This window comes from Streptomyces sp. NPDC001816, from assembly GCF_042892235.1.
Taxonomy (GTDB): domain Bacteria; phylum Actinomycetota; class Actinomycetes; order Streptomycetales; family Streptomycetaceae; genus Streptomyces.
Map to the genome: position 1 here is coordinate 113,575 of NZ_JBIATY010000018.1, position 43,695 is coordinate 157,269.

Sequence of the window (43,695 nt, forward strand, 5' to 3'; positions counted from 1 at the left end):
CAGGGCTCCGGCCGCCGCGGTCCAGCCGGACGGGGTGGCGTTGTCGGTGGGGTCCTGGGGCCGGCGGATGAGCTGCTCGGCGTCGGAGGCGGTGTCGTAGAGGGCGCCGCTGTCGGGGTCGGTGAAGCGGGCCAGCACATGGTCGAGGAGCAGCCCGGCGAAGTCCAGCCAGACCCCCTCGCCGGTCACGGACGCGAGCGCGAGGAAGCCTTCGGCCACGTCGGCGTAGTCCTCCAGCACGCCCGTGTTCGGGCCCACCCGTCCGTCCTTGCTGGTCCGGGCGAGCCGGGCGTGGTCGTCGAGATGCACGCGTACGAGGAGGTCGGCGGCGAAGACGGCTGCCTCGACGAGGTCGGGCCGTCCGAAGTAGGCGCCGGTCTCGGCGAGCGCGGCGATCGCCAGCCCGTTCCAGGCGGCGACGACCTTGTCGTCGCGTCCCGGGGCGGGCCGCTGCGCGCGCCTGTCCAGGAGGCGCTCCTTGATGGACGCGATCTTCCCGGCCTCGAAGACACCCTCGGTCTGCGGGAGTTGGAGGACCGACTGCCCGTGCTCGAAGGTGCCCTCCTCGGTCACCCCGAAGTACTGCGCGGCCGACTCGGCGTCCTCGTCCCCGAGGGCGTCCCGCAGCTGCTCGGGGGTCCACACGTAGTACGCGCCCTCGACGTGCCGCCCGCTCCCGTCGTCGCTGTCGGCGTCCAGTGCCGAGGCGAACCCGCCCTCGCCGGTGCGCAGTTCACGCACCATGAAGTCGGCGGTCTCCAGCGCGACACGGCGCGCCAGGTCGGATCCTGTGGCCCGCCACAGATGCGCGTACACGCGGCACAGCAGGGCGTTGTCGTACAGCATCTTCTCGAAGTGCGGCACGATCCAGTCGCGGTCGACGGAGTAGCGGGCGAAGCCGCCGCCGAGCTGGTCGTAGATCCCGCCCCGGGCCATCCGCTCGCAGGTGTCCTGGGCCATCTGCAGGGCGCCCTCGGCGCCGGTGCGGGCGTGGTGGCGCAGCAGGAACTCCAGGACCATGGACGGCGGGAACTTCGGCGCACCGCCGAATCCGCCACGCTGCGGGTCGTACTCGCGGGTGAGCCCGAGGAGGGCCTGGGCGAGGTCCGGCTCGCCGGGAACCCGGTCGGTCTGATAGTTGATCTCCCGCTGGGCGAGATCGCGCACGATCTTCCCGGCGACCTCGCCGACCTCGTCGCGCCGGTCGTCCCAGGCCTGCCGGACACCCTCCAGCACCTGCCGGAAGGAGGGCATACCGTGCCGGGGCGCGGGCGGGAAGTAGGTGCCGAAGTAGAAGGGCTCGGCGTCCGGGGTGAGGAACACCGTCATGGGCCAGCCGCCCTGGCCGGTGGCCGCCTGGACGGCCTCCATGTAGACCGCGTCGACGTCCGGGCGCTCCTCGCGGTCGACCTTGACGCTGACGAAGTGCTCGTTGAGGTAGTCGGCCGTGGCCTGGTCCTCGAAGGACTCGTGGGCCATGACATGGCACCAGTGGCAGCTGCTGTAGCCGACGCTCAGGAGGACGGGTCTGTTCGTCTTGCGGGCGGCTTCGAAGGCCTCGGCCGACCAGGGCCACCAGTCCACCGGGTTGTCAGCGTGCTGGAGGAGATAGGGGGACGTCTCATGAGCCAGTCGGTTCGGCATGAGGTCCATCCTGCCGCAGGACCCCGAACATCACGCGGCAGGCGTGTTCCACACCGTGATGTTGAGCTTTCCGGTGCCCGTGCTCGGTGCGAGGACGACGCGGAGGTAGGCGACCCGGCCCTCGCCGGTGAGCAGGCAGAAACGGTCGCCCCGCTTCACGTTCGCCGTGTAGGTGCCGTTGCGGTCCACGCTGTCGGCGCACTCCGCGGCCGTCGGGGCGGGGCCGGAGCGGGGCAGCGGAGCCAGGTTGGAAGCGGATTCCGGCACGAACAGGTTCGGTTCGACCGACGCCGAGAAAATGATGTCCCCGCCATTGATCTTGGTCGGCGACACGACCGGCTGGGGCGTGTCCAGGTCGATGTACGACCCGGCGTTGCTCGTGTCGGCATCCACGTCCTTCGGCCCGAACACCGCGCGCGCCCCTTCGGCGCTCTTGGTGGTCGACGGCTGCGCCTGGCCGGACTGGTCCTTATCGGTGGAACCCGCTGGGGCGGACGACTGCGGCGGCGCCGACTGCGCACTGTTGTCGTCCGACGAACCCGGTCGGCTCGCCATGACCGTGACGATGATTCCCACCAGAGGGATGACGATCCCGACGACCCACCAGGCCCAGCGAGGCTGGTGCGACTGCTGTGGTCCCGGCGGCGGACCCGTGAACGAGCCGTTGTCCACAGACATGTGCTTCCCCGTCCAACCCTTCGATGGCTGCGATCACCATAGCCACACCCGTGGACGAGCGCATCACCCGTCCGCGGGCCCGGCGTTACGGGCTTCGACGGCGCCCGAAGCGGCATCCGGGAGGGCGTCGGTGACAGCCTCCGGGAGGGCTTCCGAGACGGCCTTGGGGAGGGCTTCCGAGACGGCCTTGTGGAGGTCTTCCGGGTCGGCTTCCGGGACGGCGTAGAACCGCATACTGACCGGGCGCGCCCCCTCGGGGGCGGTCTCGCGGGAGTGGCTGTGGCGGTCGAGCAGGGCGTGGTACTCCCGCATGAAGGCGAGGAGTTCGTCCCTGGTCATCCAGGCGCCGTGCCGCTGCACCTGCGCCCATCCCTCCGGCCCCCGGTACTCCTGGTGGGCGCGGCGGAAGAGGGCGGTGTCGACCTCGATCTTGAGGTGGGCGAGCTGTTCCGCGGCCGCGTACTCCTCCGGGGACATCGTGGCCGGGTCGGGTGTGGTGTGTCTGAAGGGCAGCGCCCGCCACCAGCGCTCGCGCCCGCCGGACTTCTCCGGGATCTCCTCGATGAGCCGCTGCTCGGCGAGTTTGCGCAGGTGGTAGCTGGTGGTGCCGGAACTCTCGCCGAGTTCGCGGGCCAGGACGGTGGAGTTCGCCTCGCCGTGCCGGCCGAGGTAGTCGAGGATCCGGCGGCGCAGGGGGTTGCCGAGGGACTTGTAGAGAGCGGTGCGCTCAAGGCTGGTCATCTCGGGCATGCCGTCGGTCATGCGGCCACGGTAACCCTGAGAACCCTGAGCCATCCCTGATGTCTGCCGAATTTTCTTTGCAGAGATTTCTCTGCGGTCTACTGTTGGAGGCAGGAGACGTCGAAACGGGGGTCGCGATGAAGACGATGAAGGCGCCGCTCAAGAGGTGGACGCTGATGCTGCTCGGGACAGGGGCCGTGCTGCTCGTGCCGTGGATGGTGGTGCTCGCCCTGACCCTGCCGCGCAGCACGGAGGTTCGGCACTGGTCCGTGGCCTGGATAGGCCTCGACGTCCTCATGGCGACGGGCTGCGCCGCAACGGCCTTACTCGGCCTGCGCGCCGACCCCCGGGCCCGCCTCACCGCCGCGGCGACGGCGGCGACGGCGGTGCTGGACGCGTGGTTCGACGTGACGACGTCCCCATCGGGCGGCGACCTGGTGATGGCTCTCGGGTGCGCGGTGGTGGAGACGGCGCTGGCAGGGGCGTGCGTGGCCATGGCGCTGGCGGAGCCGCAGAAGTCGGCCGCGCAGCAGAAATCCGCCGCGCAGCAGAAATCGATCGCTCAAAAGGGAGTTGACCCCACGAAACCCTCACCGGCCCCTTGATCTCCACCCCTCGCGTTCCCGCCGTCCCCGAAGGACACTCGTAGGCAAAGGAGTTGCCACCGGAGGGGGACGGGACATGCGGGACAGCCACCGGGTGGATGCCGAGCGGCTGCTGGGGCGGGCCGTCGAGGAGGAGGTACGTCGCTCGGGCGGACGGACCGACGCGCAGCTGCTCCTGTCACGGGGACGCGGTGCGCTGGACACCATGGCACAGACCGCCGCCGAGGAGTACGAGGCCTACACCCGCGCGCTCGACGAGGCCGACGCCGGCCGCCTCACCTTCGGCCAGCGCTACGCACGCGAGGGCGCCGGAACTGCCTTACTGGTGGCGGGCGTTGCCGCAGTGGCCGCCACCGTCGCCGACCTGTCCCTCGGCACCGGCACGGGTACGGCCGTCGGCGCGGGCGTCGCCGTGGGTGTGGCGGGAGCCGCCGCCACCGTGCTGAAGGTGGCCGGTTCCCACCTGCCCGCCGCCCACCATCGCGCGGGCGCGGCCGGCCAGCCCGGCGGCCCGGAGCAGCTGCGGCTGCAGTGGCTGACCGCGTTGGAGGTGCGCGGCATCCGCCCGTTCCTCGACCAGCAGCGGGTGCTCAGCGCCTCCACGGGTCCGAAGAAGTCGAGCGGCCCGGCGCTGCGCGGTACGGACAAGAGCGCGGCGGCCCGCAGGCGTACGGTGCTGGAGCAGTCGTTCGGTCAACTGCCGGAGCCGGAGGGCTCGTTCGCGGGGCGGCGCCAGGAGCTGGCGCGGATCAGGCAGTGGGCGCAGTCGGCCCGGGCGGCCACCGAGACCCGGCCGACGGTGGTCGTGCTGCACGGAGAGCCGGGCTCGGGCCGTACGACACTCGCGGTCCGCGCGGCGCACGACCTCAGGGACCACTTCCGTGGCGCGGTCGTCGTGGACCTGCGCGGCGGCAGCCGGGAGGAGCCGCCGCTGCCCACCCGCGACGCCCTGCTGCACCTGCTCAACCGGCTCGGCGCGCCCCGCGAGCAGCTGCTGTTCCGCGAGCGCTCCTCCCCCGACCAGCAGGTCAAGCGGCTCGGCGAGCTGTACCACCGGCATCTGACCGGCCTGCCGGTGACGATCGTGCTGGACGACGCCTCGGACCCGGAGCAGGTGCGCGCGCTGGTGCCGGAGCACTCCGACAGCCTGGTCCTGGTCACCGCCCGCACCGCGCTGGAGCTGCCCGCGGACCTGGTGGCCTGGGTGCACCATCTGCCGGTGGAGGCGCTGGACGCGGCGGGCGCCGAGGAGCTGCTGGGTGCGGCCGCGCAGGACGCGTCGGGGCCGTACGACGCCGAATCCACCGACCGGATCCGGCAGTTGTGCGGGGGCCTGCCGCTGGCGCTGCGTGTCGCGGGCTCGTCGCTGGGCCCGCGCTCGCCGCGGCAGCTGGCCACGGATCTCGGTGCATACGGACCGGTGGAGCCGGTGGAGCGGGTGCTGTGGCTGCGCTACACCGACCAGACGGAGACGGCGCGCCGGCTGCTGCGGAGGCTGGCGCTGGCCGGCCGGGCCTCGCTGGGCGCGGCGGCGGCCGCCGCCCTGCTGGCCACCGACGAGCCGGAGGCGACCCGGCATCTGTCCGCGCTCGCCCGGGCCGGTCTGATCGACCATGTGCGCGGCAGCCGCTACCGGCTGCACGACCTGGTGCGTGCCTTCGCGCAGGCCCGGCTGCTGGACGAGGAGGACCCGGCCGAGCGGACGGCCGCGCAGGAGCGGCTGATCGTGAACTACGCGGAGCTGGCCGACTCGGTGCTGCGGCTGGTCGACGGCAACATGTCGACGCGCTCGGACCGGTTCGGCCCGCACGGCTTCACCTCGCTGGACGAGGCGCTGCGCTGGCTGGACGACGAGTCCAGCTTCATCACGGCGGCCCTGCGGCATGCGGAGGGCGTGAACCAGGCGGCCGTGCTGAACCTGCTCGGCGCCCTGTGCGACTACTGCCTGCTGCGCGGGGACCTGTACCGGCTGGGCGAGATCAGCGAGCTGGCCCAGGCCGTCGACGAGGGGCTGCTGGTGCGTTCCGTGCAGTGGCGCACGGGTATCGCGGCCCGCCAGCTGGGCGAGCTGGACAAGGCGCGCACCACGCTCGCCTCGGTCGTGGACCTCTACCGGGAGGCGCACCACGACGCGGGAGCCGCCCGCGCCCTGTGCTCCCTCGGGATCACCCTGCACCACCAGGGCAACCTCACGGAGGCGGCCGCCAAGCTCCAGGAGGCGCTGGAGCTGCAGGCGGCCGAGGAGCTGGCGACGGACCGGGCCTGGACGATGCACGCGCTGGCGGCGGTCCAGCGCGACCGCGCCCGGCTGTCGGAGGCCCTGGACCTGCTCACCCGCTCCCTGGTCCTGCACCGCGAGGGCGGCTCCCTGCACGGCGAGGCCTGGGCCCACTTCCAGCTCGGCCAGCTGGCCCTGCGGATGGGTGAGGTGCCGCGCGCGGAGACGGAGCTGCGGGCCGCCCTGGAGCGGTACGGCCGTACGCACGACGCGCGCGGGGAGGCCTGGGCGCTGACCCAGCTGGCCCGGGCGCGGCTGGTCGACGGCGACGCGTCCCCCGCGGTGGAGGGCCTGCGCCAGGCGGCGGCCAGGCACCGGGACAACGAGGACGCGCGCGGCGAGGCCTGGACGCTGTACTACCTCGGCCAGGCCCTGGAGGAGACGGGCGAGCTGGACCAGGCGGTCCGCGAACTCGAACGCTCCCGGCAGATGTTCTCCCGGATGCGCGACGTCTACGGCCTGGCCTGCGCCCGGCACCACTCGGCCCGGGCCACCCGGGACCAGCGGGCCGCGCAGACCGGCTCGCTGCGCAACTCGGGCTTCGCCCGTCAGCTGCTCGTGGACGCCCGCGCCGACTTCCAGCGCATCGGCGTCGCCCACGGCGAGGCGTGGACCGGCCTGGAGCTGGCGGTGGTGGACGCGGGCAACGCCCGGATCCCGCAGGCGCTGGCCCTGTGCGACGAGGCGCTGACCCTGTTCACGTCCTACGGCGACCGGCGCGGCGAGGACTGGGCCCGCTTCCTGCGCTGCACCCTGCTGCCGTACGCGGCGCCGGGCGGGGTGGACGTGGGTACGGCCGTCGCCCAGGAGGAGCTGGCCGAGCTGGCCCGCGCCACGCATCCGCTGCGGGACGAGAAGCTGGCCGAGTGGGTGCCGGCCTACGCCCTGCTGCTGGAGCGGGGCGTGAGCCTGGAGGCGGGCTGGCAGGCCTGGCGGCTGCGCATGACGCCGGACCGCCACGCCCGGGAGGTGATGGGAGTGGCGGTTCCGGCCGGGCGCTGAGTGGTCAGCCCCGCTGCTGCGTGGAGTCGGCCGTCTTCTCGGCCCCGGCGTCCGGGGACTCCGGGAAGGCGACCTTCTGCATGTGCTTGTTCATCGACTTCATCAGACCCCACACGGCCAGGGCCATCACCGCGAAGACGATGAAGCCGAGGACGCCGGGGGTGACCTTGTTCTCGTCGACCTCCTTGGCGAGGGGGACGAGATGCGTCAGTGCCAGGCTTGCGCTCATGTCAGGCATTGTCGCGGATGCCCGCGAAGAGGTCGTCCTCGGGGAGGGAGGTGTCGACGAGCGACTTCGACAGCTCGTACTCCTCCGTCGGCCAGACCTCCTTCTGCAGCTCCATCGGGACCTTGAACCAGCCGCCGTCGGGGTCGATCTGCGTGGCGTGGGCGATCAGCGCCTTGTCGCGGATCTCGAAGAAGTCCGCGCACGGGATGTGCGTGGTCAGCGTGCGCTCGGTGCGCTCGAACTCCTTCCAGCGCTTGAGCCACTCCCCGTAGGGCGAGTCCAGGCCGCGGTCGAGCATCGCCTGGTGCAGGGCCTCGGTGCGGGGGCGGTTGAAGCCCTGGTTGTAGTAGAGCTTGAGCGGCTGGTAGGCCAGGCCGTACTCGCTCTCGGGGTACTTCTCGGTGTCCGCCGCGCCCTCGAACGCCACCATCGAGATCTTGTGGGTCATGATGTGGTCGGGGTGCGGGTAGCCGCCGTTCTCGTCGTAGGTGGTGATCACCTGCGGGCGGAACGAGCGGATCTTCCGGACGAGCTCGCCGGCCGCCTTGTCGATGTCCTCAAGGGCGAAGCAGCCCTCGGGCAGCGGGGGCAGCGGGTCGCCCTCGGGCAGGCCGGAGTCGACGAAGCCGAGCCACTCCTGCTTGATCCCGAGGATCTCGCGGGCCTCGTCCATCTCCTTCTTGCGTACCTCGTGGATGTGCTCCTCGATGTACTTGTCGCCCTGCAGCTTGGGGTTGAGGATGGACCCACGCTCTCCGCCGGTGCAGGTCACCACCAGCACGTCCACCCCCTCGGACACGTACTTCGCCATGGTCGCCGCGCCCTTGCTCGACTCGTCGTCGGGGTGCGCGTGCACGGCCATCAGTCGCAGCTGGTCAGTCAAGACTCGATCCTCGTATGTCGGCGCCCCCGCGTCTTGGGGTGCGTTCGGCGGCTTCTATAGTGACCGAATCGGGGGGCGAATAATTCCGCGGAGAGGACGATCATGAGCACGGCGAGCGCGCGGCTGCCCGAGGGCCGCTACGGCCGTTCCTCGGACGAGCGTGCCGACCACAAGCTCAAGATCGCCGGTTCGGTGCTGGGCGCGGCCCTGCTCGCACTGGTCGGGTACTTCGCCTACCACTACGTCGCGCAGAACGAGATCAGCGCCCAGGTGATCACCTTCCAGGCCTCGGACGACGCGGTCAAGGTGCATCTGGAGGTCCACAAGGACTCCGGTGTCGGCGGCTACTGCACCCTGCGCTCCCAGTCGGCGGACGGTGCCGAGGTGGGCCGGGCGGACTTCCGCTTCACGGGTTCGGCCACCCGCATCGACAAGGTCGTCACGCTCCGCACGACGGCCAAGGGGACGACGGCCGAGCTGCTCGGCTGCCACGCCGGTTGATCCTTCACTCGCAATGCATACGCCCTGAGCTGCATTGATGAGATTCTGATGGCTTATGTCCTCCCCCTTGAGCCATTGAATTGTTAGGCTCGTGGTTTCGCCCATCCAAGAAGGAACATTCTTCTGGGTAGGGCGATGCTTTGTATTCCCAGTACCGACGAGGAGCACCCTGTGACCCAGACCAGCGAGAACGTCACCTGGCTGACCCAGGAGGCGTACAACAAGCTCAAGGACGAGCTTGAGTACCTTACTGGTCCTGCGCGCACGGAGATCGCCGCCAAGATCGCGGCCGCGCGCGAGGAGGGCGACCTGCGCGAGAACGGCGGGTACCACGCTGCCAAGGAGGAGCAGGGCAAGCAGGAGCTTCGCGTGCGCCAGCTGACCCAGCTTCTGGAGAACGCCCAGGTGGGCGAGGCTCCGGCCTCCGCGGACGGTGCCGTCGCGCCCGGCATGGTCGTCACGATCGCCTTCGACGGTGACGAGGACGACACGATGACGTTCCTGCTCGCCTCCCGCGAGTACGCGAGCGCCGACATCGAGACGTACTCGCCGCAGTCCCCGCTGGGTGCCGGCGTGATCGGCCACAAGGTCGGCGAGGACGCGGAGTACGAGCTGCCGAACGGCAAGAAGGCCTCGGTGCGGATCCTGAAGGCCGACCCGTACTCGGGCTGATCCCACCCACTGCTTCGCCTCGCGCCCCCGGCGTCCGCGTGACACCGGGGGCGCAGGCATGTCGTCAGGCGGTCGCCGAGCGGTACTTGCGGACGGCCAGGGTGCGGAAGATGACGACGATCAGCACCGAGTAGAGCAGTGAGGCCCAGACCGGGTGCTCCATGGGCCAGGCCGTCGAGTCGGACTGGCCGGGGCTGCCGAACAGCACCCGGGCCGCCTGGACGGTGGCGCTGAACGGGTTCCACTCCGCGATGTGGCGCAGCCACGGGGTCATGTTGCTGGTGTCGACGAACGCGTTCGAGATGAAGGTGACCGGGAAGAGCCAGATCAGTCCGCCGGAGGTGGCTGCCTCCGGGGTGCGGACGGTCAGGCCGATCAGGGCGCCTATCCACGTGAACGCGTACCCGAGCAGGAGCAGCAGGCCGAAGGCCGCGAGGACCCGGCCGGCGTTGGTGTCGTGATAGGTCCCGACCCGCCAGCCCACCAGAAGCGCCACGACGGCGAGGACCAGCAGGGTGAGGGCCGTCTGGACCAGGTCGGCGAGGGTGCGGCCGGTGAGCACCGCGCCGCGTGCCATGGGCAGGGAGCGGAAGCGGTCGATGAGGCCCTTGTGCATGTCGTCGGCGATGCCGGCGCCGGAGCTGGCGGTGGCGAAGGTGACGGTCTGCGCGAAGATGCCGGCCATCAGGAAGTTCTTGTAGTCGATCGCACTGGTGCTGCCGTCGATCTTCATGGAGCCGCCGAACACGTAGGTGAACAGCACCACGAACATGATGGGTTGTATCAGCCCGAAGATCAGCATTTCGGGGATCCGGGACATCCGGATCAGGTTGCGCTTGGCGACGATCAGCGAGTCGCGGACGGACCGGCCGATGGGGTTGCCGGGCGCCGCGATGCGGACGGCATCGGTGACGGCACTCATTTCTTCACGGCCTCCTTGCCGTTCGCCTGGTCCTGGTCGGCTGCCTCGGCCACGTGTCCGGTCAGGGACAGGAAGACGTCGTCGAGGGTCGGGCGGCGCAGCCCGATGTCGTCTATCTCGATCCCGCGGGTGTCCAGCTCCCGGATGACCTCGGCGAGCAGCTTGGCGCCGCCGGTGACGGGGACGGTGAGCTTGCGGGTGTGCTCCTCGACCGTGGTCTCGCCCTTGCCGAAGCCCCGCAGGACCTCGACGGCGGTCTGGATGTGCTCGCGCTCGTGCACCACGACCTCGACCCGCTCGCCGCCGGTGCGGGCCTTGAGCTGGTCGGAGGTGCCCTTGGCGATGACCCGGCCGTGGTCGACGACCGCGATGTCGTGGGCGAGGTGGTCGGCCTCTTCCAGATACTGCGTGGTCAGCAGCAGCGTCGTACCGCCGGAGACGAGCTGTTTGATGACCTCCCACAGCTGCTGGCGGTTGCGCGGGTCGAGGCCGGTAGTCGGCTCGTCCATGAACATCACGGGCGGTGAGACCACGAGGGCGGCGGCGAGGTCGAGCCGGCGGCGCATGCCTCCGGAGTAGGTCTTGGCGGGGCGGTCGGCGGCGTCGGCGAGGTTGAACTGTTCGAGCAGTTCGGATGCGCGCTGTCTGGCCGCACGGGCCCTCATCTGGTAGAGCTGCCCCACCATCTGCAGGTTCTCCCGGCCGGTCAGGTATTCGTCGACCGCCGCGAACTGGCCGGACAGGCCTATGGAGCGGCGCACGGTGTCGGGGTGTTTGAGGACGTCCACCCCCGCGACGACCGCCCGGCCGCTGTCGGGGCGCAGCAGTGTGGTCAGGCATCGCACCGTCGTCGTCTTGCCGGCGCCGTTCGGCCCGAGCAGGCCGAGGACCGTGCCCTCGGGGACATCGAGGTCGACGCCGTCCAGTGCCCTTACGTCGCCGAAGGTCTTCACCAGACCTTCGGCATAGATGGCGCCTGGCATGTGAGTCTCCACGTCGTCGGGGATCGTTCGGGAAGGGGTGGGGGGTTGCGGAAAAGGCTAGGTTCGCCCGCTCGGCGCCGCCTGTGGTTTTCCACCTGCGGCTTTCCGCGCGCGAACCGGCGGACAGGCGGCCGACGGACCAGCGGACCGGCAGCCACGCGACACACCATAACGCGATGTATCGCGTCTCTCAATGGTTTTCCCCGAACGAGTGACCGCCCGCTCCAGGCCCCGGCCGGCCTCAGTCGATGACCGTGTAACCCGCCTCGCGCAGGGCCTGGCCGACCTCGGCGCAGTGCGCCGGTCCCTTCGTCTCGAGGTGCAGCTCCACCTCCGCCTCCGTGAGCCCGAGCCGGGGATCGGTGCGTACGTGACTCACGTCGAGGACGTTAGCGTCTACCACTGACAACACCCCGAGGAGCGTGGCGAGCGCGCCCGGACGGTCGGTCAGCCGCAGCCGGACGGCCAGGTAGCGGCCCTGCGCCGCCATGCCGTGGCGCAGCACCCGCTGCAGCAGCACCGGGTCGACGTTGCCGCCGGACAGCACCGCGACGACCGGGCCGGGGAAGGAACCGGGCTCGCCGAGCAGGGCCGCGACCGGGCTCGCCCCGGCCGGCTCCACGACCAGCTTGGCCCGCTCCAGGCACAGCAGCAGCGCGGCCGACAGCTGGTCCTCGCTGACCGTGCGTACCTCGTCCACCAGTTGCTCGATGATCCCGAACGGCACGAGGCCCGGCCGCCCCACCCTGATGCCGTCGGCCATCGTCGCCGGGTTCTCCACCGACACCGGGCGGCCGGCGGCGAGCGAGGGCGGGTAGGCCGCGGCGCCCTCCGCCTGCACCCCGACGATCCGCACGTCCGGCCGCAGCGCCTTCACCGCGACCGCGATGCCGGCCGCGAGCCCGCCGCCGCCGATGCCGACGACGATCGTGCGCACCTCCGGGCACTGCTCCAGGATCTCCAGGCCGACCGTGCCCTGGCCCGCGATGATGTCCGGGTGGTCGAAGGGGTGGATGAACACCGCGCCCGTCTTCTCCGCGTACTCCTGGGCGGCGGCCAGCGTCTCGTCGACCACCTGGCCGTGCAGGCGCACCTCGGCGCCGTAGTCCCGGGTCGCGCTGATCTTCGGCAGCGGGGCGCCCTTCGGCATGAACACGGTGGCGTGCACCCCGAGCAGCGCGGAGGCGAGCGCCACGCCCTGCGCGTGGTTCCCGGCGCTCGCGGCCACCACCCCGGCGGCACGCTCCTCCGGCAGCAGACCGGCGATCCGGACGTAGGCGCCGCGCAGCTTGAACGAGCCGGTCCGCTGCAGGTTCTCGCACTTGAGGTGCACCGGCGCGCCGACCAGCTGGGACAGGTGGCGGCTGCCCTCCATCGCCGTCACACGTGCCACACCGGAGAGCATCTTCTGGGCTCCGCGCACATCGTCGAGGGTGACGGAACGCAAGGAGTCAGCCGGGCCGTAGCTCATGACTCAAGTCTCGCAGTTCACGGTCGCACACGGCGGGTGTGACCAAGCTCCGAGACCGGTTTGGTCCGGGCCGGTACGGCCCGCCCCCGGGCCGCGTACCCTGTCCCCCAACCCAGCAGCCCTTCATGAAGCGAGCCTCCGGCCATGCCCACAACACCTGAAATGTCGATGGACATGACGACCGTCGGTGACACCGGTCTTCTCGACACCCTCCAGCACGAGGTGGCGGTGTTCGCCCGCCGTGCCGAACAGACCCGGCTCGGCGGCGTCGGACAGGTGCGCAACTCCATGGACCGCGCCGCGTACCTGCTGCTCAACCGCCTCGACAAGGAAGGTCCGATGGGCGTCAAGGCGCTCGCCGCGAGCATGGGGATCGACTCCTCCACGGTCACCCGGCAGGTGGCCCCCCTGGTCGACACCGGGCTCGTCAAGCGCACCTCGCACCCGGAGGACGGGCGGGCGGTGGTGCTCCAGCTGTCGCCGCGCGGCTCCTCGCGGCTGGAGGAAGTGCGTTCGTCGCGGCGTCAGTTGATGGCCGAGCTGACACACGACTGGGCGCCGGAGGAGCGCGAGCAGTTCTGCACGCTCCTCACGCGCTTCAACACGGCGCTCTCCGCGCGGATGGCGGTCCAGGTGCCGTCCTCGGAGCAGCCGCCGGCGTCCTGAGGCCGGCCGCACTGGTGCGGTACTGGCGCCGTCCTACGTATTGACCTTGGGCCGTCGCTGGCCTCATATGAGACCGGGTCCTGCGTCGTGCGCGGTTCGCCTGTCCCGTACCGGACAGGACCTCCTCAGGGGGGAGGCACGGTGCGTGAACGGCAGGCATCCCGTGCTGCCCGTCGGGCCCGGGAGTTCGAGGCGTTCGTCGCGGGCGCGGCAGGACGCCTGCTGCACACCGCCACGCTGCTCACCGCGGAGGCGCCGGACGCCAACCCGCGCGCGCGGCGCCTGCTGACGCTGGCGCTCGCCCACACCTACGCCGGCTGGGACCGGCTGCGCGGCGACGACCCCTACGACTGCGCCCGACAGTACCTCGCCACCCGATTCCAGCGCGGGGCCTGGCACCACTACGGCGCCGTCGGCTGCGCCCGGCCGCATCCGCGCAGCCCGCTCGCCGAACTGGACCCGCAGGAACGGCTGGTCCTGGTGCTGCGGATGTACGAGGGAGTCGCCGAGAAACAGGCGGCGGCCCTGCTCGGGCTGCCGGTCGAGCGGGTGCACTCGATCTGCGACCGGGCCACGGCCACCGTGCTGCATCCGACGCCGGTGTCGCGCGCCCCGCGCGCGGCGAGGGCGACGCCGTCCTGGGCCTCGCGGCCCGCCGGGAGGCCCAGGTGAACCGTCCCCAGCGGGAGGCCGCCGTACGGCGGATCCTGGCGCAGACCCAGGCACCCCTGCCGCCGGACCTGTACGGCGAGGCCGTGCGCCGCGGCGACCGCATGCTGCGCCACCGGCGGCTCGCCCGCCGCCTGGGGTGGCTGCTGCTGTGCGCCGCGGCGGTGGCGTTCACCGTCTGGGCGGTGCACGTCCACCCCTGGGTGGAGCCGCCCTCGCAGACGACTCCACCGATCACCGGCTGGTGACCCGGGTTCAGTTGGTGACCCGGGTCTAGCCGAGGGCCTGCTGCAGGTCCTCCAGCAGGTCGTCGACGTTCTCGATGCCCACGGACAGGCGCACCAGGTCGGCGGGGACCTCCAGGGCGGAGCCGGCCGCGGAGGCGTGCGTCATCCGGCCCGGGTGCTCGATGAGCGACTCGACACCGCCGAGCGACTCGCCGAGGGTGAACACCTTGGCGCGGTTGCACACCTGGACGGCGGCCTCCTCGCCGCCCTCGACCTGGAAGGACACCATGCCGCCGAACGCCTTCATCTGCTTGGCGGCGACCTCGTGGCCGGCGTGCTCGGGCAGCCCCGGGTACAGGACGCGGGTCACGCGCGGGTGCCGGGTCAGCATGTCGGCGATCCGCGTGGCGTTCTCGCTGTGCCGGTCCATGCGTACCGCGAGGGTCTTGGTGCCGCGCAGCACCAGCCAGGAGTCGAAGGGGCCGGCGACGGCGCCCATCGCGTTCTGGTGGTAGGCCAGCTCCTCGCCCAGCGCCTGGTCGGAGACGATCAGCGCACCGCCGACCACGTCCGAGTGGCCGCCCATGTACTTGGTGAGGGAGTGCACGACGACGTCCGCCCCGAGCGACAGCGGCTGCTGGAGGTAGGGCGTGGCGAAGGTGTTGTCGACGACGAGCTTGGCACCGGCGTCGTGGGCGATCTGGGCGACGATGGCGATGTCGGTGATGCCGAGCAGCGGGTTGGAGGGGGTCTCCACCCACACGGCCTTGGTCTTCGGGGTGATGGCGGCCCGCACGGAGGCCGGGTCGCTGGTGTCGGCGACGGACCACTCCACGCCCCACCGGCTGACGACCTTGGCGAAGAGGCGGAAGGTGCCGCCGTAGGCGTCGTTCGGGATCACGACGTGGTCGCCGGGGCTGAGCAGCGTGCGCAGCAGGGTGTCCTCGGCCGCCAGGCCGGACGCGAACGCGAGGCCACGGCGGCCGCCCTCCAGCGCGGCGAGGTTCTCCTCCAGGGCGGTCCTGGTCGGGTTGGCGCTACGGCTGTACTCGTAGCCGCCGCGCAGGCCGCCGACGCCGTCCTGCTTGTAGGTCGAGACCTGGTAGATCGGCGGGACGACCGCGCCGGTGAGGGGATCCGCGGTGTTGCCCGCGTGGATCGCGAGAGTCTCGAAGTGCTGACTGATGTGCCTGTCGCTCATGTCCACCGAGCCTAGTGCGCCCGACCGGATGCCGGCGTCCGCACGCGGGCATCGAGGTTTTCCACAGGCCCGGCGGGCGGGGTTGGGCAATTGTCGGCGGCGTCTGGTTCGCTGGAGTCATGTCGATTCTCTGGCTGCTCATGGCGCTGGTCCTGCTGAGCTTCGTGCTGCTCCCGATCATCCGGCGCAGGCGCGGGGCCATCGGGCTGGTGCCCCCGGGCCACCCGGACGCCGCCGACCCGGCGACCTACGGCTTCGTGCGCGAGGAGGAGCTGGACGTCCGGATGCCCGGCCCCGACCAGGACCTGCTGGACGTCCTGGAGCTGGTGCAGCGCACGCAGGACTACCGCGCCGCGGCCCAGCTGCTGGCCGGCACCGAGGCCGAGGGCGAGGCGCGCTGGCAGCGGGTGCAGGCCTTCGCCGGTGCGGCGGCGCTGGAGCTGAAGCAGCGGCCGGGCGGGGTGCACGAGACGCCGGGCGGGCAGTGGCTCAGGGTGTGGCGGGCCGAGCAGCCGGGGGACGCGGGCGGTGCGGCGGTGCACGCCGAGTTCCTGGTGCAGCAGGCGTGGCGGACGTCGACGCCGGGCACGGACGACTTCCGCATCATCATGGAGGAGGCGAGGCAGGCCTGCGCGCAGGCGGCGCTGCCGGCCCCGGGCGACCCGGTGCCGTACATCGTCGAGTTGTCCGTCGCCCGTGGCCTCGCCTATCCGCAGCCCGAGTTCGAGAAGCTGTGGCTGAACATCGTGGACCGTGCGCCGAACCACATGGGCGCGCATCTGGCCGCGCTGCACTACTGGTGCGAGAAGTGGCACGGCTCGCGCGAGTTGGCGTACGCGTTCGCCGAGGCCGCGGCGGCCCGCGCACCCGAGGGCTCGCTGCTCGCCGCGCTGCCGCTGTTCGCGGTCTTCGAGCACCTCCCCGAGGTGAACCTGGTCGCGAGCTTCTATCAGAGCGATGTCGTCACCAAGGCGATGCACGGCGCGCTGCACGCGGTGCACGCGGCCGACCCCGACGACCCGATGCTCGCGCACGTCCGCCATCTGCTGCTCTTCTTCCTGGTCCGCGCCGAGCGCTGGGCGGAGGCCATGGACCAGCTGATACACGTCGACGGCCATGTGGGCGCGCTGCCCTGGACGCTGTCCGCCGACCCGGCCGCCGCGTTCGCCGTCTACCGCGCGCTGGCGGTGGCGGGCTACGAGGCCAATGGCGGCAGCCCGGCGACCCTGCCCGGCTGATCCGCAGGCTCTTGGATCACGTGGATTGCCCTGCTGACCTGCGGTAGGGCATACTCCGCATGCTCCGAGTTTGCTCTTGCTTTGCTTTGAGCCGGCTCCGGGGTGCTCCGAGTCCCCCCACACTCACCGGCAGCACCGCGACGCGGTGTTTGCCATGTCCATGTCTCTGGGTCCTGTGGGGGGATCTGCCCGATGGGCGCAACTCTGCGCGCACTGCGCGCCCTGGTCCTGCTGTTCGGCTTCTATCTGCTCAGCCTGCTGCTGCTCGCGGTGCTCGTCGGTGTCGACGTCGCCGCCTTCGGCTGGGGGCTGCACGGCCCGGCCGCCATCAAGCTCTTCATCGTCACCGCGGTGCTCGCCGTCCCCGTCGTACGCGGCATGTTCATGCTGCGCACGCCCCGGGGCGAGGAGCCGGCCGGCATCCCGGTCACCGAGGCCGACGAGCCCCGGCTGTGGGCGCTGGTCCGGGACCTCGCGGCGGCGACCGGCACCCGCGCCCCCGACCGGATCCTGCTCACCGCCGACGTCAACGCGGCCGTCAGCGAGGAGTCCCGGCTGCTCGGCCTGCTCCCCGGCCCGCGCCGCCTCTACCTCGGCGTACCACTGCTTTCCGGTCTGACCGAGGCGCAGCTGCGCGGCGTACTCGCCCACGAGTACGGCCACTTCACCGGCGGCGACACCCGGCTGTCCGCGCTCGTGGTGCGCGGCCGGGTGCAGATCGCCCGGGTCATCGGGCAGTTCCACGCCAAGGCCGACGGCAAGGTGGCCGCCGAGCGCGCCCGCCAGGAGCAGGCCTCCGCCAAGCGGGTCGCCAAGGGCAAGAAGGCGAAGCAGATCGACACCGCCGGGGCCGGGGCGATGTACCGGACGATGGCGAAGATCTACACCGCCTACGGCAAGCTCTACCTGCGCGCCTCCCTGTCCACGGCCCGCGCCCAGGAGTACGCGGCCGACCTGGCCGCCGCCCGGATCGCCGGGCGCGACGCGACCGCCTCGGCGCTGCGCCAGATCCCCGCCCTGGCCGCCTCCCACGAGTTCTACCTCGACTCCTACGCCACCCTGGGCCTGCCGGTACGGCTGCTGCCGCCGCACGGCGAGTTCTTCGGCGGCTTCGGCCGGCTGCTGACCGCCCGCGATCAGGAGCTGGCGGAGCTGCGGGCCGACCTGCCGACCGAGCCCGCCTCGCCGTACGACTCCCATCCGCCGATCGCCGAGCGGGTGCGCCGGATCGAGGCACTGCCCGCCGACGGGCGCGGCGAGGAGACCGAGGGCGCGGCCCTCGCCCTGCTCACCGACCCGCGGCGCACCCTGGCCGCGCTGGAGGACGCCGTCCTGACGGACGAGGTGCTCGCCTTCGGACGCACCGCCGAGTGGCAGGAGCTGCTGGAGGCCTCCATGGCCAAGGGCATGTCCTCCGCGCGCACCCCGCTGCAAGGGGCACTCGCCGACTACACCGGGCAGCCGGCGACGCTGTCCGCGCTGCTGGAGGTCATCGACGACGGCCGGCTGTGGCGGGTGGCGGAGCGGCTGCCGCTGTCCGAGGAGGCGTCCGCGGCGAAGGGCCGGGCCTTCCGCGAGTTCGTACGGCCCCGGCTGCGCAACTCGCTGCGGACGATGGTGCTGGCCGAGTTCAGCGCCCGTTCGCTGCTGCACTGGGAGTTCTCCTGGTCCCACGCGGCCACCGTCCGGCTGCCCGGCTGGACGTCGGAGAACACACCGGACGACGGCCCCGAGGCCGCACTCGACGCGGCGGTGGACGCGGCGCTCGCCGACCACCCCGACACCGCACCGCTGCGGGCACTGCTGCCACCGATGGCGCCCCAGCCCGCGTGAGCGGCAGCCCCTCCGCGCCGTAACCGCCCCTCCGGCCGACGCCGCCCCTTCACCCCTCCCCCTCGACTCCCCCTCGAAGAAACGGACCGCACCCTCCCATGACCGTGCTGCTCTGGATCCTGGCCGTCCTGGCCGTCCCCACGCTGATCTTCGTGGTGTGGATCGCCGGGGTCTTCCTCAAGGAGTTCTTCAACCCGAGCCCCGACGACGGCATCGAGGCCGCGCAGGCCGCCGAGAAGCTCGGGCTGCTGCCCGCCGAACGGCAGAACATGGACCACCCCGCCCCGCTGCCCGCCGACTGGGCCGCCGCCCTCGACGCGGTGCGCCGCGGTGACTGGGAGCCCGCCGCCGAGGCGCTGCGCACCGTCGGCCGGGACTGGGAGCGCCGTACGACGCTCGTCAACCACGTGGCCACGCTCGCGGCCAAGGACGACGAGTGGCTGCTGGCCTGGGAGGCCGCGCGCCCCGAGGACCCGGACGCGGCCGTGGTCCGGGCACAGAGCACGGTGTACCTCGCCTGGGAGCTGCGGGGTGCGCAGCGGGCCAAGTACACGACGCAGGAGCAGGCCCAGGGCTTCCACCGGACGCTGGTGGGCGCGCGCGAGGAGATCGCGCGGGCGGCCGCCCTCAACCCCGACGACCCCTCGCCGTACATCGCGGAGATCTGGGTGGCGCTCGGCCTCGGGTACCCGAACGCCGAGATGGACAAGCTCTGGGCGGAGATCAAGACCCGTGCCCCGCACCACTTCGGGGCCCACTTCTCGGCTCTCCAGTACTGGTGCGCGAAGTGGCGGGGTTCGCAGCAGCTGGCGTTCGACTTCGCCGAGCGCGCGGCCGCCGAGGCGCCGCTGGGCAGCCTGCTGACGGCGCTGCCGCTCATCGCGCACTTCGAGCACGACGAGTCGACCGACACCGCGGCCGACAACACGCCCGAGATGGTGGCCAGGGTGGACGCGGGCCTCGCGGACGCGGCGGCCGCCGACCCCAGCCACCCGGGCCTGGCCCAGCTGCGTCACCTGCTGGCGTTCTACCTCCACCTCCAGGACCGGCACGAGGCGGCACTGGAGCAGTTCAAGCTGGTCGACGGCTATGTGGAATCGCTGCCGTGGAGCTACCGGGGCGACGGCGCGGCGGCGTACTACTGCCAGGTCCGCAACGACACCGTGCAGGCGGTGACGGCGGAGGCCTGACCGGAATGCGGCTCAGGCACGGGCCGTTGGACCACGTGCCAGGCCGGCCTCCGCCTTCCAGACCGACAGGGAGACCTCATGCTCTTCGGCCGCTCACCCCAGCTGCCCACCCCCGAGCAGGCGCTCAAGGGTCGTGACCTGCCCGCCTTCGCGGTCCCCGAGCGCCACACCGTCCTCGGCACCCCGCTGCTCGGCCCCTACCCCGAGGGCCTGGAGATCGCCGACTTCGGCCTGGGCTGCTTCTGGGGCGCGGAACGCAAGTTCTGGCAGCTTCCCGCGGGTGTGTGGACCACCCTGGTCGGCTACCAGGGCGGCTACACCGAGCACCCCACGTACGAGGAGGTCTGCTCGGGCCTGACCGGCCACACGGAGGTCGTCCGCGTGGTCCACGACCCCGAGCTGATCTCCTACGACCGCCTCCTGAAGACCTTCTGGGAGTCCCACGACCCGACCCAGGGCTTCCGCCAGGGCAACGACGTGGGCACCCAGTACCGCTCGGCGATCTACACCCACACCCCGGCCCAGGCGGCCACGGCCGAGGCCTCCCGCGCCTCCTACCAGAACCGCCTGACCTACTCCGGCCACGGCACGATCACCACGGAGATCCTCCCCGCGCAGGGCCGCACCTTCTACCCGGCCGAGGCCTACCACCAGCAGTACCTGGACAAGAACCCGGCAGGCTACTGCGGCTTGGGCGGGACGGGCGTGTCCTGCCCGATCGGCGTGGCCGAGGCCGAGGGCTGACATCACCAGGTGTCCTTCAGAACCTACGCACGCCGGGTGCGCGACGAGCAGGTGCCACTCGCCCGGCGGCACACCTCCCTCAGGTGTGCCGTCGGGCACTACTGTCCGCTGGGCTTCAACGCGACCTGGGCCTATCTCGCCGCGACGGCGTGCCCGTCCCCCGATCTCCGCAGAGATCCCGCGGCCCTGCTGCGTGCGCTGGAGACTCTGGAAGCCAGTCGCGCGGTCTGGCTCGCCGAAGTCGAGTCCTTCGCCGTCCGACGCCACGCGGAGAAGGCGGCCGGCCGACGGACCCCAGGCCGCATCACCACGCAGCTGTCAGGGTTTCGATGGCCCGGCGAGACGGCCCCCTCTCGCCTGGGACTCGTCGCCGCCGTCGCGAACCGCCACACGGCGTTCCGGCGTTTTCCCTTCCCGGACGAGAGCCTCCTCCGCGACAGCCAGATACCGCAGCTGGCCGGCCTGCACGTCTGCCTCGACAACTGTGCCGCCTCGTACCTCACGAACCTCGGCCGCGTGGACGCCGCGACCCGGGACGCCCTGGCCGAGGCGATCAGCGCGATCGAGAGCCTTCTCCGTCCGGGCTGGGCGCCCCTGAACGGTCATCTGCTCGTGTGGCTGCGCTTCGCGCGCCTCGTCGCCTACGCCGCAGCGGTGCCGCTCGGCTCGTGAGCACCGCATCGCCCGAAGGGCCGAGCACCCTGTGCGTCACCCGTATGGCGGCCCTGGCGTGCAGCCGATTGGCACAACCGGAAGCCTAGGATCCGTCACTGGGTGGCGAGGAAAACATCCGTTCAGTCCAGGTAGAGGCAGCTCGCGCCATGACCGAAGGAGACAGGATGTCGCCCCGCGTCGGCAAAACCAATTGGCGGCGCTTTGCGGCATTCCTGGTACCCAGCGTCGCAGCCTGCGCGGCCCTCGGCATCGCCATGGGACAGGGCGCACTGGCCGCGTCGTTCCTCATTTCCGGCAAGGAGTTCCAGGTCACCGCGGACACGCTGACCGCTCGCGGGTTCAGCGTCTACGGCATGGTGGACGTGACCAGGAAGGGCGAGCGTGTGCCGGTGCTGGTCACCGGATCCCGGCACACGACGATCACCGAGCTGTGCCAGTCCGTACTGATCGAGATCCCGGTGCTGGGCGTACAGACGTTCAAGCTCACCGGCGGAAGCGAACGACCGGTCGAAGCATCGAACCTGTTCCTCGACACGACGTCCCAGTCGGCCGGGCAGGCGAATTTCAAGGGCCTCGATCAAGGAATCGCGACGGGGGAGATCTTCAAGGGTCCGATCAATCCGGGCGACAGGAACTCGCCCTACTTCGACCCCAACGGCTTCGGGCAGCAGGCCACGTCGGTCTCCCTGACCGACGTGCGCCTGACCGCGGTCGCGCTCTCCGCCGGTACGTTCAACATCCCCGGCCTGCGCGTCCACCTCGAACACGGCCGTCACGAATGCTTCTGAGTCCTGGGCGGGCACACGTGATCACCAACCTCCTGGGCAGACGCCACCGACTGCGCGTCACCGCAGCGCGTGCCCGGCACGGATTCAGAACCTGGCGTGGCGAACGTCCCTTCTGGGCGGGGCTCTTCACCTCGGCAGCGGGACTGCCCATCCTGTACTGGCCGTACGCGCATCTGGACCCGGTCGGAATTCCGCTGGCCATGTCGACCACGTCCGGTGCCGGAGCCCTGGTCATCGGAGTCCTGCTCATCACCCTGGGGATCACCCTCTGGTACCAGCCGCACCTCCGCATGTTCTGCGGGATCGCCACTCTCCTGCTCACCCTCATCTCCTTCCCCGTCGCGAACTTCGGCGGCCTCTTCCTCGGACTGATCAGCGGTCTGATCGGCGGCTCCCTGGCCTGCTCCTGGACTCCCGGCGCCACCGAACCCCCGACGGCGCCGGCAGACCGCGCCTCCACGGACGTTCCGCCGGACGAGAGTCGACGCGGCACCTGACCACGCCCATCGGCCCCCGGGCTGCTCTGCCGCCGAGCGCGCTCGTGCGGCCGCCGTGCCTGGCTGGGACAATGAGACTCTCCCGCAGGGTGAGGGGTGACCATGCCCGCTTGGCATCTGCGCGACTATCACGACGACGATCTCGACCAGGCCATTCAGATCTGGGACCAGAGCCGCCGGGGCGGCGAGGACCGGGTGTTTCCCGTATCCGAGGTCATGGCTGCGGCCAAGGGCGGTCAGACGGCGGTCGTCGCAGTGGTCGGGGACGAACTCGTGGGCATGGCCGTGGCCCAGGCGCACGACAAGCGCGGGTGGATCCTCCTGGTGGCCCTCGCCTCCCGATGGCGCGAGCGCGGGATCGGCAGTGCGCTCCTCACCGAGCTGGAGCGACGCCTGCGAGCACTGGGCACGCGCCACATCAGCGCACTCCTGCCCGCCGGTGCCGCCGGGACGAAGGCCCTGGAGAACTCCGGCTACCGGTTCCGCGACGACCTGACCTACTACGAGAAGCTCGAACCCCCGGGAACCGCCAACGCCGACGTTCTCGCGGCGTTGGGCGGTCGCATGCTCCCCGCGGGGCTCTGGGACGCGATGGCCGGCATGGAGCGCGAGAAGCAGGTGGTCGAACGCCGTGTCGTGCTCCCGCTGACGGAGCCCGCGCTGGCCGACCGTTACGGTGTCGCCCCGCCCAAGGCGATCGTCCTGTTCGGCCCCCCTGGCACCGGGAAGACCAGCTTCGCCAAGGCGGTCGCCTCGCGGCTCGGCTGGCCGTTCGTGGAGCTGTTTCCGTCCCGGCTCGCGGCCGACACGAGCGAGGGGCTGGCCGCGGCGCTTCGGGAGGCCTTCGCGGATCTGGCGGAACTGGACTCGGTGCTGCTCTTCATCGACGAGGTCGAGGAGATCGCCGGCGTGCGGTCCGGGCAAGCGGTCGACCCGGGGCACGGGGTGACCAACGAGCTGCTCAAACTGATCCCTGGCTTCCGCGAGCACGACGCGCGGCTGCTGGCCTGCGCCACCAATTCCGTGCGTTCGCTCGATCCGGCGTTCCTGAGGCCGGGCCGGTTCGACTACGTCATCCCCATCGGCCCGCCCGACCCGACCGCCCGCGCGGCGATCTGGACCCGCTATCTCAGGGCCACCGGCGATTCGGTGGACCTCACCCGACTGGTCGAGGCCAGCGAACTGTTCACCCCCGCCGACATCGAGTTCGCCGCCCGTAAGGGCGCGCAGGCGGCGTTCGAGCGTGAGGTCACGGAGCGCAAGGGCCGGCCGGCCGGCACCGACGACTACATGACCGCCATCGCCGACACCCGGCCGACGCTCACCGCACAGGCGATCAAGGAGTTCACCGAGGACATCGACAAGTACAGCCGCCTCTGAGACCCCGCCCTCGGCCGCCGGGCCGAGCCGACCGGAAGCATCGCTGATCGTGTCGGTCGCGGACGGACTCCGCAGAGAGGAACATCGGAGTCACGGAGGCAGGCAAGGTGGTGGCTATGGGGACGCCGTCGATGCATTTCAGCGAGAGCCCTGAGGATCCGTTCGCCCTCGGGCACGGTGCCTCGGCCGTGCTCGACGATCAAGGCATCGTGGTCGGCTGGAGCGCACGTGCGCAGGAGTTGCTCGGCTACACGGCCAAGGAAGTGATCGGACGAGCGTGGCAGGACCTCCTGGTCGACGCCCGTGACCTGCCTGTCGTGCGGTCCGTCGTCGTGGACGCCCTGAAGGCGGGGGGATGGTTCGGTGTCCTGCCCGTCCGGCAGCGCGACGGACGCCGTGTGGAGATGGGTTTTCGAGCCCGTGCGGTCACGCGGGAGGGGGGCGGTCAGGAGTGGCTCCTGGTCGGTGCCCCTGCGGCGGAGGTCATCGCCTGGCAGCGGGACCGTGCGCTGCTGGACGGCCTGTACCGCCGGTCCCCGATCGGTCTGGTCACCTACGACCCGGACCGGAGAGTGATCCGGGTCAACCGTGCGATCGAAAAGGCGAGCGGCGTCCCGGCCGAGGCGCCGGTGGGCCACCGCCCCCGCGAGTTCATGGTCGACGAGGACGCGGGTCCGCAGGACGAACGGGTACGGCACGTCCTGGAGACCGGCGAGTCGTTGTTCTTCACGGAGCAGTCCGCCCGGGCCCGCCACGATCCGGGGCGGGAACGGATCGTGTCCGTCTCGGCGTTCCGGATGGAAGATCCCTCGGGCCGTGTTCTCGGCGTGGCCGAGACGATCGAGGACGTGACCGCCCGCCACCGGGCGCAACGCAGGCTCGCCCTGCTGAACGAGGCGAGCGCGCGGGTCGGAACCTCGCTGGACGTGACACAGACCGCCCGGGAACTGGCCGAGGTGGCCGTCCAGGGCCTGGCCGACTACTGCTCGGTGGACCTCCTCAAGCCCGTGACACTGGGTGACGAACCAGGTCCCGGAGCGGTGGGTCCGCTGCTCCGGGCCGCCCTGTCGCCACCGGAACACCGCGTCCCGTTCCGGGAGGGCGACGTGGTCCCGCTGCTGCCGGAATCTCCGCAGGCGCGGTGCCTGGCCGAGCGTCGCCCGATTCTCGAAGGTCAGCTGTCCCTCCGCCCCGAGTGGTACGCCATGGACCGGCGGCGGATCGAGCTCGCCCTGGGGCTCGGCGTTCATTCGCTGATCGCGGTGCCCCTGCTCGCGCGCGGCCTGGTCCTGGGCGTGGTGAGCCTGTGGCGGGCGCGCGATTCGGAACCCTTCGAGGACGACGATGCCGCGGTGGCCCAGGAACTCTCCTCGCGTGCGGCCGTCTGCATCGACAACGCGCGCCGCTTCACCCAGCAGCAGAGCGCCGCGCTCACTCTGCAGCGCAGTCTGCTGCCGAGCGCGGTGTCCGACCTGCCGGCCGTGGAGGTGGCCTGCCGATACCTCCCGGCCAGCGGTGAACCGGGCATCGGCGGTGACTGGTTCGACGTGATCCCGTTGTCAGGGGCCCGGGTCGCCCTCGTGGTGGGAGACGTGGTCGGCCACGGCATCCACGCCGCGGCCTCGATGGGCCGTCTGCGCGCCGCCGCGCGCACCCTGGCCAGCCTCGACCTGGAACCGGACGAGGTGATGGCGGGGCTGGACGATCTGGTCAGTCTGCTGGCCACCGAGCTGGAGGCGAACGCCGACGACAACCAGACGGCGATCGAGCAGATACTCGGGGCCACCTGCCTCTACGCGGTCTACGATCCGGTCTCCCAGCACTGCTCCCTGGCACGCGCCGGCCACCCGGCACCGGTGATGTCCGCCCCGGACGGCGAGGTGACCGTGCTCGACCTGCCCGCGGGTCCACCGCTGGGCCTGGGCGGACTGCCCTTCGAGACGTACGATCTGGACCTCCCCGAGGGCAGCCTGCTCACGCTCTACACGGACGGCCTCCTGGAGGCGCGCAACGGCGACATAGACACCGCGCTGGAGCGCCTGCGCGCATGTCTCGCCCGCACCACGGAGCCGCTGGACCAGACCTGCCACGCCGTGGTCGACGCGCTGCTGCCCAAGGCCCACCTCCCCATCGACGACATCGCGCTGCTCATCGCCCGTACCCGGGTGCTGCGGCCGCAGAACGTCGCCTCGTGGCAGCTGCCCCTGGAAGCGACCTCCGCCGCCCGTGCCAGGGAGCTGACCGCGGCGAAACTGACCGAATGGGGGCTGACCGAACTGGCCTTCACCACCGAGCTGGTCGCCAGCGAGCTGGTCACCAACGCCTACCGGTACGCGGCCGGCCCCGTCACCCTGCGCCTCATCCGGACGCACTCCCTGACCTGCGAGGTGTCCGACACCAGCCACACCTCCCCGCACCTGCGACGGGCCCTCAGCACGGACGAGGGCGGACGCGGGCTCTTCCTGGTCGCGCAGCTCACGGAGCGGTGGGGCACCCGCTACACCCGCGACGGCAAGACCGTCTGGACGGAGCAGCCCCTGCCGCCCGCATGAGCCGAACGGGGTCAGATGGTCGCCGTGTCGATCACGAAGCGGTACCGGACGTCGCTCGCCAGCACCCGCTCGTACGCCTCGTTGATCTGCGCCGCGCTGATCAGCTCGGTCTCCGCACCGATGCCGTGCTCGGCGCAGAAGTCGAGCATCTCCTGGGTCTCCCGGATGCCACCGATGCCCGAGCCGGCGAGGGTCTTGCGGCCGGCGATCACCGAGAACAGGTTGAGGGAGATCGGCTCCTCGGGGGCGCCCACGTTCACCAGCGCGCCGTCGGTCCTCAGCAGCGAGAGGAACGCGCCGAAGTCCAGCGGAGCCGACACCGTCGAGATGATCAGGTCGAACGTGCCGGCCAGCTCCTCGAAGGTCTTCGGGTCGCTGGTGGCGTAGTAGTGGTCGGCGCCCAGCTTCAGCCCGTCGTCCTTCTTGCGCAGGGACTGCGAGAGCACGGTCACCTCGGCGCCCATCGCGTGCGCGATCTTGACCGCCATGTGGCCGAGGCCGCCGAGCCCGACGACCGCGACCTTCTTGCCGGGGCCGGCGTTCCAGTGCCGCAGCGGGGAGTACGTGGTGATGCCGGCGCACAGCAGCGGGGCCGCCACGTCCAGGGACAGGCCGTCCGGGATCCGTACGACGAAGTTCTCGTCGACGACGATCTTCTGCGAGTAGCCGCCGTAGGTGGGCTCGCCGTCCTTGCCGACGGCGTTGTAGGTGCCGACGTTGCCCTTGAGGCAGTACTGCTCCAGGCCCTTGAGGCAGTTCTCGCACTCGCGGCAGGAGTCGACCATGCAGCCGACGCCCACCCGGTCGCCCACGGCGTACTGGGTGACACCGGGACCGACCTCGGAGACGACACCCGCGATCTCGTGGCCGGGGACCATCGGGAAGATCGCCGTGCCCCAGCCCTCGCGGGCCTGGTGAATGTCGGAGTGACAGATGCCGGCGAATTCGATGTCGATCAGGACGTCGAACTCACCGACCGCGCGCCGCTCGATCGTGGTCCGCTCCAGCGGGGCCTTGGCGGCGGGCGCGGCGTACGCAGCAACAGTGGTCATGCCGGGGGTTCTCCTAGCAGGGGGGTCATGCCCGGTTGCCTTTCGACCGGGCACGCATCCAGCCTGCAGCGGGCGCCGCCGCTCACCCAGACCACGGGTCTTCGTACGACCGCTGTGCCTACCACTGGCGGGGACAGGCTGGCGGGCGTACGACCACGGGGCACGGCCGATACTGGCCGTATGGACGAACAGCAGGACGCAGCCGCCGGCCGGCCGCTGGACCGGCGCGCCGAGCTGAGCGAGTTCCTGCGCAGCCGGCGGGCCCGGCTGAAGCCGGAGGACGTGGGGCTGCGCGACTTCGGGCGGCACCGCCGGGTGCCGGGGCTGCGCCGTGAGGAGCTGGCCCAGCTGGCCGGGGTGTCGGTGGCGTACTACACCCGGCTGGAACAGGGCAACGGACGCAATGTCTCGGCGGAGGTCCTGGACTCGATCGCCCGCGCCCTGCGCCTCACCGACGCCGAGCACGCCCACCTCACCCACCTGGCCAAGCCGAAGGCGCACAAGAAGAAGCCGGCAGCACGGCAGCAGCAGGTGCGGGGGGCACTGCACCAGTTGCTGGACGTGCTGGAGGGCGTGCCGGCGTACGTCGTCGGGCGCCGCTCGGAGATCCTGGCCTGGAACCGGATGGCGGCCGCGGTCTTCGGCGACTGGTCGCAGCTGCCGCCCGCCGAGCGCAACTGGGCCCGGCTCGTCTTCCTGCACCCCGAGTACCGCGATCTCTTCGTCGACTGGGAGCAGAAGGCGATCGACATCGTCTGCGCCCTGCGCATGGACGCGGGCTGCTATCCGGACGATCCGCGGCTGTCCGCGCTGGTGGGCGAGCTGTCCGTCAAGAGCGACGAGTTCCGCCGCCTGTGGGCGACCCACGACGTCAAGGAGAAGAGCCACGGCGTCAAGCGCCTGCACCACCCCCTGGTCGGCGATCTCTCCCTGCACTTCGAGGGCTTCCGGCTCGCGGGCGACGCGGACCTCGGGCTGGTGACGTACCACGCGGAGCCCGGTTCCCCGTCGGCTCAGTCCCTGCGCCTGCTGGCCAGCTGGGGCACGGACGCGACCCGGGCGGTGCCGTCGGCCTGAGTCCGCCGCACGCACGAACGGCCCGCCGGAAGCTGCTGCTCCGGCGGGCCGTTCGGTCACGGCCTACTCAGGTACGACGGCTCACTTGCCGTAGTACGCGTTGTAGATCGTGATCGTCGACGTGTTGCCCTTCTTGTCGGCGATCTTGGCGCGGAACGAGATGGCCTTGTTCTTCGCCGGGTTCTTCACGGTGATCTTGCCGCCGCGGACGTCGACCTTCTTGAAGGTCTTGCCGTCGTAGGAGACGTACACCGCCAGGGACTTCAGGTTGCTGCCCGCGGCCGCGCCCTCGACGGTGACCGGGAAGGTGACCTTCTTCCCGGCCTCGACACGGCTGTCCAGGCCGGTCTTGGCGCCGAAGTACAGGGCGGAGACGGGGAGCTTCGCGGAGCCGCCCGCCGGCTTCTTGGAGCGGAAGGTCCAGGCCGCGTCGATCCGGCTGGAGGCCTCCGACACCTTGGCCGAGCGCTTGACCGAGGTGGTCAGCTTGTACGCGGCGTCACCGGCGGGCACCTTGAAGGTCTCGCCGAACAACGGGTCGTGGTTGGAGCCGACCTTGACGCCGCCCCGGTACAGGGTCGTGGTCGCCGAGGTGAACGTCGACGAACCGGCGTGCTTGGCGCCGTCCGCAAACAGCGGCATCGAGCCGTAGATCTCGTTGCCGTCCCGGAAGACACCGAAGTCGGCGTTGACCAGCGGGGCGAAGACCGCGGTGTTGAAGGTCTTCGAGTACGACTTGCCCGCCGTGAAGGACTGCGCGGCGGCCGAGTAGGACGCGTCGGCGATCGGGAACCCGTCCGGGTCCACCCCGCCGTCCTGCTCGAACTCCAGCTGCCACTTCACGCCGCCCTTGGCCGACAGGTGCAGGGTGCGGGTGCCGGGCAGGGTCTGCGGGATGCCGATGGAGGAGGCGCTGGTGCTGCCCGGCAGCCAGCCCACCGCGTTGACGGAGCCCTTCTTGCCGCTCGCGGCGGCACCGAGCCGGGCCTTCACCGTGGTCAGGTCGCCCGCCTTGTAGTGCTTGGTGAAGCCGGTGGCGAGCTTGGTGACCGGACCGCCGGAGGTGACGTCGTACTCCTCGCCGGCGCCCTTGGACCAGTGCGCGTCCCACTGCTGGTAGAGCGTGCCCGCGGGCAGCGACCCACCGAGGTGAGCGGTGTGGAAGTTGTCGTACGAGTCGAGGAACCAGCCGTAGCCGTACTGGCCGTCGCCGATCGTGACGTCCCACTCCGGCGAGGCGAACTGGGACTTCAGGCCCGTGGCCGGGACGGTGATGTCCACCGGCTTGGCCTTGCGCGCGTCGATCGTGATCGTCTGCTTGCCGGAGACGGTCAGCTTCGGCTGGGCGATCCAGTCGACGCCCTTGGTGCCGTCGTTCGGGTCCACGTAGGTGGCGGTGTTGAGGATGTACGTGCCCTTGGGCGCGCGCACCTTCACCGTGCCGGACTTGTCGTACGGGCTCAGCCACTGGCCGCTGGCGAGGCCCGCCACACCGGCCATGTCGGCGCTGTAATACGGAGCCGGCTTGCCGTCACGGCCGATGAACTTCAGCGTGACGTCGTACGACTCCACCTCGCGCTGCACCGCGGCTGCCGTGCGGACGGTCTGCCCGCCGCCGGTCGCGGTCACGTAAGCGGAGTAGGAGCCGTCGATGGTGCCGCCCAGCTTGGTGTTGACCGTCAGGCCGACGGAGGCCTTGCCGTGCGCCGGGACCGTCACCTTGGTCGCGGCGAGCTTGAAGAAGCCCGCCGGAGCCGCCGCGCCCTTGGGGTCGGTGGCGGTGCTGGTCAGGTTGAGGGTGACGTCCTTGTCGCCGAGGTTGCGGTACGACACCTGCTTGGTGACCGGGGTGTCGTCCGTGTGCGGCCACTGCTGCACACCGAAGCTGACCGACACCGGGTCGGCGATCACGGACTGCTTGATGGCCTTGTCGACCGCGATCCGGCCCGAACCCTGCTGGAACGGCGTGTACTTGCCGCCCTTGGTGGAGCCGGTGAGCGCGCCCTTCAGCTCGGAGTAGCCCCAGTCGGGGTGCTCCTGCTTCAGGATCGCGGCGGCGCCCGCGACGTGCGGGGTGGCCATCGACGTACCGGAGATGGTCAGGTAGCCCTCGGGCTTCTCACCGACCTCCTTGTCGATGAAGCTGCCCTTGGCCGCGGCGGCGGTGATGTCCACACCGGGCGCGGTGACGTCCGGCTTGATGGCGCCGTCGCCGGTGCGCGGGCCGGTCGAGGAGAAGTCGGCCAGCTTGTCCTTGTCGTCGACCGCGCCGACGGTGAGCGCGGCGTCCGCGCTGCCCGGCGAACCGATCGACTGGGGGCCCTCGTTGCCCGCGGCGATCGCGAACAGGATGCCCTTCTCGGCGGAGAGCTTGTTGACCTCGGCCTCGAGCGGGTCGATCTCGGGCGTGTCGTAGCCGCCGAGGCTCAGGTTGATGACCGAGGCGCCCTGCGAGGCCGCCCACTCCATGCCGGCGAGGATGCCGGAGTCGTCACCGGAGCCGGTGTCGTCCAGGACCTTGCCGTTGAGGATCTTGGCGTCGGGGGCGACGCCCTTGTACTTGCCGCCCGACTTGGCGCCGGTGCCCGCCACGATGGAGGCGACGTGCGTGCCGTGACCGAAGTGGTCCTTGGCGTCGGCAGCGGCGGTGAAGTTCTTGGAGTCGACCACCTGGTCCTTGAGGTCCGGGTGGCTGGCGTCCACACCCGTGTCCAGGACGGCGACCTTGACTCCCTTGCCGGTGTAGCCGGCGGCCCACGCGGTCGGGGCGCCGATCTGCGGCACCGACTTGTCGAGCGAGGCCTTGCGGACGCCGTCGAGCCAGACGTGCGCGATGCCGGAGGCGGTCTTGTCGCCGTTGGTGACGGCGCCCCACAGCTCGGCGGTGTCCTTGACCGGGGTCTGCACCGCGTCCGCGTTCAGCGCGGTGAGGCTGCGGCGCAGGTGGCCCGCGTCGCGGACGTCCTGCTTGGCAGCCGCGGCGGAACCGCGGTAGCCGACGATGACCTTCAGGCCGTTCTTCTGGGCCTTGCGGGTGGCGGCCTTGTTCAGCTCGGTGATGTCGAACAGCCGCTGGTCCAGCTTGCCGGAGGCGACCAGGCGGGCCGCGTCGGCGGGAATGACGAGCGTGTGTCCGTCGGCCTTGCGGACCTGGACGGGTATGTGCTCCCGCCCCTTGGCCCGCTGGAGGCCGACGACGCGGCCCTTGGCGTCGAGGGCGACACGGTCGCCGGTGATCAGGGTGACGTGGTGCTTGACGCTGAGCGAGGAGGCAGCGGCCGGGACGCGCTGCTCGGGCTTCGCCGACGCGGGGCTGGTCATACCCGCTGCGAGGGCGACGGCTGCGGCGGTGGCCACAGTGGCCGCAGCTGCTCTTTTCACTTGTCTGCGCAAGTTCTCCCCCTGGAGATGAGTGACCGGGCGAATCCCCATTCACCCGGCGGGGGGAAGTCCCGTACACCTGCACGTCAACCCCCCGGATCCCGAAGTTACCGGGGGGTGATCAGACGGCTCAAGATGTGAGAGGACCGTAAGAAAGCGCTACCCAAAACTGTTACGCGCCGGGGGAGACACCGTTACAGAATCGCGAAGTCCCGTTCGTACGAACGGTGTTATACGCCGTCAGGCGCCCGCGTTCTCCCTCACCGTGATCTTGCCCTTGCGGATGGTGGCCAGCCGCGGGGCCTTCTTCGCGATGGCGGAGTCGTGGGTGACCATGATGAAGGTCAACCCGTGCTCCTTCCAAAGGCGTTCGAGTACGTCCATGATCTCGTCGCGCATGCCCTCGTCGAGGTTGCCGGTCGGCTCGTCGGCGAGGAGGACCTTCGGCCGCTTGACGAGTGCGCGGGCGATGGCGACGCGCTGCTGCTGTCCTCCGGACATTTCGGAGGGCAGGTGCGAGAGGCGTTCGCCGAGGCCTACGGACTTCAGCGCTTCGGCGGCCAGTTCGCGGCGCTCCTTGACCTTGATGCCGAGGGGGACGAGAGCGGTCTCCACGTTCTCCTGGGCGGTGAGGGTCGGGATGAGGTTGAAGGACTGGAAGACGAAGCCGATGTTCTCGCTGCGGACTTTTGTCAGCCGGGCTTCACTCAGCTTGGCCAAGTCGGTGCCGTCGAGGATGACTTCGCCCTCGGTGGGGCGGTCGAGGCCGCCGAGCATCTGGAGGAGGGTGGACTTGCCTCCGCCTGTGGGGCCCTGGATGACGAGCCGGTCGCCGTCGCCGATGGTGAGGTCTATGCCGTCGAGGGCGTGGACGGTGTCTTTGCCCCTGGTGTAGCGCTTGGTTACGTTCTTCAGTTCGTACATGGTGGCTCCTGGATCGGTTTTGGCTGCGGGTGAGTGGGGGCTGGTCGCGCCCGCGCGGCGGAGCCGCATATCGATACAGCCCCGCGCCCCTGCGTTGGACCGGTCAGCCCCGCCGAAAAGCTGAGCTACTCCACCCGCCTCAACGCATCCGCCGGGCGCAGCCGCGACGCCCGCCACCCTCCGAATGCCCCCGCGATCAGGCCACCTGCTACCGCCAGACCTACCGCGAGGGCGATCGTCGTCGCGCTGACCGGGGCTGTGAGGGCGACCTCCAGGGTCTTCGCCGCCTGCCGGCCAGGGCCGCCGCCGAAACCGCCATCGCCGCCCGGACCACCGCCGAAACCGCCACCGCCCGTGCCGCCACCCAACTGGGCCTGCAGGGTCGGGCTGATCGCCGTGACGACGTACGCGCCCGCCAGGCCGAGGGCGATGCCGAGGGCGCCGCCCACCAGGCCGTTGACGACGGCCTCGCCGACGACCTGCCGGGTCACGCGGCCGGACTTCCAGCCCAGGGCCTTCAGCGTGCCGAACTCGCGGACGCGCCGGGAGACGGCGGAGGAGGTGAGCAGGCCCGCGACCAGGAACGCGGCCACCAGCACCGCGATGGACAGCCACTTGCCGACGTTGGTGGCGAGGGAGGAGGCGGTGGACAGGGAGCCGGAGACAGTGTCCGCGAGGTCGGCGGACGTGGTGACCGTCGTACCCGAGACGTTCTTCTGGATCGCCGACTTGACGCTGTCGATCTTCTGCGAGTCGGTCGCCTTGACGTAGATCGTGGTGACCTTGTTCTTCGAGTCGCTCAGTGTCTGCGCCTGCTTGAGCGGGATGTACAGGTTGGCGGCCGAGTCGCCGCTGTCGGCGGTGGCGACGCCGATCACCTTGAACTTGACGCCCTTGATGGTGACGGTGGAGCCGACCTTGTACTTCTTCTGCTTGGCGTAGGCGGAGTCGGCCACGACGACCTTGGCGTTGGTCTCCGTCGCCTTGAACGTACGACCGCTGGTGATCTTCGAGGAGGTCAGCGGGCCGAGGGCCGGCTCGGTGACGTCGGTGCCGTAGACGGAGTAGTTGTTGACGTCGAAGTCGGCGCCGCCGCCCTGCACTTCGCCCTGCGGCTGGCCGGTTCCGCCGGGGCCGCCGCGCTGGCTGCCGCCGTTGCCGTTCTGCTGGAACTGGCCGCGCGTGAACTGGCCGTTGATCTTGATGACCTGAAGGCTCAGCCCGCCGACCGCGTCCGAGACGCCGGACTGCGCGCCGACCTTGGCCACGGTCGAGGTCGACAGCGTCTGGAAGCCCTGCACCATGACGCGGTCGCTGCTCTGGGTGGAGTCGTCGTCGTTGCCCCGGGCGTCGAACTGGAAGCGGGGCCGCTGGGCGTCGCCGGTGGACGCCGATGCCGCCTTGGTGACGGTCATGTCCGTGCCCAGTCCGTACAGCGACTGCAGGACCTTGTCCTGGGCCTTCCCCATGCCGCTGGACACGGAGTTGACCACGATGACCAGTGCGATGCCCAGCGCGAGGCCGGAGGCGACGACCAGGGCCGCCTTTCTGCGGCGGCGCAGTTCGCGCCTCAGGTAGGTGAAGAACATGCCCGCAAGCTAGGGACGGACCGTGATGACTCGATAAGGCCGAAATAAAAGAACCATGAGAAGGCTGTGGCCGCCCCCGGGAAGGCCCCGGAAACACCGATGCCGCCCCTGGGGGCGGCATCGGAAAGGCTGTGAAGGGGCTGTCAGGCGGCCGAACCGGCCTTCCACTGCGCCCAGTCCATGTTCCAGCCGTTGAGGCCGTTGTCCGGGGAGACGGTCTTGTCGCCGGTGTGCTGGACGACCACCACGTCACCGATCAGGGAGTTGTTGTACATCCACGCGGCCGGCGTGTTCGGGTCCTTGGCGCCCTTGGTGTCGGACAGGCCCACGCAGCCGTGGCTGGTGTTGACGCTGCCGAAGATGGACTTCGCGCCCCAGTAGTTGCCGTGCAGGAAGGTGCCCGAGCTGGTCAGGCGGATGGCGTGCGGCACGTCCTTGATGTCGTACTCGCCCTTGCCGTCGTCGTCGGTGAAGCCCACGGTCGCGCCGTTCATGCGCGTCTCCTTGAACTTCTCCTGCATGACCATGATGCCCTGGTACGTCTTGTTCTCGGGCGAACCGGCCGAGATCGGGATGGTCTTGATGGTCTTGCCGTCCTGCGTGACCTTCATCTGCTTGGTCTGCGCGTCGACGTAGGAGACCTGGTTGCGGCCGATGTGGAAGGTGACCGTCTTCTGCTGCACGCCGTAGACGCCGCTCGCGCCCTGGACACCGTCCAGGTTGAGCTTCAGAGTGACGGTGGAGTTCTCCTTCCAGTACGTCTCGGGCCGGAAGTCGATGCGGTTGGCGTTGAACCAGTGGCCCACGACCTCCTGGCCGCTGCTGGAGGTGACCGTGATGCCCTTCTGGACGGCGGTCTTGTTGGTGATCGCCTTGTCGAAGTTGATCGACACCGGCATGCCCACGCCGACGGTGGAGCCGTCCTCCGGCGTGAAGTTGCCTATGAAGCTGTTGGCCGGGGAGACGGTGGTGAAGGAGGCGTTCTCGTGGGCGACGAGGCCCGCGGCGTCCTTGGCCTCCGCGGCGACCTTGTAGCTGGTGGAGCGCTCCAGCTGGGCGGTCGGCTTCCAGCTCTTCTTGTCGGCGGACAGCGCGCCCGCGACCGCCTTGCCGTCGGCCGTGGTCATGGTCACACCGGTGAGGGTGCCCTTGGCGACCGTGACGGCGGCGGAGTTGTTGATGGAGGCGTTGTTGGAGCCGTCCTTGGGCGTGATCGTGATCCGGGCCTCGGAGGACTTCTTGGCCGCCGCCTCGTCGGCCTTGGCCTGGGAGGTGTCTGCGTTGTCGCCGGACTTGGCGTCGTCGCCGCCGGAACACCCGGTGAGTACCAGTACACCGCCGAGCAGTGCGGACGCGACCGTCAGGCCCTTGCGCCGCTTACTGTCCGTCATCACACGCTTCTCCATCGCTGCCGAATCCGCGGAATCCCCGAAAGCCCCCGTAGGAAGCATCAACGCTACGGCCGGTCCGCCCCGTTCCACAGAGATCGAATATGTGGGCCACACCACGTCCCGCCCGGGACAGGTGGTGCGGAAACCGTCCGTGCGCCCCCTGGGACGACGAAACCCCGGACGGCGGTTGCCGTCCGGGGCCGGGTTCCCCGGGCCGCTCAGCCGATGCCGCCCTCTTCCTCGTCGTCGCCCCCATCTTCCTCGTCCAACTCCCAGTCCGGCGAATCCGGGTCGTACTCGATCCGCTCGCTGGACCAGGAGGCCTGCTGGAGTTCCACCCCGGGTACCTCGCTGACCAGGTCGAACGGGTCCACGAGATAGGCGAGGGCCTCCGCGGTGTCTTCCGTCACAGCGTTCTCGGCATGGGCCCGCTCCTCCGGAGGCAGCTCGGGATCGGCGGTGAGCCGGCCCAGCGCGGCCTTGGTCACCTCGTCCCCGTCGTGCACCTCAAGAACCAGCTCCACCCGAAGCCGTACAAAACGTGATGTCTCTTCCGTGCTCATGACCGGAGCGTACGACTGAAACCTCCCGTGACTTTCCTGTGACCCGCGATTTTCACTAACATCGCCCCACACGGCCAATTCGCCAGCGTCACAAGGGGGATCGATATTCCGTGCCTTCCGCTCGCCGTCCGCTGCTGACCGCCACCGCCGCGGGGACCCTGCTGTGCGCCCTGTGGTTCGTCCCGTCCGCCAACGCGTCGCAGGACGGCACGGCCAGAGCGACCACGGAGGTGACCGGAACGACGCAGGTCACCCAGCAGGCGAAGGCGATCTCCGAGGCCGCGGCCACCGACGCCACGGGCGCCTCGGACAGCACCCAGCTCGCCGACACCGGCAGCTTCGACACCACGCCCTACGTGGTCGGCGGCAGCCTGTTCCTCGCCGTGGGTGCCGGATTCGTGGTGTATTCGGTACGCCGGGAACGCCTCGGCTTTTAATTGAGCTTGACTCTTCTTTGACGGAGAACGCATAGTCCGCCCATGAAGAGATCATCGGGCGTGCGGCTGTGCGCCACCGCAGCTGTGAGCGCGCTGTCGCTCGCCCTCATCACCGGCTGCTCCGACGGGGGGTCGAAGGACTCCGCGGACGGCAAGGGCGGGAACTCGTCCGCGAAGGCGCTGAGCGCCGCGGAACTGAAGCAGCTGATCATCGCCAAGGGCGAGGTGCCCGGCTACAAGGTCGGCCCCGTCGAGGGCGGCATCCCCGACAAGAGCAAGGTCAAGTCGGCCGACGCCCAGTGCGACCCGGTGCTCCGGGCCCTGACCGGCATCGCGCCCGGCGAGCCGGCGGCGAACACCAGCCGCATGGCCACCGAGGACAAGAAGGAACCCACGGACAAGGCCACGTCCCTGGACGACCTGGCCGACGGCAAGTTCGAGGACGCGCTCAACAAGTCCATGGACCTGGACGTCACCGTGGTCACCCTGGCCTCGTACGACGGTGACGGCGCCGAGTCGGCCCTGAAGTCGGTGACCGACGCGGTGAAGTCCTGCTCGGGCGGCTTCTCCGGCGAGCAGGACGGCGAGAAGGGCAAGTTCACCAAGGTCGCGGAGGAGAAGTCCTCGGGCACGGGCGACGAGTCGGTGGCCTTCACGGCGACCAATGACTCGGGCAAGGACGGCGCCCTGCCGCTCCACGCCGAGGTCGTGCGGCACGGGAACACCCTCGCCACGTACACCACCATCAACATCGGCGCGATGATGACGAAGAAGGCCTACACGGTGTCGGCCCCGGTCATCAAGGCCCAGGCGGCCAAGCTGAAGTGACGTCGTGAGACGTGAAAGGGGCCCTGCCGAACGACAGGGCCCCTTCACTCGTTCCGCGCTCTACTGCAGCGGACCGGTGACCGTCTCCACGGCGGCGACGAGGTGCCCCCCGCGCACGAAGGCGTCGGCGGCGGCCAGGTCGGGGGCCAGGAACCGGTCCGGTCCGGGACCCTGCACACCGGCCGCGCGCACGGCCTCGATCACGGCCTGCGAGGCGGGCGCCGGAGTCAGGCCCTCGCGCAGCTCGATGCCGCGGGTGGCGGCGTACAGCTCGACGGCGATGATCCGGGTGAGGTTGTCGACGGCGGTGCGCAGCTTGCGCGCGGCCGACCAGCCCATGGACACATGGTCCTCCTGCATCGCGGAGGACGGGATCGAGTCCGCGGAGGCCGGGACGGCCAGCCGCTTCATCTCACTCACCAGCGCGGCCTGCGTGTACTGGGCGATCATGAGCCCGGAGTCGACACCGGCGTCGTCGGCGAGGAACGGCGGGAGCCCGTGGCTGCGGTTCTTGTCCAGCAGCCGGTCGGTGCGGCGCTCGGCGATGGAGCCGAGGTCGGCGGCCGCGATGGCGAGGAAGTCCAGGACGTAGGCCACGGGGGCGCCGTGGAAGTTGCCGTTGGACTCGACGCGGCCGTCGGGCAGCACGACGGGGTTGTCGACGGCGGAGGCCAGCTCCCGCTCGGCGACGAGACGGGCGTGTGCGAGGGTGTCCCGCCCGGCGCCGGCGACCTGCGGGGCGCAGCGCACCGAGTAGGCGTCCTGGACGCGGGGCGCGTCGTCCTGGTGGTGCCCGGTGAGCCCGGAGTCCTTGAGGACGGCGAGCATGTTGGCCGCCGAGGCGCCCTGCCCCGGGTGCGGCCGGATGGCGTGCAGCTCGGGCGCGAGGACCTTGTCCGTGCCGAGCAGCGCCTCCATGCTGAGGGCGGCGGTGATGTCGGCGGACTTGTACAGGGTGTCCAGGTCGGCGAGGGCCATGACCAGCATGCCGAGCATGCCGTCGGTGCCGTTCAGAAGGGCCAGGCCCTCCTTCTCGCGCAGCTCGACGGGCTGGATCCCGTGATCGGCGAGCAGCTCACCGGCGGGCCGGACGGTGCCGTCGGGACCCTCCGCGTCCCCCTCGCCCATCAGCGTGAGGGCGCAGTGGGACAGCGGGGCCAGGTCGCCGGAGCAGCCGAGGGAGCCGTACTCGTGCACGACCGGGGTGATCCCGGCGTTCAGCACGTCGGCCATGGTCTGCGCGACCTCGGGCCGCACACCCGTGTGTCCCGAGCAGACGGTCTTGAGCCGCAGGAACATCAGGGCACGGACGACCTCACGCTCGACCCGCGGGCCCATGCCGGCGGCGTGCGAGCGGACGATGTTGCGCTGCAGCTGGGCGCGCAGTTCCTGGCTGATGTGCCGGGTCGCCAGGGCTCCGAAACCGGTGGAGACGCCGTAGACCGGGTCCGGCTTGGCCGCCAGCGCGTCCACGATCTCCCGGGCCGCCGCGAGGGCCGCCACCGCCTCCGCCGACAGCTCGATCCGGGCGCCGCCGCGCGCCACGGCGAGAACGTCGGACGCGGTGACCCCGGACGTCCCCACCACCACAGTGTGCATATCCATATTCAGGAGCGTACGCATTGAATGCGTTGATGTCACTAGTGGGGAACAGGAGTGACCCTTACCGATCCGTGTGCTTCACCTCACGGCCACCCCCGGCCGGCCGACGCCCACGGAAGCGCCGCCGCTCTCCGCGCTCGTCCCGCTCGGGCGACGGCTCGTCGGCGAGACGCACAACAGGATCGTCCGGCCCCTCCCGCCCCGCCACCACCGGCCGGTCCGCACGCATGGCCTTGGCCCGGTACTGGGCGGCGTCGGCCAGCCGGAACAGCCGCCGGGCCGAGCGCACGGACCCGATGGCCTCCTCGGTCGAGGCGACCCCGCACGCCACCCCCTCCCCCAGCTCCAACTCGGCGGCCCTGCGGCACAGTTCGTCGGCGGCCTTGACCACGTCATCGACAGACGGCCCCACCGCCAGCAAGCAGAACTCGTCCCCACCGAGCCGCGCCGCGAGCGCACCCGGCAGCATCGCCCCGCACAACGACAGCACCGACCCGAACCGCTCCAGCAGCCGGTCCCCCACCGCATGCCCAAGAGTGTCGTTGACCCTCTTGAGCCCATTGAGATCGCAGACGACGAGACTGACGACGACCCCGTCCGCGCGGTGCCGCTCGACGGCCTCTTCCAAACTCACGTCCACGGCACGGCGGTTGGCGAGACCGGTGAGGGCGTCGGTGAACGCCAGCCGGCGGGCCTCCTCCAGCCGCTCGGTCTGCGCGATGCCCGCGGCGACGACGGCGGCCAGGACCGTGGCGAAGTCGGCGTCCGCCCGCCCGAACACGGGCTCACCGGCCGCGCGGGCGACATACAACTCACCCCAGGCCCTGCCGTGCAGCACGACGGGGGCGACCAGACAGCAGCCACGGCCCCTACGACGCAGGGCGGCGACCCGATGATGGTGGTAGCCGGGGGTGCCGGCCGCCGTGCCCTCGGCAGTCTCCACCCAGGCGTTCGGCTCGCCCCCGCCCGCCCAGCGCTCGTGCAGGAACTCGGTGATCTCCGGGAACTGGTGCACCGGGTAGGCCTCGGCCTCCGGGAACTCCTCCTCGTCCGGGCGGCGCTCCCCCACGTTCACCAGGACCCGCAGCCGCCCCAGCTCCCGCTCCCACACCGACAGCGCGGCGAACCTCCCGTCGAGCGCCCGGCACGCACCGAGCGCGGCGGCCCGCCACGACTCCCGCGGGGTGTGCGCCGCAGCCATCCCCTGAGCCAGCGCCACCACGGCGCCGAGCCGCTTGTCCTCACCCATCACCCCAGGTTAGGGATGAAACGGTGCAAATGGGGATAGGGGCGCGGCGATCAGGTGCCCACAGGAAACGCCCGAGACTCACACCACCGACTCACACCCCCAACCCACACCCCCGACTCACTCCCCGGGCCACTCCGGCTTCCGCTTCTCGTTGAACGCGGCCACACCCTCCGCCCGGTCCCCGGAGAACGCCACCGACCGCCACGCCGCGTCCTCGACCTCCAGGCCGGCCCGCAGATCCAGCCCGTGCCCGAGCCGCAGCGCCCGCTTCGCCGCCCGCAGCCCCACCGGCGAGTTCCCGGCGATCCGCGCCCCCAGCGCCAGCGCCTCCTCGCGGTCCCGCCCCTCCTCCACCAACTGGTCCACCAGCCCCAGCTCGGCAGCCTCGGCAGCCTCCAACCGCCGCGCCGAGAAGATCAGCTCGGCAGCCCGAGCCGCCCCGACCCGGCGCGGCAGCAGCTGTGTACCGCCACCCCCCGGAATCACTCCCACGGACACCTCCGGCAGCCCCACCACCGCCGTACGGTCCGCCACGATCAGGTCGCAGGACAGGGCCAGTTCGAAACCGCCGCCCAGGGCAAAACCGTGCACGGCGGCGATCGTCGGCATGGGCAGCTCCAGCACCCCGGTGTACGCCCCGCGCGCCACCGGCCGCTGCCGCACCAGATCCGCGTCACTGAACGAGTTCCGCTCCTTCAGATCGGCCCCCACACAGAACGCCCGTTCGTGGGACGAGGTCACGACGACCACTCGCGCGTCCCGGTCGGCACCGAGCGCCGTGCACGCGGCCGCGATGGAACGGGCCATCTCCGTCGAGACGGCGTTCATGGCCTTGGGCCGGTCCAGCACCAGCTCAGCCACATGCCCGTGCCGCCGCACCAGCACGAACTCCCCGAACCGCTCCTCGCTCATGACACCCTCCGGTTAACGCGGGTTAACTCACTGTCGGCCCGATCATCGCAGCCGTACCCCGCCCCGGGAAAGAGCCGCCCCCGCCCGCTGTTCTACCCCCGTTCGAGTGACATCCCGGCCGTCTCACCCCACACCACCCACAAGAGCGCATAGCGTGCGCTCCGCCGCGGCGCACCCGGGGCGCACGGCGGGGAGGAACCTGATGACACCGATACCGGAACAGCCCGACATGGCCGAGAGAGAGCCGGCGGAGACGACGCACCCCGTCCTGTCCCTCATCCGCCGCGGGCGCCACCGCAAGCCCCGCCCCCGCAAGGTCCTGCTGGCCGCGGGCGGTCTGGCCCTGGCCGCCGGGGTCCTCAGCCTCGTCCGGGTGGCCCCGGACTCCGGAGTGGGCGGCCCGGGCACGGCGGAGGCCGAGCCCCGCCTGGACCCGGGCGGCACCACCGACCACGCATCGGCTCCGGCGAACGACACCACTCCCACGACCGTGCCCTCGGCGACACAGGTCATGGGCGGGATCAGCGCACCCCCGACAGCCACAACGACAACCACAACCACCCCGCAGGCGACACCCACGACGCTCCCCGACAGCACAGGCATCCCGACCACGATCCCGACGAGCGCCCCGAAGACAACGGCCCCCCGCCCATCACCCACGACGCCGACGACGCCCACCCAAGCCCCCACACCGACGCCCAGCCAGACCACACACGCACCCGCACCCGTCCCCTCACCCACACCGGAGCAGGGCGGGGTGTGCATACCGGTGATCGGCCTGTGCGTGGACCTGCCGGGCGCCCGCCAGAACGCAGGCGCCCCTCAGGCCTGACCGTCGCGGCGATTGAGCAGCCAGGGCTCGACAACACCGAGCCCGCGAACCGGCCGCTGCCACATCGGCTGGAGTCCGAAGCGGTACTTGGGCGGCTCCTCGCCCTCCTTCTCGGCGGCGGCAGCGGCCTCGGCAGCCTCGGCCTCGGAGGCGGGCGCCTCAGCGGTGCGGATCAGCTCCTCGGCAAAGGCACTGTCGACGAGCACGGCGTCACGCGGCGCTATCGAGGTCAGCCTCGACGCCAGGTTGACGGTCGTACCGAAGACATCCCCCATCCGGGTGGTCACCGTGCCGAACGCCATCCCGACCCGCAGCTCGGGCATCGTCTCGTCGTTGGCCATCGTCTCGACCAGCCGCAGGGCGATGTCGGCGGCGATACCCGCGTCGTCGGCGGCGTACAGCACCTCGTCACCGAGGGTCTTGATGAGCCGCCCGCCCCGCGCGGCGACCAGGTCGGCGGCCGTGGTCTCGAAGGCCTCGACCAGCTCGCCCAGCTCCTCCTCCTCCATCCGCCGGGTCAGCCGCGTGAACCCGACGAGGTCGGCGAAGCCGACGGCCAGCCGCCGGTCGACCATCTCCTCGTCGTCACCGGTCTGCACGACGCGGCCGGCCGAGGCGGCGAGCTGGCGGCGCCACACATAGACCAGGAACTCCTCCAGCTCGGGCAGGAGCAGCTCGACGATCGGGTACGTCACCTCGGTGCGGGTCATGCCCGGCTCGGGGGGCTCGGTCAGCCCCTCCAGGAAGGAATCGATCTGCCACTCCGCCAAACGGGCGGTGGTCTGCCCGGTCGACCGCGCGACCTGGACGGCCATGGCCTCACTCAGCAGCCCCGCCTCCACCAGACCGGCGAGCCGCCGCAGGGCCAGCACGTCGGCCTCGGTGAGCGCCTTGGCCTGCCCGATGTCCGCGAACCCCATGGCCCGCCAGAACCGCGACGCCAGCTCCATGGAGACACCGGCGCTGCGGGCCGCCTGAAAGGGGGTGTAGCGCCGCTCGGCCCCCAGGATGAGCTGCTCGAGACGCAGGGCAAGCGGATCCTCGCCGGAGTCGGCGGCGTGGAGGTCCACCCGGCCGTCCGCGTCCGCGCCGGAGCCCGTGTCGTCGACGGTCACGCCTGCTGCCCTTCCGATCTGCCACGGTCAGGTATCGACCGGCCTCAACTCTACGGCAGGTGTGCGCCAGCTCACTCCGTTGGGTTCAGCCGACGCCGACGTATAGGCACCGGTCACGTCACCTGGCGTTGGCGTGGGCCCCGCAGCCGCCCACGGCGGGAAGGGGACGTGCCGGGGGGTGGTCGCCCGCAGCGGTTGGCGCGTCAACACCGGCGCTTCTACGACCAACCGATTCCGCGCCGTTCCGAGGACGGACACCCCCCGGCGCGGCCCCGACCCACACCCCACCCTGGGCGCTACGCGCACCCTCACCGAACCGGCACAGGCGCCGCAGGCAGGGGCGCCGCAGGCAAAGGCGCCGCAGGGGGCACCCCCCACACCTAGACGAGTAGTTCCGATTGCGGGGTTCACGGACGCAGGGAGGGTGTCCAACATCGGGTTGTGACGACCGAGTTAGACACCCTCTTGACCGCA

38 protein-coding genes and 1 pseudogene (1 of these 39 only partly in view) are annotated in these 43,695 nt (G+C 70.9%); 20 read left to right on the plus strand and 19 right to left on the minus strand.

What is annotated here, in order from left to right:
* The 3 genes from ACFYZZ_RS42045 to ACFYZZ_RS42055 all read right to left on the minus strand — a co-directional run.
* On the minus strand, positions 1 to 1,644 hold the 5' portion of the coding sequence (locus ACFYZZ_RS42045; RefSeq protein WP_389188351.1) for a thioredoxin domain-containing protein. It extends 393 nt beyond the left edge of the window; the window shows 1,644 of its 2,037 coding nt (coding positions 1-1,644); the start codon lies at positions 1,642 to 1,644; its stop codon lies beyond the left edge, outside the window.
* 30 nt (positions 1,645 to 1,674) lie between these two features.
* Complete coding sequence (locus ACFYZZ_RS42050; protein WP_389188354.1) at positions 1,675 to 2,199, minus strand: hypothetical protein; 525 nt, start codon at positions 2,197 to 2,199, stop codon at positions 1,675 to 1,677.
* A 186-nt stretch (positions 2,200 to 2,385) separates the two neighbouring features.
* Positions 2,386 to 3,084 (minus strand): ArsR/SmtB family transcription factor, encoded by a 699-nt coding sequence (locus ACFYZZ_RS42055; RefSeq protein ID WP_389188356.1) that lies wholly within the window; start codon positions 3,082 to 3,084, stop codon positions 2,386 to 2,388.
* A gap of 116 nt (positions 3,085 to 3,200) precedes the next feature.
* Here ACFYZZ_RS42055 and ACFYZZ_RS42060 point away from each other — a divergent pair, with 116 nt between their 5' ends.
* On the plus strand, positions 3,201 to 3,668 hold the full coding sequence (locus ACFYZZ_RS42060) for a hypothetical protein (protein ID WP_389188359.1): 468 nt from the start codon (positions 3,201 to 3,203) through the stop codon (positions 3,666 to 3,668).
* Between the two features lie 76 nt (positions 3,669 to 3,744).
* Positions 3,745 to 6,948, plus strand: coding sequence for a tetratricopeptide repeat protein (locus tag ACFYZZ_RS42065; RefSeq protein ID WP_389188362.1), 3,204 nt, complete (start codon positions 3,745 to 3,747; stop codon positions 6,946 to 6,948).
* A 4-nt stretch (positions 6,949 to 6,952) separates the two neighbouring features.
* On the opposite strand, the gene ACFYZZ_RS42070 is transcribed toward ACFYZZ_RS42065, so the two are convergent.
* Positions 6,953 to 7,186 carry a hypothetical protein gene (locus ACFYZZ_RS42070; RefSeq protein WP_389188364.1) on the minus strand — a complete coding sequence of 78 codons (234 nt, stop codon included), beginning with the start codon at positions 7,184 to 7,186 and terminating at the stop codon, positions 6,953 to 6,955.
* Entirely contained in the window at positions 7,179 to 8,060 is an 882-nt protein-coding gene (gene mca, locus ACFYZZ_RS42075; protein ID WP_389188367.1) for a mycothiol conjugate amidase Mca, read from the minus strand. Before mca ends, ACFYZZ_RS42070 begins: the two co-directional genes overlap by 8 nt.
* 102 nt (positions 8,061 to 8,162) lie before the next feature.
* On the opposite strand from mca, the gene ACFYZZ_RS42080 reads away from it, so the two are divergent.
* Together ACFYZZ_RS42080 and greA are read left to right on the plus strand one after the other, a co-directional pair.
* Positions 8,163 to 8,561 carry a DUF4307 domain-containing protein gene (locus ACFYZZ_RS42080; protein WP_389188370.1) on the plus strand — a complete coding sequence of 133 codons (399 nt, stop codon included), beginning with the start codon at positions 8,163 to 8,165 and terminating at the stop codon, positions 8,559 to 8,561.
* A gap of 171 nt (positions 8,562 to 8,732) precedes the next feature.
* Positions 8,733 to 9,233, plus strand: coding sequence for a transcription elongation factor GreA (gene greA, locus ACFYZZ_RS42085; protein ID WP_389188373.1), 501 nt, complete (start codon positions 8,733 to 8,735; stop codon positions 9,231 to 9,233).
* Positions 9,234 to 9,297: 64 nt separating this feature from the next.
* On the opposite strand, the gene ACFYZZ_RS42090 is transcribed toward greA, so the two are convergent.
* The 3 genes from ACFYZZ_RS42090 to ilvA form a co-directional block, all read right to left on the minus strand.
* The gene (locus tag ACFYZZ_RS42090) at positions 9,298 to 10,155 is read right to left on the minus strand and encodes an ABC transporter permease (RefSeq protein ID WP_389188375.1); all 858 of its coding nucleotides are present in this window, start codon (positions 10,153 to 10,155) and stop codon (positions 9,298 to 9,300) included.
* Positions 10,152 to 11,138, minus strand: coding sequence for an ATP-binding cassette domain-containing protein (locus ACFYZZ_RS42095; RefSeq protein ID WP_389188377.1), 987 nt, complete (start codon positions 11,136 to 11,138; stop codon positions 10,152 to 10,154). Before ACFYZZ_RS42095 ends, ACFYZZ_RS42090 begins: the two co-directional genes overlap by 4 nt.
* A 241-nt stretch (positions 11,139 to 11,379) precedes the next feature.
* A complete protein-coding gene (ilvA, locus tag ACFYZZ_RS42100; protein WP_389188380.1) occupies positions 11,380 to 12,609 on the minus strand; it encodes a threonine ammonia-lyase in 1,230 nt (409 codons plus the stop codon).
* Between the two features lie 162 nt (positions 12,610 to 12,771).
* Between ilvA and ACFYZZ_RS42105 the strand changes: the two genes are divergently transcribed.
* From ACFYZZ_RS42105 to ACFYZZ_RS42115, 3 genes are all read left to right on the plus strand, one after another.
* Positions 12,772 to 13,275, plus strand: coding sequence for a MarR family winged helix-turn-helix transcriptional regulator (locus ACFYZZ_RS42105; RefSeq protein ID WP_389188457.1), 504 nt, complete (start codon positions 12,772 to 12,774; stop codon positions 13,273 to 13,275).
* A 141-nt stretch (positions 13,276 to 13,416) separates the two neighbouring features.
* A complete protein-coding gene (locus tag ACFYZZ_RS42110; protein WP_389188383.1) occupies positions 13,417 to 13,947 on the plus strand; it encodes a sigma factor-like helix-turn-helix DNA-binding protein in 531 nt (176 codons plus the stop codon).
* Positions 13,944 to 14,192, plus strand: coding sequence for a hypothetical protein (locus tag ACFYZZ_RS42115; protein ID WP_389188386.1), 249 nt, complete (start codon positions 13,944 to 13,946; stop codon positions 14,190 to 14,192). Before ACFYZZ_RS42110 ends, ACFYZZ_RS42115 begins: the two co-directional genes overlap by 4 nt.
* A 25-nt stretch (positions 14,193 to 14,217) precedes the next feature.
* Here the strand turns inward: ACFYZZ_RS42115 and ACFYZZ_RS42120 are convergent, their stop codons facing one another.
* A complete protein-coding gene (locus ACFYZZ_RS42120) occupies positions 14,218 to 15,372 on the minus strand; it encodes a cystathionine gamma-synthase (RefSeq protein WP_389188388.1) in 1,155 nt (384 codons plus the stop codon).
* Between the two features lie 119 nt (positions 15,373 to 15,491).
* Here ACFYZZ_RS42120 and ACFYZZ_RS42125 point away from each other — a divergent pair, with 119 nt between their 5' ends.
* The 9 genes and pseudogenes from ACFYZZ_RS42125 to ACFYZZ_RS42165 all read left to right on the plus strand — a co-directional run bounded on the left by ACFYZZ_RS42125 (position 15,492) and on the right by ACFYZZ_RS42165 (position 26,269).
* A complete protein-coding gene (locus ACFYZZ_RS42125) occupies positions 15,492 to 16,610 on the plus strand; it encodes a hypothetical protein (protein WP_389188391.1) in 1,119 nt (372 codons plus the stop codon).
* A 192-nt stretch (positions 16,611 to 16,802) separates the two neighbouring features.
* Positions 16,803 to 18,443: a M48 family metallopeptidase gene (locus tag ACFYZZ_RS42130; RefSeq protein WP_389188394.1), complete on the plus strand. Its 1,641-nt coding sequence runs from the start codon at positions 16,803 to 16,805 to the stop codon at positions 18,441 to 18,443.
* A gap of 98 nt (positions 18,444 to 18,541) precedes the next feature.
* Entirely contained in the window at positions 18,542 to 19,633 is a 1,092-nt protein-coding gene (locus tag ACFYZZ_RS42135; RefSeq protein ID WP_389188396.1) for a hypothetical protein, read from the plus strand.
* 273 nt (positions 19,634 to 19,906) lie between these two features.
* A pseudogene (gene msrA / locus ACFYZZ_RS42140) lies at positions 19,907 to 20,377 on the plus strand (peptide-methionine (S)-S-oxide reductase MsrA); the annotation flags it as partial.
* Between the two features lie 9 nt (positions 20,378 to 20,386).
* Positions 20,387 to 21,049 carry a hypothetical protein gene (locus ACFYZZ_RS42145; protein WP_389188399.1) on the plus strand — a complete coding sequence of 221 codons (663 nt, stop codon included), beginning with the start codon at positions 20,387 to 20,389 and terminating at the stop codon, positions 21,047 to 21,049.
* A gap of 167 nt (positions 21,050 to 21,216) precedes the next feature.
* The gene (locus ACFYZZ_RS42150; RefSeq protein ID WP_389188402.1) at positions 21,217 to 21,840 is read left to right on the plus strand and encodes a DUF6230 family protein; all 624 of its coding nucleotides are present in this window, start codon (positions 21,217 to 21,219) and stop codon (positions 21,838 to 21,840) included.
* Positions 21,841 to 21,857: 17 nt separating this feature from the next.
* Positions 21,858 to 22,337: a DUF6114 domain-containing protein gene (locus ACFYZZ_RS42155; RefSeq protein ID WP_389188404.1), complete on the plus strand. Its 480-nt coding sequence runs from the start codon at positions 21,858 to 21,860 to the stop codon at positions 22,335 to 22,337.
* Between the two features lie 102 nt (positions 22,338 to 22,439).
* Entirely contained in the window at positions 22,440 to 23,717 is a 1,278-nt protein-coding gene (locus ACFYZZ_RS42160) for an ATP-binding protein (protein WP_389188407.1), read from the plus strand.
* Between the two features lie 116 nt (positions 23,718 to 23,833).
* Positions 23,834 to 26,269, plus strand: a complete 2,436-nt coding sequence (locus tag ACFYZZ_RS42165) for a SpoIIE family protein phosphatase (RefSeq protein ID WP_389188410.1) — start codon at positions 23,834 to 23,836, stop codon at positions 26,267 to 26,269.
* Between the two features lie 11 nt (positions 26,270 to 26,280).
* Here ACFYZZ_RS42165 and ACFYZZ_RS42170 read toward each other — a convergent pair whose 3' ends face one another.
* Positions 26,281 to 27,321 (minus strand): NAD(P)-dependent alcohol dehydrogenase, encoded by a 1,041-nt coding sequence (locus tag ACFYZZ_RS42170; protein WP_389188413.1) that lies wholly within the window; start codon positions 27,319 to 27,321, stop codon positions 26,281 to 26,283.
* Between the two features lie 180 nt (positions 27,322 to 27,501).
* On the opposite strand from ACFYZZ_RS42170, the gene ACFYZZ_RS42175 reads away from it, so the two are divergent.
* Positions 27,502 to 28,398 carry a helix-turn-helix domain-containing protein gene (locus tag ACFYZZ_RS42175; RefSeq protein ID WP_389188416.1) on the plus strand — a complete coding sequence of 299 codons (897 nt, stop codon included), beginning with the start codon at positions 27,502 to 27,504 and terminating at the stop codon, positions 28,396 to 28,398.
* 81 nt (positions 28,399 to 28,479) lie between these two features.
* On the opposite strand, the gene ACFYZZ_RS42180 is transcribed toward ACFYZZ_RS42175, so the two are convergent.
* The 5 genes from ACFYZZ_RS42180 to ACFYZZ_RS42200 form a co-directional block, all read right to left on the minus strand.
* Complete coding sequence (locus ACFYZZ_RS42180; protein ID WP_389188419.1) at positions 28,480 to 31,779, minus strand: S8 family serine peptidase; 3,300 nt, start codon at positions 31,777 to 31,779, stop codon at positions 28,480 to 28,482.
* Between the two features lie 240 nt (positions 31,780 to 32,019).
* On the minus strand, positions 32,020 to 32,703 hold the full coding sequence (locus ACFYZZ_RS42185) for an ABC transporter ATP-binding protein (protein ID WP_389188422.1): 684 nt from the start codon (positions 32,701 to 32,703) through the stop codon (positions 32,020 to 32,022).
* Between the two features lie 125 nt (positions 32,704 to 32,828).
* Complete coding sequence (locus tag ACFYZZ_RS42190; protein WP_389188425.1) at positions 32,829 to 34,292, minus strand: ABC transporter permease; 1,464 nt, start codon at positions 34,290 to 34,292, stop codon at positions 32,829 to 32,831.
* 143 nt (positions 34,293 to 34,435) lie between these two features.
* Positions 34,436 to 35,683 carry an Ig-like domain-containing protein gene (locus tag ACFYZZ_RS42195; RefSeq protein WP_389188428.1) on the minus strand — a complete coding sequence of 416 codons (1,248 nt, stop codon included), beginning with the start codon at positions 35,681 to 35,683 and terminating at the stop codon, positions 34,436 to 34,438.
* 218 nt (positions 35,684 to 35,901) lie between these two features.
* Positions 35,902 to 36,246: a hypothetical protein gene (locus ACFYZZ_RS42200; RefSeq protein WP_389188431.1), complete on the minus strand. Its 345-nt coding sequence runs from the start codon at positions 36,244 to 36,246 to the stop codon at positions 35,902 to 35,904.
* A gap of 110 nt (positions 36,247 to 36,356) precedes the next feature.
* On the opposite strand from ACFYZZ_RS42200, the gene ACFYZZ_RS42205 reads away from it, so the two are divergent.
* On the plus strand, positions 36,357 to 36,683 hold the full coding sequence (locus tag ACFYZZ_RS42205; RefSeq protein WP_389188433.1) for an LAETG motif-containing sortase-dependent surface protein: 327 nt from the start codon (positions 36,357 to 36,359) through the stop codon (positions 36,681 to 36,683).
* Positions 36,684 to 36,725: 42 nt separating this feature from the next.
* Positions 36,726 to 37,511, plus strand: coding sequence for a hypothetical protein (locus ACFYZZ_RS42210; protein WP_389188436.1), 786 nt, complete (start codon positions 36,726 to 36,728; stop codon positions 37,509 to 37,511).
* A 60-nt stretch (positions 37,512 to 37,571) separates the two neighbouring features.
* Here ACFYZZ_RS42210 and hutH read toward each other — a convergent pair whose 3' ends face one another.
* From hutH to ACFYZZ_RS42225, 3 genes are all read right to left on the minus strand, one after another.
* Positions 37,572 to 39,110 carry a histidine ammonia-lyase gene (gene hutH, locus ACFYZZ_RS42215; RefSeq protein ID WP_389188460.1) on the minus strand — a complete coding sequence of 513 codons (1,539 nt, stop codon included), beginning with the start codon at positions 39,108 to 39,110 and terminating at the stop codon, positions 37,572 to 37,574.
* Between the two features lie 64 nt (positions 39,111 to 39,174).
* A complete protein-coding gene (locus ACFYZZ_RS42220; protein ID WP_389188439.1) occupies positions 39,175 to 40,362 on the minus strand; it encodes a diguanylate cyclase domain-containing protein in 1,188 nt (395 codons plus the stop codon).
* A gap of 117 nt (positions 40,363 to 40,479) precedes the next feature.
* Entirely contained in the window at positions 40,480 to 41,274 is a 795-nt protein-coding gene (locus tag ACFYZZ_RS42225; protein WP_389188442.1) for an enoyl-CoA hydratase/isomerase family protein, read from the minus strand.
* A 202-nt stretch (positions 41,275 to 41,476) separates the two neighbouring features.
* Between ACFYZZ_RS42225 and ACFYZZ_RS42230 the strand changes: the two genes are divergently transcribed.
* Entirely contained in the window at positions 41,477 to 42,106 is a 630-nt protein-coding gene (locus ACFYZZ_RS42230) for a hypothetical protein (protein ID WP_389188445.1), read from the plus strand.
* On the opposite strand, the gene ACFYZZ_RS42235 is transcribed toward ACFYZZ_RS42230, so the two are convergent.
* Positions 42,097 to 43,221, minus strand: coding sequence for an adenylate/guanylate cyclase domain-containing protein (locus tag ACFYZZ_RS42235; RefSeq protein ID WP_386579169.1), 1,125 nt, complete (start codon positions 43,219 to 43,221; stop codon positions 42,097 to 42,099). The genes ACFYZZ_RS42230 and ACFYZZ_RS42235 overlap by 10 nt on opposite strands.
* Between the last annotated feature and the right edge of the window lie 474 nt (positions 43,222 to 43,695).

What these genes read in the sequence shown, in the direction of transcription:
- ACFYZZ_RS42090 (WP_389188375.1), bottom strand. Translation starts at nt 10,155, where the DNA reads ATGAGTGCCGTCACCGATGCCGTCCGCATCGCGGCGCCCGGCAACCCC.
- ACFYZZ_RS42125 (WP_389188391.1), top strand. Translation starts at nt 15,492, where the DNA reads ATGTCGATTCTCTGGCTGCTCATGGCGCTGGTCCTGCTGAGCTTCGTG.
- ACFYZZ_RS42170 (WP_389188413.1), bottom strand. Translation starts at nt 27,321, where the DNA reads ATGACCACTGTTGCTGCGTACGCCGCGCCCGCCGCCAAGGCCCCGCTG.
- ACFYZZ_RS42175 (WP_389188416.1), top strand. Translation starts at nt 27,502, where the DNA reads ATGGACGAACAGCAGGACGCAGCCGCCGGCCGGCCGCTGGACCGGCGC.
- ACFYZZ_RS42055 (WP_389188356.1), bottom strand. Translation starts at nt 3,084, where the DNA reads ATGACCGACGGCATGCCCGAGATGACCAGCCTTGAGCGCACCGCTCTC.
- ACFYZZ_RS42185 (WP_389188422.1), bottom strand. Translation starts at nt 32,703, where the DNA reads ATGTACGAACTGAAGAACGTAACCAAGCGCTACACCAGGGGCAAAGAC.
- ACFYZZ_RS42120 (WP_389188388.1), bottom strand. Translation starts at nt 15,372, where the DNA reads ATGAGCGACAGGCACATCAGTCAGCACTTCGAGACTCTCGCGATCCAC.
- ACFYZZ_RS42225 (WP_389188442.1), bottom strand. Translation starts at nt 41,274, where the DNA reads ATGAGCGAGGAGCGGTTCGGGGAGTTCGTGCTGGTGCGGCGGCACGGG.
- ACFYZZ_RS42165 (WP_389188410.1), top strand. Translation starts at nt 23,834, where the DNA reads ATGGGGACGCCGTCGATGCATTTCAGCGAGAGCCCTGAGGATCCGTTC.
- ACFYZZ_RS42160 (WP_389188407.1), top strand. Translation starts at nt 22,440, where the DNA reads ATGCCCGCTTGGCATCTGCGCGACTATCACGACGACGATCTCGACCAG.
- hutH (WP_389188460.1), bottom strand. Translation starts at nt 39,110, where the DNA reads ATGCACACTGTGGTGGTGGGGACGTCCGGGGTCACCGCGTCCGACGTT.
- ACFYZZ_RS42190 (WP_389188425.1), bottom strand. Translation starts at nt 34,292, where the DNA reads ATGTTCTTCACCTACCTGAGGCGCGAACTGCGCCGCCGCAGAAAGGCG.
- ACFYZZ_RS42220 (WP_389188439.1), bottom strand. Translation starts at nt 40,362, where the DNA reads ATGGGTGAGGACAAGCGGCTCGGCGCCGTGGTGGCGCTGGCTCAGGGG.
- ACFYZZ_RS42060 (WP_389188359.1), top strand. Translation starts at nt 3,201, where the DNA reads ATGAAGACGATGAAGGCGCCGCTCAAGAGGTGGACGCTGATGCTGCTC.
- ACFYZZ_RS42135 (WP_389188396.1), top strand. Translation starts at nt 18,542, where the DNA reads ATGACCGTGCTGCTCTGGATCCTGGCCGTCCTGGCCGTCCCCACGCTG.
- ACFYZZ_RS42195 (WP_389188428.1), bottom strand. Translation starts at nt 35,683, where the DNA reads ATGACGGACAGTAAGCGGCGCAAGGGCCTGACGGTCGCGTCCGCACTG.
- ACFYZZ_RS42070 (WP_389188364.1), bottom strand. Translation starts at nt 7,186, where the DNA reads ATGCCTGACATGAGCGCAAGCCTGGCACTGACGCATCTCGTCCCCCTC.
- ACFYZZ_RS42150 (WP_389188402.1), top strand. Translation starts at nt 21,217, where the DNA reads ATGTCGCCCCGCGTCGGCAAAACCAATTGGCGGCGCTTTGCGGCATTC.
- ilvA (WP_389188380.1), bottom strand. Translation starts at nt 12,609, where the DNA reads ATGAGCTACGGCCCGGCTGACTCCTTGCGTTCCGTCACCCTCGACGAT.
- ACFYZZ_RS42105 (WP_389188457.1), top strand. Translation starts at nt 12,772, where the DNA reads ATGTCGATGGACATGACGACCGTCGGTGACACCGGTCTTCTCGACACC.
- ACFYZZ_RS42095 (WP_389188377.1), bottom strand. Translation starts at nt 11,138, where the DNA reads ATGCCAGGCGCCATCTATGCCGAAGGTCTGGTGAAGACCTTCGGCGAC.
- ACFYZZ_RS42130 (WP_389188394.1), top strand. Translation starts at nt 16,803, where the DNA reads ATGGGCGCAACTCTGCGCGCACTGCGCGCCCTGGTCCTGCTGTTCGGC.
- ACFYZZ_RS42080 (WP_389188370.1), top strand. Translation starts at nt 8,163, where the DNA reads ATGAGCACGGCGAGCGCGCGGCTGCCCGAGGGCCGCTACGGCCGTTCC.
- ACFYZZ_RS42210 (WP_389188436.1), top strand. Translation starts at nt 36,726, where the DNA reads ATGAAGAGATCATCGGGCGTGCGGCTGTGCGCCACCGCAGCTGTGAGC.
- ACFYZZ_RS42200 (WP_389188431.1), bottom strand. Translation starts at nt 36,246, where the DNA reads ATGAGCACGGAAGAGACATCACGTTTTGTACGGCTTCGGGTGGAGCTG.
- ACFYZZ_RS42065 (WP_389188362.1), top strand. Translation starts at nt 3,745, where the DNA reads ATGCGGGACAGCCACCGGGTGGATGCCGAGCGGCTGCTGGGGCGGGCC.
- ACFYZZ_RS42230 (WP_389188445.1), top strand. Translation starts at nt 41,477, where the DNA reads ATGACACCGATACCGGAACAGCCCGACATGGCCGAGAGAGAGCCGGCG.
- ACFYZZ_RS42050 (WP_389188354.1), bottom strand. Translation starts at nt 2,199, where the DNA reads ATGGCGAGCCGACCGGGTTCGTCGGACGACAACAGTGCGCAGTCGGCG.